Genomic DNA, 57,671 nt, shown 5'->3' on the forward strand with positions numbered 1-57,671 from the left:
CATTGCTGCTTGCCATGGGGATCGGACGTTTTGCCTATACGCCAATATTGCCTCTGATGCAGCAGGATCAGCTTATTTCCGATGCGGCCTCCGGTTATCTCGCTTCCAGCAACTATGCAGGATATTTGTTAGGCGCCTTGTTGGCCGGGTGGATCCCGTGGAAAACGCATAAAACAAGCTGCTACCGTGCCAGCCTGGCCGCAAGCGTATTGTCTACCGTGCTTATGGGCTTGACGGCTTCTTACGCCGCTTGGTTCGTTCTGCGCTTTGTTTCCGGCGCTGCCAGCGCTTTTGTATTTGTCCTTGCCTCCAGCATGGTTCTGGATGGATTGGCGGCCAAGGGCAAAACGGCATGGTCCGGTATTCTATACGGAGGCGTCGGACTCGGCATTCTGGCAAGCGGGCTGCTCGTTCCTCTGTTCGACGGGCTTTGGGGCTGGAGAGGGGCGTGGCTGGGGCTTGGAGCGTTCAGCGGGTTGATTGCGGTGTTTGCCTGGAGATGGGTTGATGAGGAAGCCCGAAGGGAGCCGGCCGCTGCAGCTTCTCCCGCAAGGCTCACCGCTCCGCCTGCCCGTTGGATTCCGTGGCTGATAGCCGCGTATGGCTTGGAAGGGCTCGGTTATATTGTTACAGGCACATTCATCGTTGCCATTGCCGACAAGCTTCCGGGGATGGCCGGGCACTCGGCTTGGGTATGGACACTGGTAGGATTGGCGGCAGCGCCTTCCTGTATCGTGTGGTCGTTTTTTGCAGCGAAAAATGGTTTTGTCCGTATTTTGGCCGCGGCCATGCTAGTCCAAGCTATTGGCATCGTGCTTCCTGCGATATGGCCCACCACGGCAGGCATATCGATCAGCGCCGTGCTGTTCGGGGCTACATTCATGGGGATTACTGCACTCGCGACGACACTGGCAAGGCAGATCAATCCGACCCAGAGCAGCCGTATTATCGGGATTTTGACGGCTGTTTACGGCGCAGGACAAATGCTAGGACCGAGCGGGGCCGGACTGCTGTTCCATATGACCCATCAATACAATAGTGCGTTGATCGGAGCCGGGGTCATCGTGCTGGCAGGCGCTTGCCTGTTAAGCACAGGATTTTCATACGACAAGAAAAGAGGGAACTACGATGCCGTACGTTAACATTAAAATTACGAAGGAAGATGTAACTCCCGAGAAAAAAGCCGAGCTGATCCGGGGAGTTACGCAGCTGCTGGTCGATGTAATGGGGAAAAATCCGAATACGACCGTCGTGGTCATCGATGAGGTCGACACGGACAACTGGGGTATCGGAGGAGAGACGGTTACGGTTCGCAGGCAAAAAGGGCAGTAACGAGAAAGGTGTACTTGACGAAAGAAGAATAGAACTGTATAGTTCTAATTATGAATATGAAAAGCAAAGGTTCCCAGCCCATAAACCGCAAACAGGTTATTGAAGTAGCGGCGCAGCTATTTTTGATCCGCGGCTACGCCTTTACGAGTATGGATGACGTGATGCGGGAAAGCCAAGTATCGAAATCGAACATTTATTATCATTTCAAAAGTAAGGAGGAGCTGCTGCTCGCAGCGGTCGAGTACTGGATTGAGCGGTATGAAGCGGTCTTCTTTGCTCTGCTGAGCCAGGCTGAGCGGTCCGTCGAGGAGCGGGTATACGCTTTTCTGCACGAATTGACCGCAGGAATCGAGGAAAGGGAGTGCCAGGGAGGCTGTCCCTTCATCTCATTCTATATTCAAGCTCCCGACCAGGCTGTACAGGTAAAACAAAAAATTACCGGCTTTTTCACGGAGCTGCAGCCGATGCTGGCCAAGCTGTTTCAGCAGGGGCTGAAACGAAACGAATTCCGCCGCGGAATCGGGGCGGAGCAGGCGGCCGCTTTGTTCATAGCGGCAATGGAAGGGGCGCTAATGCTCGCTGAGACGACGGGCCGGTCGGCGATTGTGGAAGAGACCGCGCAGCATTTTTTTAGCATGCTTCGATAAGAAGCATCTTTTTTTGAACATGATTAGTACTGTATAGTTCTAATTTATTCGATGGATGGGGGAAGCATATGAGCACCGTTTTGATAATCGGCGGAACCGGCTTTATCGGGAAAGAAATGGTGAAGCAGCTGGCCGGAGGGCAAGAAACACTGCTGCTGCTTGTCCGTTCTCAGGAAAAGGCCCGATCCGCGCTGCACGAGCTGCTGCCGGCTGAAGAAGCCGATCGCGTACGCCTGCTGAAGGGCGATCTTACTGAACCGGCGCTTGGCATGGAAGCCTCGGACTATGAGCAGGCACTGGCTTCCGACGTTATTGTCCATGCGGGAGGAACGATGAGCGTGACGATGGACAGGGAGACGGCCAAGCGAATGTTCGTAGACGGGGCGCGGCATGTCGGCGAGCTTGCAGAGCGCATTCACCGGGAGAAAGGACTTCGCCATCTGATTCATCTGGTGGGCTATATGAGTCCGTTTCACGACAACAACGTGGATATGGAAGCGGATGTGTATCGGATGGATGAATTTATGAAGCGGGAGCCCGAGTATGAGAGAATGAAATTTTTGGCCGATCTTTATGTACGGCAGCAGGCAGCGCTGTGCGGATATCCTTTAACGGTAGTGAATCCGAGCACGGTTATCGGCGCGAAGCCTGCGGGAGTGACGGAGCAGACCGGCGGGCTTGGCATTCTGGTGGATGCGGTACGGCGCGGATGGATGCCGGTCGTACCCGGAGGGGTGGATCATTGGATCCCGTTCGTAGCCAACGACGATATGGCCCGTGCCATCGTCTATTTGATTCGTCAGGCGAACCCTGATAGCGGTACGGTCAATATGCTGGAGGATAAGTCGGCGGGACCCGACATGAAGGAGCTGCTAACGGTAATTGCACAAGCGTTGAAGGTGAAGCCGCCGGCCGTGCCGATGCCCGTATCCTGGCTTCGTGCGCTGATGAAAGCAGGCGGCGGCAAGCTGACGGGCATTCCGCCCGAGTCGCTGTCGTTCATTACGGATCGCACGTTTCGGACGGATGAAACGAAGAGGCTTCTGAAGGAGATGGAGGCGCCGAGCCTCGGAATACGGGATGTATTGCCGATGGTGATCGCCGATCTGGATCATCGGCTGACCCATTCGGGCTGCCCGGAGCCGGCCGGCTTACGGCGGGAGCGCAAGGGTGATCTGGCCGCGCTCGTCCTCGAAGGCAGCGGCGCGCCGTGGATCCTCGTGCACGGGCTGCTCGCGAGCGCGGACGATTTCGCACCGCTGGCCGGGCTGCTGCACGAGCGGTCCGGCCGGCCGGTGTGGCTGCTCGACCTGCCCGGCTTCGGCAGGTCGCCGGCGCTTCCGCGGCACGGCACGCTCGACGGCTATGCCGCAGCCGTCGGGGCAGCGCTTGCCGCAGCGCCGCCGGGCGCCACGCTCGTTGGCCACTCGCTTGGGGCCAACGTCGCCGCTGTGGCGGCGCTGGCAATGCCACAGCACAGGCTGGAGCGGCTGATCCTGCTCCAGCCCGTGCTGCACCCGCCGCGCAGGCGCCGCTTGCTCCGCCTGCTCAGCGCGTCCCCGCTCGCAGCCAAGCGGCTGCTGCGCGGGCTAACGGCAGGGGCCCTGGAGCGGGCCCAGCTGCAGGACGGCGCGTTCGCCGACGCGGGAGAGCTGCCTTCAGGCTATGCGGAGCGTATCGTCCGCAGCCTGAAATCTCCCCGCATCGCGGCGGCTAACGCGGAGCTGCTCCACCTGCTGCATCACCGGCTGCCCGAGTGGACGCAGCAGGTGCCGCAGCCTGGAGATACCCCTGCATGTATCATTTGGGGAGGCAAGGACCAAGTCTACAGCATTCCGCAGAGGATTGCGGAAACGCACAACGTGCGGGTCGTTCCCTACGGGCATCAGTTTCCCGTATCCCATCCGGCGGCAACCGCAGAACTGCTGTCCGGCTTGAGTCAGAGGGACTCGCATCTGGAAGCGGCGAGCTCTTGACGTTTCTATACTGTGATCTTAGACGATCATGAACTGCCTTTGCCTATTAAAAAGGCGGGTGTTTGGCGAGGATTCCACTTGCTTTCGCCAACATCCGCCTGCCAGGTTATTTTACATATCTGAAAGAGAATTATCGATCCAGCTCACCTAGAAATTCCTTTACTGCCTTATAAAAACCATCCAAGTCTTCCGTATGGATGCCGTGACCGATCCCTTCAAAAACAACAAGCCTTGTATTGGGCCTTCGAGATACCATGAGCTCGGCTTGGCTCAAGGTCAGAGCGAAGCTTTTGGTGCCGTGAAGCAGCAGCACAGGGCAGGTTGATGACAGCCAATCGTCCCACCAGTCGCCGTTTATTTGCTGTTGGGATAGGCTCATCCCCTTGATGTCAAAGCGAAATCCCCACCCGTTCTCATCCTCAAAAGCACTTTCAGTAAAATAGTCGATCGCTCTAACTCCTGCGCGCTTCAGCGACTCCCTCAGCTCTTGCAGTGTAGAGGACCGGTCGGGGAGCTGCTCAATGAAAGACAGATCGCCGCCGAGTTTAACGCCGATATCTTCTACGATAACGGCATGGACCAGCTCGGGGTAGCGGGCGGCAAACTGATAGGCGTTGACCCCGCCCAAAGAATGACCCAATAGCGTGACAGGCTGTCCGCCCAGCTCTTCACGAATGAAAGCAGCGATATCCTGAAGGTAGGCTTCTCTTGAGTAATCCTTATCCGGAGGATGCTCGCTCCAGCCGTGCCCCCGTTGGTCCAGTCCGATCAATCGCCAACCCGTCATTTTGGCTGCAAACGGAGCAAAGGTTCCTGCATCCCCCATATGTCCATGAAGCATAAGGAGAATACGCGGGCTATTTCCGCCAAAGTCGAGGTAGGAGAGGGTAAGCTCGCCTGACTTGAAATATTTTCTTGCCGCTCCGAGAGGAGCTTGATCCTGAGAATGAAGCATGCCGTTTCCTCCTTTTGTTTCCGGTACTTTTTCAATAAGACTTCCTACGTCTACTATACCTGATAATAGTGACATAACCTGTCATAATTGAAAGAATCGTTATCGGAGAACAGCCTGCTGCAGAATTCACTCATTCGCACAGATGCAGCCGAATCGTCTGAACCTCTTCAGCCCATTGAAATAATCCGGCCGGATTCATAACCAGACATCCGACGCCCTCCAAATATACCAACAGTAAAGTAGTATGGGTCAGACTAAGCAAATGGTTCCTGATGAGCAAAGTGCTTCCCCTCCGTTCCCGTTTCGTTACTACCAACATATGCACGAAGGGAACTATCTGTCCGGGGTCTACGCTTGGACTAGAAGCTCATATGAACGGAGCCGTTTGGCGTAATCCTGAATTGCTGTAACTACGATAAACTCATCGATGCCATAGTTGTCCGCCATCTGCTTAAGCTGTGTACGGACGTTATGCGGAGCTCCTACGAGCCATTTGCTTTGCTGGGCTGCAGGAACGTCTCCCGAGCCTGCATTGGCATCTCCTGCTGTCCATGCAGGATGGGCTGCCGCAAGGCTGCGGGCTTCGTCATCGGTCTCAGCGCATACGACTCCGATGGCTGCAATGATGCGGGGAGCAGGGCATAGGGCGGATGGGGTGAAGGCATCTCGGTAAGCGGCTATAACCTCCCCGCCGTCCGCATCGCTCATGAATTGGCCAAATACATAGCCCGTCCCGTGCTCCGCCGCATAGGACGCGCTTTTGCGGTTCGTACCGAGCATCCACAGCTCCGGCGGCGCGGGAGGGACAGGGCGGGCGGTGACGGGCTGGCCGTCCAGCTCGTAGCTTCCCTGCAGCAGCTCGATTAATTCCCGCAGCGTCTCCGGCAGCTGCCGGACTTTCTCGAGGAAGTTGCCGCTCAGCGCCATCGTGACGTGTGCGGAGCCCCCTGGCGCCCGGCCGATGCCGAGGTCGACGCGGCCCGGATACAAGTTGGCAAGAAGGTGGAACGACTCGGCCACCTTGAGCGGACTGTAGTGCGGCAGCAGCAGCGCTCCGGAGCCGATGCGGATTCGCTCCGTTCTGGCTCCGATATGGGCGAGCAGCACCTCCGGAGAAGTGCAGGCGAGTCCGGGCATGTCATGGTGCTCGGCGACCCAGTAGCGGGTGTAGCCTAACGACTCGGCGGTTTGGGCGAGCCGAACCGCCTGCTCCAGAGCGAATGCCGCGTCATAACCGCCGATGACCGGAACCAGATCCAATACGCTTAGTTTCATGAAGCAGCCTCCTTTTCGGTCCAAATTCGGATTAGGTCCATGTTAACACAAACGGCTTAGGCGAAGCAGCCTTCTGCGCCAACATGCGCCCTGCGCTCAAAAAACCTCTATCAAGGCGTAAAAAAACCGGCATTCTCCACTCGGAGAGCCGGGGTTGTGCGCTTTTGCTATCGATTGCAGCTTTATTGCCGAGTTTAGAGAGACCTTACCACGATATGCCCGCCGGCATCCAAGCTTGATCTATGAGAGGCGGATATCCACTCCAGCCCTTGCTCCGCCGTGCGAATCAAATAGTCCGCAGCTGCAGGATCCGTTTCGTGCAGCGCTTTTAACGAAGCGGCCAGCCGGTCAATTCGCGTGCCGACGGCATCCTGAGGCTCATACTCCAGCTCCAAGCCGTTATCGCTTTCGATGGTGAAAAATTCGTTTTGCAGCTTATTGATGACTTCCAGCTGAATCGTCTGCGTCCTTCCGGACTCCAAATTCCGCAAATAATCGGGGGACACGCCAAGCTCCCTGGCGAATTCTGCGACGTCCGCTCCCCGCTGCTGACGAATGCTCCGTATATACAATCCGATCTCGCTCATCCAATCACCGCTCCCATTATGAGGTATATGTTCCAGTATGGACCGGTTTGCACGGTTGTAACCGCTTGGGGCGGATGGCTTTTTCAAAACGGTATTGACCTTCACGTTACGGTAACTTTTATGATGGTTTATGCAAGCTCTTAAGCAAGCTCATATACCAAAAAAGGAGATCATACCACATGCCAAATCATGATGACATTTACCAAAATGATGCAGAACGGTATCACAAGCTTATTTCCAAGCAGGAGGATCTGATTCGCCATATCGAGGGCATCCGCAGCCCGGACGGTTTGGATATCGTCGATCTTGGAGCGGGATCGGGACGTTTGACGACGATATTGGCCCCAAGGGCGAAGTCCATCGTAGCGGTCGACGCTTCGGACGCTATGCTTCGCATCAATGGAGAGCGCTTGAAGGCGGGGGGACACGATCGTTGGCGTACGGTTGTTGCGGATCACCGATCGCTTCCATTGGAGGACCGGAGTGCGGATCTGGTCGTAGCGGGATGGACGATCAGCTATTTGGGAAGCTCGAATGTGCCGAATTATCGGGACAATATAAAGCAAATCATCGGCGAAATCCGCCGGATCTTACGTCCCAACGGCACGGTCATCCTGTTCGAGACGATGGGGACAGGGGAAGAGACGCCGAATCCTCCCGATTTCCTGCGAAGCTATTACACGGCGCTGGAGGAGGAATATGGCTTCTCCCACCGATGGATCAGGACGGATTATGCGTTCGATTCGATCGAGCAGGCTGAGGAGCTGTGCCGGTTTTTCTTCGGCGATGAGATGGCGGAGCGCGTGGTCAGCAACCGTTGGCAGACAGTACCGGAGTGCGCGGGCATCTGGTGGCGCTGACCCGGGCTGTGTAATGAAGCGTTCTGCCGCGGCATCCATCGGCCTAGTTCCTATACATGGCGCCATGGAAAAAGCGTCTCTAATGCTGGACCGCATACTGCATGTTGTTTCTCCATAGACGGTAGCCATATTATTACGGGATAAGCCGAAATCCTTAAAGCCATTCCCAAGAAATGACTTCCCGTCAATCCGATGGATAGAAATTCCGACTAACCAGCAGCACGCCAGTCTAATTTGAAGCGAGCTGCAGTAAGTAACCGTAATCTGGCACAAGCACGCCCACGCAGATGCATTATCGAGACTCTATGCACAAATAATCCCCTATGGAATGAACTGCTATCATTCCATAGGGGATTTCGCTGTTTTGCGAGGACTCTACGGGCCTTTACTGCTGAATGTACCCTTTCTTGAAAATATCATACCACTGCTCCAATTGCTCCCCTTGCATTACGCCGAGACGCTCCAGGATATGGCGGGAGAACTCGACGGCTGCAGAGCCGTTGGCCGTAATGACATTGCCGTCGGATACGGATTGCGCGTGAACGTAGAGCCGGTCACCGCGGTAATTCGGCGCGCCTTCCTTCATCATTTCCAGCATATTTCCGGTATGCTTGTTATTTTCGAGAAAGCCGTGGTTGGCGAGAAACGTCGTCGCGTCGCAAATAGCTGCGATCGGCACATCGTGCTCTACGCATTGCGCGACGATCCGGCTGGCCTGCTGATTGTGCTCTTCCCTCCAGCCGGTACCGCCCGGGATGATGAGCATCGCTATTTCCGCCAGGGACGGGTGGTCCGCCAAATCGTAGTCGGGGAGGACACGCAGGCCTCCCATCGAAACCTTGGGCTGCTTATCTATGGCAATGGTTTTTACACGGTAGCCGGTTTCCGGACTATTTAATTCGGTTGTTACGTAGCTTGCTTCCCAATCTGCGAATCCATCGGTAATGAACACTAATACTTGCTTCTCCATACGATCCCTCCGGCGAGTGTTTTTGTGGTTGCTCTTGTCTTTCCTTATACATTCATATTACCTCATCTTCACTGACAATTTCGGTCAGTCAATTCTATACGGTCCCTATAAAAATATTGCAGGAGGCAGACGAGCGGCGTATTATAGTAACGATGATTTTACTATAAAAACAGAAATCCCGTACTGCAGCAGGGAGCGGAGCCATGTCCTCCGGAGAGCATAAGGAAGGGAAAAAGGATGAGCGGAGAAACCGAGACGAGAGAGAAGCATGCTGGCAATGAAAATGAGAGAGAGAATGAGAGAGAGAACCCGAACCCGTCATCAAAACGTGTAAGCGATGCGGTGTTGATTGACCCGAAAGACGGCAAGGCGATCCGGAGCATGATTTACCGGCTGGCCGGACCGTCGCTTGTAGAAATGCTGCTGATCAATTTTGCGCAAATGATGAACATGATCATGGTAGGCCGCATTGGTGCGGAAGCGGTGGCCACGGTAGGCTTGACCAGCCAGCCTTACCTGCTTCTGCTTGTATTGTTCGTGGCGCTCAATACGGGAACGACGGTAATCGTCGCCCGTGCGGTAGGCTCCGGCAATGTGGAGGAGGCGAACCAGGCGGCCGGGCAAGCTTTTTTGCTTAACATTTTGCTGTCCGTGGCCGTCGTTGCGTTAAGCGTCTTGAATGCCCGCTGGCTGTTGTCGGCCATGGGGGCGAATGAAGAGGTCATCGGCCATGGATTGACCTATGCCCGAATTACGTTTTTATCCATCGGCTTCACGACGATATCTTCCGTATTATCGGCGATCTTGAGAGGAGCCGGCGACACCAGAACGCCGATGAAGATCAATGTCGTATCCAATGCGGTTGCGGTGGCGCTCGGCTTGCCGCTTATTTACGGCTTTGCCGGATTCCTGGGAATGGGCGTCACGGGAGCCGCGGCGGCTTCCATCACCGCTCAGCTTATCGCTACGGCATGGCTGGTTTCCGTCATGGTCAGCGGCCATTATATGGTGCGGCTGCGCTGGAAGGACGTCACCCGATTCAACTCGGCTATCGTCATGCGCGTGCTGAAGATCGGGCTGCCGACCAGCGCCGAGCAGCTGATCATGCGGCTTGGCATCGCCACGTTCGTGAAAATATCCGCCGGACTGGGTACGGTCGCACTGGCGGCGAATCAGCTCGTAACGAGCGTCATCGGGCTGTCGTTTATGCCGGGAATGGCCTTCGCCGTGGCTGCCTCGACACTGGTGGGACAAGCGCTTGGTGCCCAGAAGCCGGAGCTGGCCGAAACGTACGTATGGCAGGTCCGCAAATTCGGGATGGTCGTAGCGGGAATCATGGGCCTAGTGTTCATGCTGTTCGCACCTTACATTCTGATGCTGTACACAGGTGACCGCCATATCATCGATGCGGGCACGCTGGCGCTGCGGATCGTCGGCTTCATCCAGGTGTCCCAGGCGTCGCAGTTTATTCTCGGCGGCGCGCTGCGGGGAGCCGGGGATACGCGGTATCCGCTCTATTCGACCCTCATCGGCGTCTGGGGTGTGCGTGTCGTGCTTAGCCTTCTGTTCGTCCAAGGCCTCGGATGGGGCATGGCCGGACTTTGGAGCGCTGTGGCGCTGGACCAATTCCTTCGCTCCAATCTCATTTATTGGAGATTCAAGCGGGGCAATTGGAAGCGAATCCGCATTTAACTCGAAGGGAGTCAACACGGACAACAAGATAATGATAACCAACGGAAAGCCCTGCTGCGTATGGACGCGGCGGGGCTTTTTGCCGTTATGCTATGCATATTTTAAGAGGATCTTAAGAAATTCTTTACTATTTTCGGACTGGTTTGCTTACCTTTTTCGGATAAGATAGTTGCATAAAGCGACACTAAAGGAGTTGAAGTGAAAAATGGCCTTTCCATCGTCTATTAAAACAACGATTTCCGATAAGCTGCTGTTTCTCCGCAAATTTATTCAAAACCCGGCGGATGTCGGCAGCGTTATACCGAGTTCAAGCTCTCTTACCTTAAAAATGATGGAGTCCGTTCCATGGAACCAAGTGAGGAATGTGGTGGAGCTCGGAGCGGGTACCGGCGTATTCACGCAGGCGATGTATGAGCTGGCGCGTCCGGATTGCCGCGTAGCCGTATTTGAGAAAGATGCGGAAATGCGCAGGCAGCTGATCAAACAATATTCCGACTTTCATATATTGGAAGATGCCATGGATTTGCGCCTTAGCTTGACCGGCATTGGCATGGAAAAGGCGGATTGCATCATTTCCGGCCTGCCGTTCGCCAACTTTTACCCGCTGGACCGCGAGCAAATCATCAGGCAAGTCAAAGAAAGCTTGTCTGACGACGGCATGTTCATTACGTTTCAATATTCATTGCAGATGAAGCGGATGCTTGAGCAGCATTTTCGCACGGTCCGTATCGCCTTTGTGCCATGGAATGTGCCGCCGGCTTTCGTATACATTTGTCAGTAGGGGGAATTGACAGCATGAATCTGGATACGATCCTTAATTCGATACAGCATTTCGGTTATCTGGCCTTGTTCTTCGCCTTGTGGCTAGGCATTGTAGGCATGCCGATTCCGGACGAAGTCATCGTAATGACCGGAGGTATGGTAGGGTCGCTCCATTTGCTGCAGACGGCTCCGGCCTTTGTAATGACTTATTTGGGCGTCGTGTCCGGGTTATCGATCGGCTATGTGTTAGGGCGGGTGATGGGGCCATTGGTTATAGACCGTCTGCGTAAAAAGAAAAATATCGACCGGTACATTCAAAAGTCCGACCGGCTGCTCGAGCGGTACGGCGCGTCCGCGCTGGTAATCAGTTATTTTTTACCGGTTGTACGGCACGTTCTCCCTTATTTGGTCGGCATCAACAAAATGACGTTTCCCCAATATGCCTTGATTTCATATTCGACAGGGCTGATCTGGACTTCGATTTATTTTGCCGTAGGCTATTATTTTGGAGACAACATCGAGCTGATCGGCACTCATGTTCATCAATACGGCTATTATGCTTTGGCCGTACTCATTGTAGTTTTGGGCGGCATGCTGGTCTGGAAAACCATCCGTAAAAAGAAGGTGATGTAATGAACAGTGACAACTCTGCTACGATTCTGATCATCGACGATGAACCGGAAATAAGGGAGATTGTGCACATTTTTCTGAAAAATGAAGGCTATCGTGTGTTGGAGGCGGAGGAAGGAGAGCGGGGGCTTGCGCTTTTGCAAACCGAAACAGTCGATCTGGTTATCCTGGACGTCATGATGCCGCGGCTCGGCGGCATACAGGCCTGCCTGAGGATTAGAGAGAACGGGAACCTCCCTATTATTATGCTTTCCGCCAAAAATGAAGATATGGACAAAATCCTTGGGCTGACGAGCGGCGCCGACGATTATGTAGCCAAACCGTTCAATCCTCTCGAGCTTGTTGCCAGAGTCAAGTCGCAGCTGCGCAGAATGAAAATGACCGAGGCGCAGCCCCCGCAGGAAAAGCCGCAGGACGAAATGGCGATAGGTGAGCTGACCATCAATATCCTTCGCCACCAGGTGATGCTTCAAGGAAAGGAAGTTGCGCTGACGCCTCTGGAATTCGACATTTTGGAGCTGCTCGCGACCCATAGAGGCCAAGTGTTCAGCGTGGATAAAATTTACGAGACGGTATGGAAGGACCCGGCCATGCAGTCCGATAAGACGGTAATGGTTCATATACGCAACCTGCGCGATAAGCTGAAGGACAACCCGCGCGAGCCCAAATATATTAAAACGGTATGGGGAGTAGGTTACAAAATTGATTAATCGCCCGAATTGGAGCGGCAGCCTCCGCCTAAAGCTGGTGTTGACCTTTGCCGCGACATTGCTGCTCTCTATAGCATCGAATTTAACCTTTGACTTTGTGACCCGGGAGTGGAGGAAGGAGTCTTTCACCGGCTATCAAACCAGCAAGCAAATCGTTAGCGAGAAGCTAAGCTTGCTGGAGCAGGAGCTGCCGCAGCTTCAGGATCCAAGTAAAGTGAATCCGCTGCTGACCCGGGAAAGCGAGTCGGGCCGGCTTCGCATTGTGCTGTCGGACCTGCAGGGGAATGCCGTCTACCGCTCGGACTCTGTTCAGGATACACGGATTGATTTATACGAGATTATTTACGAGCAAAAGGATGTCGTGAACAACCCGGCGCCGGGCAAAGAGTACACGGAAATGACACCCGTTCTGTATCGGGATCAGAAGCTGGTGCTCATGGTGTCCGGCAAGCTGGAGGCCGAGCAGGGTTATATTTACAAGAATCCCCCTCTGTACAGCGTACTTATTTTTTTCGTGTTCTTTCTGGTAGTGTTCTACTTACTGACTTACAGCAAAATGAGGGAAATCCAGGAGATGAGCAAGGGGGTCTCGTTGATTGCCCAAGGAAATCTATCGATACGTCTTCCGGTGCGGAGCAAGGATGAACTCGGCGTATTGACGAGCAGCATTAACGAAATGGCGGGCCAGCTGGAGGAGCAAATGGCCAAAGAACGCTTGGCCGAAAAAACGAAGAGCGAGCTGATCACCAATATTTCTCACGACCTGAGAACGCCGCTCACGAGCATTATCGGCTATTTGACCGTACTGATGGAGCATAAAGAAGCGAGCGGCGCTTTGAAGCCCTATATGCAAAGCGCGTTAAATAAATCGAATCAGCTTAAGAAATTGATTGACGATTTATTTGAATATACCCGACTTGCAAGCAATCAGGCCGCTATGGAAAAACAGGTGATCGATTTGGCCGGCATGCTGAATCAGATGATCATGGAGTTTATTCCTCTGGCTGAGCGCAGCGATATCGTGGTGCAGAGCACCGTGCCGGATCATAGGGTGGAAGCATCCATCGATGCGGGCAAAATCGCCCGGGCGGTCGACAACCTGCTCACGAACGCTCTGAAGTTCAGCGTGAAGCCGGGCATAATCGATATATCGCTGCATGCCGATCCGGAGTGGGCCACTCTGTCCGTTGCCAACACCGGATTGGATATTACGAAAGAGCAGGAGGAGCAGCTGTTCGACCGCTTTTATAAAGCCGAGGAGTCGAGACGCGACCATACCATGCCTCACGGTTCGGGGTTGGGACTGTCCATAGCCCGGAGCATCGTGCAGCTTCACGGGGGGGAGATATGGCTCGAGCGCAACGAACGGCATTACGAATTTAGGATTCGCCTGCCCCGGAAACCTGAAATGCCGTAATGACCGGCCTATGCCACGCGGCAGCGCATGCGTCAGAAATTCGGAAAATCGCCTCTCCTCCCACAAAGAAGAGCCTGTCTGCTATAATGGAATGCAGAGATAACGTTAAACCAGGATGGGGTGGGCTCAAGATGATCAAATTGGTGGCATTCGATGTCGACGGTACGCTGCGCGACAGGGACTATTTGCCGGAATCGACCCGCGCGTCGCTCCGTAAGCTTAAGGAGCAGGGCATTGCGCTCGCTTTGTGCACGGGACGCAGCGAGTACGAGATGGAATCGCTGCGCGAGGAGCTCGGCATCGACTGGGCGATTACCTGCAACGGCAGCCATATCGGCTATCGGGGGAAGACGGTATTCGGCAATGCGTTTCCGAAGGATACCGTGCGCCTGTGGCTTCAGGAAGCGGAGAAGCAGAAGCATACGTTTTTGCTGTACGGGTCGGAGAAGATGTTCATGACTCGGGCGGAGGATCCGCATTTCCGCCAAGGGCAGCAGGAAATCGGCTTTATGGAGCCGGTTGCTCTGCAATCTATCGACGAGGTGCCGGACATTTACCAGTGCATCGTTTTTTGCGAAGAGCACGAAGAAGGAATTTATACCGGCGAAGAGAAGGGCCGCTATTATATTCACCGCTGGCGTCCATGGGCGGTCGATATTAATCCGACCGGCATGAACAAAGCGGTAGGCTTGCGCAAGCTGATGGACCACCTCGGCATCCGTCCGGAGGAAGCCGCCGCATTCGGCGACGGTCATAACGATTTCGAAATGATCGAGCTGGTGGGCAGCGGGATCGCGATGGGCAACGCGGTGGACGATTTGAAGGCGAAGGCCCGCTATGTGACGCGCTCCTTGAAGGAGGACGGCATCGCGTACGCGGTAGACAAATGGATTATAACCAGCGCAAGCTGACTGTAATGGCAAAACTGGCGCTATAGTGGCAGGCTCTTTGATGGGCCTGTCTTTTTTTCAAAATTTCATGCGCATTCTGTAAATAAATGGCTTCCTATGAGAACGTATGTTTGTTATAATGGTTTTCGGAAACTTTCCCGACCAAAAGGACATGAGGCTTGTCCGTGGTTTCGAAGGAGGCTGTTCAATGATTGCGACGGTTAGCAAAGAAGCTGAAGAAAAGGAGTTGGATAAATATTCTGAGATAGACGAGGTCATTGCCTATATTTACAAGAATATTTATGAGCCGCTGCCACTTTCCAAGCTGGCCCGGTATGCCGCATATAGCCCGTACCATTTCTCCCGAGTGTTCAAGGAACGAATGGGGCTGCCCCCTCTATACTTTGTTTCCTCCCTCCGCCTGCAGAAAGCGAAGGAATTGCTCCTCAGCACCAATCTGAGCATCCGCGATATCGGACTCGAGATCGGGCAGCAAAGCTTGGGGACTTTTACAACAAGATTTACGGAGCGCGTAGGCGTAACTCCGGCGCATTTCCGCAATTCCATGCTCCAGGCAGAGCAATATTTGCAAATGCTGCATCAGCTAGACGATTGGGAAGAGCCTGCGTCGGCGCCGAATCATGGAGCGACAATCGAAGGGACGGTACGAACGGAAATCCCTTTTGACGGCGTCGTTCTCATCGGCCTGTTCGCCAAACCGATTCCCGAAGGGCTACCGCTGCACGGTACGTTGATCCCTTCATCCGGCAAGTTTTGTTTCACAGGCGTCCAGCCGGGTATTTATTATTTGATGGCGACATCCGTCCCTTGGGGGATGCAAGCCATAGACTTTCTGCTTCCTCAGACCACCACGCTGCGCACTCGCTCCAAGGAACCGATTGTCGTTACACCATTTACCCGCGTCCTTCATAGACAGGCTACACTTCATGTTCCGAGAACCGATGATCCTCCCATTCTAATATCCCTTCCCTTGCTTATGAACAATTTTCTTAACAGGGTTTGGCAACCTGAGATATAAAATCTGGGATCAAGGGGCTAGGGCTCCAATGCTTTCCTATGCCCCTTGATTGTATGCCGAGCCGATTAATGCTCCTGCAGGCTGCTCAGTTGCACGGTTTGCTCTTGCTCGGGCTGTCCTAGAGGATAAATGGTGGCCGTCTCGTTATGTTCATCCACATGCTGAATATAGATAGGAACACCGTCGCAGGTTACATTAACCATGACGGGCGAAGCCGCAATTTCTTGTGCTCTTAGCTTATTCATTGTCCTTACCTCCGCTGCTGTTATTGGCTGTACGGCTACTTATCCGCACAACGATTGCTATTATGCACAATCGCGGATTGGATTATTTAGGTGATGTACCTTGGAGCAGGAAAAAATAACAATAGCCATTTTCTCCCCTTTGATCAAGAAGTGGGTATGTTACAATAGTTGACGGCATTCGGAAAAAAGAGCCGGTGCCGCGCTTTCGCCAAGGAAAGGTCGTCTTGAAGTAGGGAGAATGGGAGATAATAGACGATAAAGGCAACCTTTTGATCGAACATAACGTTAATAACAACGTGCTGTTTTCAGATGAACTGTTTAGAGCGGCTGCAGCAGTGAAATGGCGAACAATGGATATACGAAAGGAATGATACAACAGATGTCAGCTTCACAAGGAATAGGATCGCTGCTGCGCAACCGGTTTGTGCAGGCGATATTGTTATCGGGTTTATTTCTGCAAATAGGAATTTGGGTGAGAAACTTCGCCGTCCTGCTGTTTGTTATGGATCAGACGAACGGGGATGCCAAGGCGGTATCGCTGATTTCGGTGGCGGAATTTGCGCCGATTTTTATCTTTTCATTCATCGGAGGGACGTTTGCGGACCGTTGGATGCCGAAGCGGACGATGATCTGGTGTGACGTGCTGAGCGCCGTCTCCGTATTCGCCGTCCTTCTTACGCTAGTGTACGGCTCTTGGAAGGCCGTGTTTTTTGCCACTCTCGTTTCCGCGATTTTATCGCAGTTTTCCCAGCCGTCCGGCATGCGTTTGTTTAAAATCCATGTCCCTGCCGAGCTGATCCAGATGGGCATGTCCATTTATCAGACGATGTTTGCACTGTTCATGGTATTGGGGCCGATTCTCGGTACCTTCGTATACCAGAACTACGGGATTCAGACGGCGATTTTCATTATGGGCATCGCATTCCTGCTGTCCGCCGCCGTTCTGCTGATGCTGCCTTCCGACAAGGCAGCGGCTGAAGAGGAGAAGGCGAAGACGAATTTGGGCGAGGAAATGGCCGCAGGCTTCCGTTACGTATTGTCCAAACAAACATTGACCACTTTGGGCGGCTGTTTCTTGAGCGCGGGACTGGCCATCGGTCTGATCCAGCCGCTTGGTATTTTTCTGGTGACAGAGCGGCTCGGTCTGCCGAAGGAGAACTTGCAATGGCTTATGACCGCCAACGGCGTTGCCATGATTATTGGCGGAGGCTTCGCGCTCGGGTTGTCCAAGAAGTATTCGCCGCAAACGATGCTAGGCATCGGGATGGTCGTCAGCGCGATCGGGATGATCGTCATCGGGTTCTCGACCTCTCTGTGGCTCACACTGGCGGCTCAATTCATTTCGGGGCTGGTGCTTCCGGCCATCCAGATCGGTATCAACACGATGATTTTGAGCAATACGGATGAAGCGTATGTAGGCCGGGTCAACGGTATCTTGAACCCTCTGTTTATGGGAGGGATGGTCGTCACGATGAGCTTGGCCGGTTGGCTGAAAAGCGTGTTCAACATTGTCATTATGTATGAGGCCGCAGCGATCTTGTTTATCATCGGCGTGCTGGTGATGATTCCATTGTATCGCAACCGGCAGAGCTCAGCCGGATCGGCGGAATCTCCCGGAGAAGCGTAATTCATTGAAAAGCTTTGCCCCAAAAGGACCTTCCGGGTACAAACCGGGTGGTCCTTTTGGCGCGCTCGGCTCACCATATTGGATGCTGCAATTCCGAGGTTGTCAGGGCGACGTCAATTATTGATTGTCTTTGCGGAAATAAGGTTGAGCGCTTCCTACCCATTCGTCTCTTTCGCTGCAAGTGACCGAATGCTGGTAGACAGGGTAACAATGGTGACGGTTGACGATTTCAATAGGGTGAATCACTTGCACAAGCTGCGGATGATAAAAGTTTCTAACAACCCTCCGCGGGTTAGTCATAATGGGGTCCGTTGGAGGACAACAATTGTGATTACGATATGCCATTTACCTATCAGCTCCTCTCACGATCTGAGATAGTATACGGTACTATTGCGGAAGTCGCTTGTGTTCCTGCCTAATTTATCCATAAAACAAAATCACTGCAGGTACAGGCACCTGCAGTGAAAGAAGTGACAACCGCTCGTTACACGAACGCGTTCTGATTCATTTTGCTTCGGGCGAGCTTCAAGTAGCCCTGCACATTGAGCAGCTCGCTGTCCTCCACGAACCGCAGCTTCATCGGGCCCGCGGCGTCGATAATGTAAGGACGTAGCGCGGCAGCTCCGCCGCCGACAACATAGAAGCATTGGATGTCGGGGTGCTTCTTCCAGCGCTTCTTGATCAGATCGACGATCTTGTGCGCCGCCCGGCTGAAGTACATATCGACTACCGGCTTCATGCTCGACTGGCCTTCACCGATACGGCGTATCGCGAAGTCGTTTCGCTTGATCCGCTGCACCAGCTTGGCGCGGCTAGGGAACCGGTAGCCGTACTGGTCCTCCACATCGCGGATAATGTTGTCCAGATACGTAGCCAGTCCGATCTGTTCTCCAGTGCTGAACTGATTATCGATGCTCATTTTGTTAATAACCGGAAAATCCGTCGTTAGCGCACCCATCTCACAAATTCCAATACAGCCGTGGTACAGCTCTTCGTCCTTCACCTGCAAATTGTCGTGCGTTGCCAGTTGAAACAATGCGGCCGCCCCTTCGATGGAGACGACGGCTTTACGGATCGATACTTTGATCTTGCGGTTTTTGAGGTGAGGCGTAGACAGAAACGTGACCTCATGCTCCCCGACCAGACGGTCCTCGAACTGTTTGTGATAATACGAATAAGTGCGTACCGGAAGCCCGGTCCCTATTACATACTCCACTTCCTCGGTATTGCCGAAGCCGGTGCTCGCTACCGATTGGCTTGCTATGCCTGCGTAAGCCAGTGCGGTGATTGCGACGATCAGCGACTGATCCGACACCGCTTTGTTATCCGTCTCCTCGAGCTCTACGCTATCCTCGTTCTCCATGGCTAGAAGGCCGACGAAGTACCTTTGATTGTTTCTTGACAAACGTGGGCTGTGCACTACGACATCAAGCGCCTTCAGAGGAGAATCCTCCTCCTGCAAAATATGTCTTTCATACCCGGGTGCAACAATGTTGGGGATCATTAACGGATCGCGAACCCCGTCCAGGACTACCTTGATGCTATCGTTGCCGATATCGATTCCGGCCAAGATCATGTATGAATTTCCCTCCAGTCAGCTCCAATAAATTACTTTGGTACTATGATTCGATTTAATTCAACAAAATCCCTTCGTACTTTAGAACTATTTTCCACTATTTATGAAAACATCGGCAGGTTTTTTCCCGGGATGCGACGAATAAGATCGTATTCTATCGAATAATGTTAATTTGTGCCAAGCTTAAAGGAGCTAACATGAAGGTCAAACGGATCAATAAACGGTTTACATTCGTCATTATTCCCGATGCCAACAGCGCGGTCCGGCGATTTGAAGTACCAAAGGCGCTCCTTTATTGTGCCGGAGCAGGACTAATTGCCTTGTTGTCGGTTACGCTGGTCCTGTATGTGAACCATGCGAGGACATCATGGGTCACGGCGGACTTGCAGAGCCGCATCGTCAGTCAAGAGGCTGTGTACAGCACCACGGTCCAGGAGAAGAACGATACGATCGAACAGCTGCAAAACGAGCTGATCCAATTATCCCAGCAAACGGTGGAGATGAAGGGGAGAATCGACGATATCCGCAAGCTGGAGGACGAAGTTCGTACGATCACGGGCGCGGCCAAATCAACCGCATCTGCCGCATCCTCCTCCGTAGATTCTAACGCGATGGGCGGCTCCAACCGTCCTGTCACCGACGAAGAGATCAAGACGCTGCTCGAGCAGACGAAACAGCACCTGAGCTCCATGAACCAAGAAGTGGCAGAGCTTCAAGGCAGCATTACCGATACGAAGGCAAAGGCCGTTCAGGCGCAGGAGCTGCTCCGTATTACGCCGAATATTTGGCCCGTGGACAGCAGGAATATTACATCCGGCTTCGGGATTCGCAAGGATCCGTTTACGTACAGACCAAGCTTCCATAGCGGTTATGACATTGCTGCACCGATGAATACTCCCGTACGGGTTACGGCAGACGGGATTGTCAGTTCTACAGGCAGCGATTCCTCGCATGGAAACAACATTGTGGTTACTCATTCAAAAGGACTGCAAACGTGGTACATGCATCTAAATAAAATCAACGTCAAGCAGGGCGAACGAGTGCAAAAAGGCGATGTGATCGGCCTGGTAGGATCAACCGGAAGAAGCACCGGGGCCCACCTGCATTATGAGGTGCTGAAGAACGGCCAGAGCACGGATCCTAAACCTTATTTGAACTAGAATGACCATACTAATTAGAAATGAGGCGAAATGATGTTTAAAAGCAAAAAAATCGGGCGGGATATTCAAGCGACCGATACTTTGATCGGAGAGGGTACCTTGTTTGAAGGACGCATCAAATCCGAAGCCAGTATCCGAATCGAAGGGCATATTACCGGAGACGTAGATTGCGCGGGAGATGTGACGATCGGCGAGCATGGCGTGGTCAAATCGAACGTTATCGCGAGAAACGTGATTTTGGCGGGAACCGTCAACGGAAATGTGCTGTGCAAGGGCAAGCTGACGATCCGGTCAACGGGCAAGCTGTATGGCAATACGACGGCGCAATCGCTTATCATCGACGAAGGCGGCGTATTCCAGGGCACGAGCAAAATGGACAACGGCGCAGGAGCGCCGCCGGAGAAGCAGGATAAGGAGCCGATGCCGTCGAACCCGTTCCAAACGAATTATGGCGGCGGCAATATGGCTACGATGTAGTTAGGGCTGAGCGGGAATTTTCTTGCGATAACCTTTTTGGGCAGGAAATCGATAATTGATAATAATTATCATTATTATTGGCAATACTGTTTAACGAGCAAAGAAAAAGACAACCTATGGATCGATAGGCTGTCTTCTGCGAGGGAAAAGAAAAATTTAAATTTTCGATTCGAACGTCTTGCAGTCCGTTTCTTCGGAATTGTTTGCTTTGTTGCCGCGTTGGCTGACAACATAAATCGAAGAAGCGTTGCATTGGTTTCCTGCAGCCCAGTACTTACAGGAGTTCACTTCACACAATACGTCTCTTGCCATAGGTCTCACCCCCCTCCTGTCTAGGATGGGCAAATCGCATAGCTTTTTATACCCGGGTCCGGCCATACAGGTCGGGCTTTTTTTGCATAGGAAAGTTTAGGCCCGGCAAAGCGTACAGGTTATTCTCGGGTGGTTTTCAAATGGACTGGAAACCCGAAGGTTGACAATGGAAGAATAAATCGTTATTGTTTAATTGTAATAATTACTATTAAAAGGAATGAAGTTGTACAAAAAATGAATAATCGTGTATGATCAGTGTTGTTTGATGACAACTAAATGATGGGAACAGGTGCTTCAGCTGTTAGCTGAAGCTTAATAGGGAAGTTCGGTGTAAAGCCGACGCGGTCCCGCCACTGTAACGGAGTAGTCACGGCACTCTATGCCACTGATCTTTGAACGGTTCAAAGATCGGGAAGGCCGCCAATGACGAAGATCCCGGAGCCAGGAGACCTGCCTGTTCTGACAGCACTGATTCGAACCTACGGAAGATAGGGAGGTGTTAAGGACGGCCATCGTCTATTTATTTTATGGATTATATGGGGCGCCTTTACCTTATTTTGTGCTGGGTAAAGACGCCTTTTTTGCGTTACATCCCGGCTGGAGCAAAGGCTTGAAGCCAAGAAGAAAGGGAGTGGCAAGATTGGCGACATGGGATTTATCGAAGACAAGCCATCATGTACTGATTTGTAACGGAGGCAGCTGTACCCGAAAGGAGGCCGATGAGGTGACTCTGGCCATTCGTAATGAAATTGCTGCCTGGGGAGCCGACGATTCGATTCATACTACACGAACCCGGTGCAATGGCCGATGCGAGGACGCTTGCGTCGTCACGGTGTATCCGCAAGGGGTCTGGTATAAATCGATAACTCCCGATTTGGGCAGACGAATAGTCCGTGAGCATTTGCTTCAAGGACATGTACTGGAGGAGCATCTGGTATATACGTACGATAAGGTCTTTGTTGCAACCGGTCTCGGTGCTGCTGGAACGACCCGGGAGGAAGCGGCCAGGAAGAAACAAGACAATGCAGTTTAACCGGTTCATTCATTTTTATTTATACATAGAGAGAAGGGTCATACATGAACATGAACAGAAGAATACACAAAATGCCTTATATGGCTGCCGCAATCATATTATGCTTTTTATTAGTTTTGATCGGATGCAGTACGGCGAATCCTGCTTCCAGGCCGGCGAATCAGACAGGCACGGCCATCGCCAATCCGGAGGAAGTCGTCCTTGCCGCTCCGCGGGATTTGGCGCCGGGACCTCAAGACGCTTATTACACAAGCACGATTCTATACGTATGGGAACCGCTGGTCACCTCGGCAGAAGACGGTCAGCCGGCTCCGAAGCTGGCCAAATCGTGGACGATGTCCCCGGACGGCAAGGAGTGGACGTTCAAGCTGCAGGATAACGTGAAATTCCATGACGGCCAGCCGTTGAACGCAGATGCCGTAATTGCTAATTTCAACCGGTACAAGCAGGTTAGCCCGAAAAGCTCCCCGTTCTATACGCTGGATATCAAAAGCGCTTATCCAGGGTTAAAGGAAGCGGCGAAGGTTGACGAGATGACCTTCAAGCTCGTCTTCGATAACCCGCAGCCTGCTTTGCTGTACTCGATGGTCAACTTCGCAAGCCCGATATACAGCCCGTTGAACTTCAATGAAAAAGGCGATTTCAACGGTCTGCCGCAAGGAACCGGACCGTTCAAGCTGATCGAGCATCAGAAGGATCAGTATGCGCTGCTGGAAGCTTTTGATGGCTACTATGGCGAGAAAGCCAAAACAAAAAAGATCCGCGTGCGCGTCATCCCCGATCCGGACACGAGACTGGCCGCTTTGAAGTCCGGCGAAATTATGGGCGTCATGGATTTGGGGGCGCTCCCTCCGGCATTGGCCAAGGAGCTGGTGAAGGATAACCGGTTTGAGGTGTCGGTGACCAAATCGACGATCTCCCATTACATTCACCCGAACGGCAAGCGTGCGCCGTTTGACAATCCTGCCATGCGTCAGGCGGTCAGCATGATTATCGATCGTCAGCAGCTGGTGAAGGAGCTTTATTTGGGCTACCCGACGGAAACGGTCAACATCTTGAACGCGACGTCTCCTTTTTATAAGGAGATCAAAACGGTCACGAATGCGACCGAGGCCAAACGGCTGGCGGCGGAAGCGACCGGAGGCAAGACGCAGAAGATCGATCTCATCGTGCCGACCTACGGGTTGGACCGGTACCCTTACAAAGCGCAGGCCGAGCTGCTGCAGTCGGTGCTCAAAGAGCTGAACCTGGATGTGCAAATCAAAATATTGGATGGCGCAGCATTCAAGGAGGCGCAGGCCAAAGGGGAGTATGATCTGGCGCTGGCAACGCAAGGGCTGCCGAACGCCGATCCGTTCACGCTGTTTACGAATTATTTGTCGAGCGGCGGTTCAAGCAATAAAAGCTACAGCCTCGGCTACAAAAGCGAGCGCATCGATCAGCTGCTGAATCAGGCGAAAACAACGCTAAGCATGGACGACCGGAAAGTGATCTATAACGAAATTCAGACGATTGCGGCTCAAGACCTGCCGACGATTCCTCTGTTCAATGATGCGAATCTGATTGCGTATAACAAGAAAATCAAGGGCTATCAAGCGACGATCTACGGAACGACGCTGTCTAAGCTGGAATGGACTGAGTAGCCATGAAATATCTCCTTCGCAGATGGGTGGCCGCCATTCCCGTTCTGATCGGCGTCTCGCTCATAGCGTTTGCTCTCAGCGTCTTGTCGCCCGGTGATCCGGCCGTCGAGGCGTTGAGCCAGAGCGGAGTCAGGGAGCCTACGGAGCAGGAAATTGCCTCTATGCGGGAGCAGCTGGGGCTGAACGCGCCGTACGCCGTTCAGTACGGACGATGGTTAGCGAATGCGGTTCAGGGCGATCTCGGCACCTCTTACATGACGAAGGAGCCGGTTAGCGCCGAGCTGCTCCGCCGGCTGCCTGTAACGCTGAGCGTATCCTTAATGGCGGTGCTGTTTGCGGCCGGGACCGGGATTCCGCTCGGCATCCTGATGGCGCTTCGCAAAAACAGCTTAATCGACCACGCAGGCCGGGCGATCGGCCTTCTGTTTCTGTCGATTCCCGGATTCTGGCTGGCGATTCTGCTGATTACGCTGCTCTCGGAGAAGCTGCAGCTGCTGCCGACCAGCGGTTACGGGACATGGAGGCATATCGTGATGCCGGCTATCGTGCTTGCCGCCGGGACCGGCGCCGTGCTGATGCGGCTTACCAGGGCGGCTCTGCTGGAAGTATGGGGGCAGCATTACATCGTGACGGCCAAAGCCAAAGGACTGCACGACGTGCGGATTATGCTTCGTCACGGGCTGCGCAATGCGCTGATTCCTATCGTGACGGTGCTAGGCACGTATTTCGGGGCTATCCTGGGCGGCTCCGTTATCGTGGAAGTTATCTTCGCGCTTCCGGGGATCGGAAGATTCGCGGTGGAAGGAATCTACCGCAGAGATTACCCCGTCATCCAAGGATATGTCGTGTTCACGGGGCTGGTCTACATATTGTTCAACCTGCTGGTGGACTTGTCCTATATCGTCATCCATCCGCAGATGAGATTGGGGGCGAGAATGCGATGAAACGAAACGAGCTTCCGCAGACAGGGGCGGAGACGGCGGCATCTTCCGGCATATCCGCTTCGGCTCTTCCAGCAGCGATTGGCCGTAAGGGTCAAGGAAAGCGGATGAAGCGGGCATTCTTCACCTATTCCAATACGATAGCGTTAACCGTATTGTCCTTGATCGTGCTTTGCAGCCTCGCTTCCCCGTGGCTATCTCCTTACGATCCGATTCATATCGAAATGTCGAATCGGCTGGCCCCCATCTCAAGCGAGCATTTGTTAGGGACGGATACGCTCGGGAGGGACGTATTCAGCCGCCTGCTGCACGGCGGGCGTATTACGATCGTGCTGGCACTCGCCGTAACGGCGGCCACGCTGCTGATAGGTCTTATCATCGGAACGATCTCCGGCTATTTCGGCGGCTGGGTGGATGATGCGATCCAAGGAATCATTCAAATCTTTCAAGGCTTGCCCGGACTCAGCCTGATGATTGCGATAGCGGGCACGCTGGGGCCAGGCGTGAAGAGCATTTTTATCGCGCTGGTGCTGACCTCGTGGGCCGATTTCTCCCGTGTCGTCCGCGGCGAAGCAATGAAGCTGAGGGAGGAAGCGTATATCGAAGGGATTCGCGTACTCGGGGCGGGACACGGTTATATCGTAGCGCGCCATATCGTCCCGAACATGCTCGGACCGCTCATCGTTCTGTTCACCGTCCGCGTAGGACGGGTAATGTTATCCGTTGCCTCGCTCAGCTTCCTCGGTCTTGGGCTGCAGCCCCCGGCCCCGGATTGGGGCGTAATGATCAACGATGCGAGGCCTTACTTCCGCAGCTATTTCCATCTTATCGCCGCTCCCGGCCTTTGTATTGCCGCCGTTTCGTTATGCGTCAATTGGCTGGGGGACGGTTTGAGGGATTGGCTCGATACGAAAGAGTCCAAACCGGAATCGCTGCTGAGGTTATAGAGAATAAGGAGGGATTGTTATCGAATCGGAAGTGCTGCTGGAGATGCGCGATGTCCGTGCAGGCTTCCCTGCTGCGGACGGGATCGCAGAAGCGGTCAAAGGAGTCACGATGCAGCTCCGGCGTGGCGAAATTCTGGGCCTGATCGGGGAGACGGGAAGCGGCAAATCCGTGCTCGGCCTGTCCATTCCCGGGCTGCTCCCGCCCGAAGCCGAGGTGAGCGGATCCATCCTGTACAAGGGCCAGGACTTGCTTCGCCTGAGCCCCCGACGGCTGCGGGCGATTCGCGGAAGGGACATTGCGCTCATTCCGCAAAACCCGGCCGCTTCGCTCAATCCGGTATTGACGGTCGGCTACCAGATCATGGAGTCGCTTCGTCTCCATCGCCGCCTGCGGCGCTCCGCTGCCAGAGAGCAGGCCGTCCGGCTGCTCCGGAAGCTGAACATGCCCGAGCCGGAACGGAAGCTGAAGCAGTATCCGTTCCAGCTGAGCGGGGGCATGAAGCAGCGGGTGCTTGCCGCCATCGGCGTTGCGGGCGCGCCAACGCTAATCATCGCGGACGAGCCGACGAAGGGGCTGGACGCCATGGTGCGCAAGCAGGTCGTTGACCTGCTTCGCACCGCAGCCCGCAGCTCCGGCGCGTCGATGCTGGTCATTACCCACGATTTGCACGTGGCCCAATCGTTATGCGACCGGATCGGCGTCATGTACGCCGGCCGCATCGTGGAGGAGGCGCCGGTCCGGGAGCTGTTCGCATCGCCCCGGCATCCGTACACGCGGGGGCTGCTCGCCTCCATCCCGGGCAAAGGGATGAAGCCAATCCCGGGCGCGAGTCCCGGACTCGCGGAAGCCGTGAGCGGCTGCGCCTTCCACCCGCGGTGCCAGGAGCGGCTTCCCGAGTGCAGCTCCGTGCTTCCCGGTATGACGGCGCTGGCGGAGGAGGCGGCCCGGCCCGGCCCGCATGGATCGGGCACCGCAGCGAACGGATGCCAAATCAAAGTGAGGTGCTTGCTGTATGATTCGAGTCGACCGGCTGTACAAGCGGTTTCGCAGCGGGAGATGGAGCCGGCGTACATCGGTCGCGGTCGATGACGTAACGCTTCACATCGCGAAGGGCGAGACGCTGGGACTCGTCGGAGAGAGCGGCTGCGGCAAGTCGACGCTGTCGCGGATGATCATGAAGCTGCTCCCGCCGGAGGGGGGCAGCATTTATTTCAACGGTGAAGACATCACCGGTTATGATATGAAGCAGATGCGTCCGCTGCGGCGGCAGATGCAGATGATCTTCCAGCACCCGGATTCCGCCTTGAATCCGAGGCGAACGATGCTCGACAGCCTGCTGGAGCCTATGGTGCTGCACCGTACTCACAGCAGGGAGGAGGGGGAGGCCAGGGTACTCGACCTGCTGGAGCTGGTAGGCTTGGGCAGCGACGTGCTGTACCGCTATCCCCACCAGCTTAGCGGCGGGCAAATCCAGAGAATCGTCATCGCGCGGGCGCTGACTCTCGATCCGAGCTTTCTGGTGCTGGACGAGCCGACTTCCATGCTCGATGTGTCCGTACAGGCGCAAGTCATTGAGCTCCTGCAGCATATCCAGCAGCAGAGGCAGATGACGTACTTATACATTTCCCACGATCTCGATCTGGTTCGATGCATCGGTCAGCGGATCGCTGTAATGCGGCACGGACGGATCGTCGAGTCGGGACATGTCGATCAGCTGATGGAGGAGCCGAAGCATCCTTATACGCAGCAGCTGATCGAGACGTTCAGAGCGTTTCAGCACTGACGACAGGTCTATCGAGCTATTAACGAAGACAGGGTCCTGGACTTATTTTCCAACTATAGTAATGAAGCTCCGGCACCCGTACTCGTTGTATCGGCCTTGGTCGAGAAAGCGGGGATGCCGGAGCTTTTTTTGCCCAAAGCAGCAAGCAGACCGTAAACGGGAACGGGAAATAAATAATAATGGTTCCATTGGTCATAATAGGAATATTATCAGACCGAGGTACTTGCTGATGGATACTCTACCGACCCAAACCACAACGACCGGAATCCATGCCGATTTGCTGACAAACAAGGCGGCTATTCGCGATACTTTGGGCAATAGTCAGGACCTTATCGTCAAAGACATGCACTGGGGCAGCGTCCGCGCCTCGCTGTTTTACATCGAAGGCTTGGCAGATAACGCGCTGCTCCACGATGCGGTTATCGCTCCTTTCATGAGGAGGAAGCCGAAGGACGGGGAAACGGACCGCATTGATTACGGCAAGGTTCTTCCCTATTTGCAAGAGGAAGTGCTGACGGCCGGACACACATCCGTCGTACAGGATATGAGCGAGCTTTATAACCATCTGCTGTCCGGCGACGCGATCCTGCTTCTGAACGGGTTGGACAAGGGGCTGCGCGTAGGAATTTACGGGCCGGAAGACCGAACCGTCACTGAACCGTCGCAGCAAACCGTCGTTCGCGGTCCTATGGAGGCTTTTACCGAAAATATCCGTACGAATACCGCGTTGATCCGCAGAAAGATCAAGGATCCCGGCTTATGGCTGGAGACGCGGCAAATCGGTCGCGTTACCAAGACAAGCGTCAGTATCATGTATGTGAATACGATTGCCAATCCTCGAATGGTGCAGGAGGTACGCAACCGGCTGGAATCCATCGATATCGACGGCATTCTGGAAAGCGGGTATATCGAAGAGCTCATTCAGGATAAGAAATATACTCCTTTTCCTACCCTGTATAATACCGAAAGGCCGGATGCGGTGGCTGCAGCCTTACTGGAGGGGAGAGCGGCCATCCTTGTCGACGGTACCCCTTTTGTCCTGCTGGTGCCCGCCCTGTTCGTCCATTTCTTCCAATCGGCCGAAGATTATTATCAAAGGGCCGATATCAGCAGCCTGCTGAGGGTTATCCGCTATTTGTCCTTCTTCATCGCGCTGCTGGCGCCGTCGTTTTATATCGCTATTACCACCTTCCATCAGGAGATGCTGCCGACCAATTTGCTCATCAATTTAGCCGCCCAGCGCGAGGGTGTTCCTTTTCCGGCCTTTATTGAGGCTCTGCTGATGGAAACGACATACGAAATATTGCGTGAAGCGGGAGTCCGGATGCCGAGGACGGTAGGGCAAGCCGTATCCATTGTCGGTACGCTGGTTATTGGGCAGGCGGCTGTGGAGGCGGGAGTCGTGTCGGCGGTTATGGTAATCCTCGTCTCGATTACGGCTATTTCGAGCTATGTGATCCCGGCCGTCAATATGTCGATTTCCGTACGCATGCTTCGGTTTTTCCTCATGGGCCTCGCCGCATCCTTCGGATTATACGGCATCTTGATCGGGATTCTTATAATGGTCGTCCATCTGTCGGCCATATCCTCATTCGGAGTCCCTTACATGAGCCCCTTCGGACCCTTTAACTTGCGGGATCAGAAGGATACGCTGTTCCGGCTTCCGTGGAGGCAGATGAAGAGACGTCCCCAGCTGTTAAGCCGTGACAACAGAACTCGCCAAAAGTAGTTCAAGAAGCAAGGAGGCTGCTCATGAAAAAGACTGGGCTGCTGCTGCTCCTGGGAGTGATGATATTGCTTCTGAGCGGCTGCTGGAACCGCCGTGAGCTTAATACGCTTGGAATTCAGCTGGGAACGGCTATCGATAAGAGAGGGAACGAATTCCAGGTTGCCGTGCAGGTTGTAGAGCCGTCTGCCGTCGCCGCCAAAAAAGAAAGCGGGACCTATGCCCCCGTTGTTATGTATAAGACAACCGCTCCGACGGTGTTTGAGGCCTTCCGCAAATTGACGGAAATCAGTCCCCGGAAAATATATGCTTCTCACATCAGAGTGCTCGTTCTGGGAGAATCGCTGGCCCGGGAGGGCATAGGCAAGGTGCTGGATTTGCTGTCGCGGGATTCCGAGCCGAGGACGGATTTCTATATTATGGTGGCAAGAGATACAGAGGCGGAGCAGATTCTGAAAATATTGACGCCCTTGGAGAAAATCCCGTCCAACAAATTGTATGCCTCATTGGAAGCCTCCTCCCGTGCATGGGCGCCGACGACCACCTTTACTCTCGATCAGCTGATCAATGAGCTTGTCGGGCCGGGGATCAATCCCGTTTTATCGGGAATTGAAGTGCTTGGCGACCCGCAGCAGGGAGAGAAGAAACAAAATGTGGAGCAAATTCTTCCTGCGGCTCGATTGCGGTTCTCCAACCTGGCTGTGTTCAAAAGGGACAAGCTGGTCGGCTGGCTGAGCGAAGACGAGAGCAAGGGGTACAATTACATAATGGATAATGTGAAAAGCACAGTAGGGCATGTCAAATGTCCGGACGGCGGCAATGTCGTAATAGAGACACTCCGGACCAACAGCAAAATCAAAGTAGTGATGGAAGAGGGGCAACCGGTTATTGAAATCGTGATGAAAAATCAGTCCAGCGTCGGGGAGGTGGAATGCAAGATCAATCTGGAAGATCCGGAAACGATTCGTATGCTGGAAACCAAGACGGAGGACATCATTACTGAACGGATGAAGAAGGCGGTATCCGTCACGCAAACAAAATTCAAATCGGATATTTTCGGCTTTGGACAGGCGATTTACCGCTCAGAGCCCAAGACGTGGAAACGGCTGCAGGCCGACTGGTCTGAACACTTTACTCATTTGAAGGTCCGGTACAAGGTGGATGTCATTATCCGCAAGCTCGGTACGGTAGGAAATTCGTTCCTAAACGATATAAAGGAGTAGTCCGGCATGATATTAACTCTAGTCGTTATTGGTGTGGCGGTGGTGATTGCCGTCATGGAGCTTCCGGGGTTAATCCGGAAACGGATGCTGAAGGAAACCATTGTATTTACGTCGATGCTGGCGGCAGGTACCGTGCTCAGCGTAGCTGCCGTTCGGATAGCTAATCTCCCGAGCCCGTTGAATATTTTGAAGATCATCTACGGACCGCTAAGCAACCTGGTTTTTCATTAAACTTAGAATAAGGTGAGCGCCCATGCTAGAGAACGGAAAAATCAGCATCCAGCAGATGGCTGTGCTTGTCATATTCGTAACGATCGGCGATACGATCCTGATCCTTCCTTCCATAACGGCATCGGCTGCCAAGCAGGACGCATGGCTTTCAGGAGTTGTTGGCTTGCTCGGGGGAGCTTTTGTCGTGTGGCTTTTTTTAAGATTGATCGGACTCAAGCCGAACGAGACGATCATTCAACTGAACCGTTCCCTGCTTGGGACCTGGCTTGGCGGTACCATGTCGGTGCTGTTCCTGTTGTATTATTTGTTTAACCTGTCTGCTATGACGAGAGAAATCAGCGATTTCGTCACGTCGCAGATGATGACGGAAACTCCTATCAGGGCAATTCATGTCATGATTATTTTTGTGCTGTTCTTCAGCTTGAGAAGCGGTCTGGAGTCTATTGGCAGGGCCGGGGAATTATTGATTCCCTGGTTTTCGTTCTTTTTTATTGCCCTGTTCGTGCTGCTGCTTCCGCAAATCGAGACGGACAAGCTTTTGCCTATAATGGGGGATGGAGTAAGGCCGGTTCTGACCGGCTCGATTTACGCCGTTGTCTATCCTTTTACGGAGACGGTGATTGTGTTTATGATGCTTATGCCGTATGTCAAGCAAGGGAGTCACATGCGAAAGGATTTTATGGTAGCATCCATGATCGGCGCCGTCTGTATCCTTGCAGTAGTCTTGATCAGCATTCTGATTCTCGGCGCGTATATTACCTCTCATCAAATATATCCGGCTTATGGGCTGGCCAAGAAGATCAGTATCGGCAACTTTCTGGAAAGATTGGAGGCTCTCCTAGCCATTGTTTGGATTATGTCCACCTATTTCAAATGCACCTTGTATTTATATGCACTTGTCATGGGCTCGGCCCAATTGCTAGGTTTGAAGGAGAGACGCTTTCTCGACCTTCCTTACGCCTTGATTCTATTTGGACTGGCCTCGCTTATCTCCCCGAACATCTCCTTCTACACCGACCTGCTTCAGCATTATTGGCCTTTTTGGGATTTGACCTATGCGGTGGCGGTACCGCTGCTGCTGCTCGCGGTTTTCTATATGAGAGGCATGCGGAAGCCGAGCTGAGGGCTATGTATAGATGGTTGAATAGCTGCCGTCCAAGTAAAACAAAACATCCCGATTTCGCTCTTAGACGATGTTCGGGATGTTCGTGCGGCGCGGTGAATCAGCCTTGAACGGCTTCATTCAGCTGCTTCTTGTATACCCATTTGGACAAGGTAATGCTGAACTCGTACAGGATCAGCAGCGGCACAATGACCAAAATGTCTGAAATAAAATCGGGCGGCGTGATCGTAATCGAGATTACGACGAGAATGAAGTAGGAAATTTTGCGCATTTTGGACAAGCGCAGCGGGTTCAGGATGCCGAGCTTGGTCAGGAACATGACGACGACCGGCATTTCGAACAGCAGTCCGAACGGCAGCGTCAGGTTCAGCATGAAGCGGAAATATTTGTCCGCCGTATACAGCGTCTGCACCTGTCCATGGGCCATTTCCTTCAGGAAGGACAATACCATGGGGAAGAGCACGAAGTAGCCGAAGCAGATACCGACTGCGAACAGGACAGCCAAAGCGGGAATGTAAGCGAGCGTGGCCCGCTGTTCCTCCGGCGTCAGCGCCGGCTTCACGAAGCCCCATATTTGTCCCCCTGCAACCGGGATCGTAACGGCAATGGCAACCACGCCCGAGATCATCAGGTATACCCACAAAATGTCGGTCGGTCCGAGTACGGTGAGCATACCGTCCATATCGCGGACGAGCCACGCGTAAATCGGCTTCGCATACAGGAAAGCGGCGATCAGGGCGACCAGGAAAGCGCCGAACGTAAGGATAAGCCGTCTGCGCATTTCCTCCAGATGCCCCGTAAGCTTCATATCTTTGTCATCCATCATTTTAAGTCTCCCGTGTAAAAGAAATAGCTCCCGGAGGAAACGGCTTAGTATACAGTCCGTCCGGCCGGGAGCCTTGCAAATCTACTGGGTCAGCGGCTTAATGAGCCGTTTTGTCAGCTGTAACCATCGGCTGCTTGTTGTCCGCCGCTGCGGCCGTTTGCGTTTGCGCTTGAGCAGCGTCCGTCTGGCGTTGAGCGGCTGCTGTCTGCTCCGGCGCCTTGTCAGCCTTGTCCTCTTCTCCGTTGATCAGACCGCGGGTCGCGCTCTTGAATTCGCTGAGTGTGCGGCCGAAGGCGCGTCCAAGCTCAGGGAGCTTGGAAGGCCCGAAGATGATAAGGGCAATAATAAGAATCAGGATGAGACCGGGAATTCCTATATTTCCGAAAGGCATAGCTGTCAACTCCTAATTAGAATTGAAATCCGGTAATGGCTACTACGGCAGGACGAGGCATAGTGTCGCCTGGACGGTGCGGCCACATGCTGGTAGGCTTGGCGGCGTCCGTCGTATTTTCGCCCGGGTGCTGTACGGCAAGGAAGAGTGTGCTTTCGTCCGGTGTAAACCAAGGACCTGTCATTTCCGCATCCAATGGAGCGGAAGCGAACTGCATCGCTACGCCCATGTTAGGGCCTGTAGTCGGAATGACGTACATTCCGTTGTTGCCGAATGCAGTGAACAAGCCTTTGTTCATGCTGCTGCTTGAAATGTCCGTTACAGTCCATAGGTTGCCGTTGCTGTCGAAGGTCAAGTTGTCCGGAGCGCTGAAGCCGCTTTGACGTCCGCCTGCAGCGAAAATTTCAAAGTCGAAATCAAGGGCGCCCAAATCTCCGTCTTTCTCGAAGAAGCGGGTAATGTGCCCGTGGATGTTGCCGTGATTGTCGTTGTTCGTATGAGCTACGAAGAACGTGTTGTCGAAAGGACAAATTTCGATGTCCTCAGGACGGTCCGTAGGCGTTGCGCCCAGCAGCATCGCCGCTTCATGAGTATTGACGAGCACGTCGGCCTGGGATTGATACTTGGCGGCCAGCTCTTCTTTTTTGCCTTTTACGGTCGAAGGTACTTTGAATTTCTCGTCGTTCAGCAGCTTTTGAACGGCTTCGATCGTCAAAGCGATCCATTTGCCTTTTTTCATATCGGCAGCATACAGCGTGCCGTCTTCCAGCAAGGCGGAGTTAGCGCGTCCGAGCGAAGCGTTGTACATTTCCTTGGACACGAACTTATAAATACAGGCGTCCTTCTTGTCGTCGCCCATGTAAACTACGATGCGCCCGTCTTTGGCAAGACCCATAGCTGTATTTTCATGGTTGAAGCGGCCCAAGTAGGTATGCTTGCGGATTTCGAATGCGGAATCGAAAGGATCGACTTCGACTACCCAGCCGTAGTGCGTAGCGTCAAGGCCGGCTTGTGCGCTTTGCTCCTCGAAGTTCTCTTCACAGGTAAGCACCGTGTTCCACAGCGTCATACCGCCGGAGCAGTTAGCGAACGTTCCTTGCACGTTAGCGGCACCGTTGACCGCGTTCGAGCCTGCTGCCGGTCCTACAAGCTTGATCGGCGTCAAGCCGGTGATGCGGCGAGCGTATTTGGACGTCGGATCCATGTTCCATACTCCGTTGGCGTCGCGATACACTTCAATAATGGAGCCGCCTTGATTGTACAGTGCTTTTTGGATTTGCTCCGTCGAATATTTGCCGTTGGCGTCAGGTGCGCCGTGAACGAATACGTCGCTGGAATATTCATGGTTAACCCAGAGCAAGCCTTTTGTATTGGAGCCTTCCATCGGGAAATACAGCGTGAAGTCGTTGTTGAAGCCGAAGGTGTCGCCAGCTTCATTGATTTTGTCGCCAAAAGCGGCTACAACATCATATCGGAAGCCTTCCGGTAAGAGCAGCTGGTCTTCTTTGGAGTGCTCAATCGGCTTGAAAAACCCGGACACTTTATTCGATTGGTAACCGAACAAGTGATTGGCCGCAGCGGCGCTTGCTTTATTGTCCGTCAAAGAGCCGAGTCCTGCAGAAGCGGCTGCCAACGCGGCAGTACCTGTTCCAAGATAAGATAGAAACTTTCTTCTGTTCATCGTTTCCATTATGAGCTCGTCCACCTTTTTCATAGATTGATTGTAGCCTTGAGCCCAGTGTATAGCTGAAATGTAAGGGATATATTAAGGTCAGATGGAGATTTTGTAAATTCATGGCTGTTTCATGAGGAGAATGGAGAAGTTCAAATTAAAAACAACAAAAGATATAAAAAAACAATTTCTTTACATGTATTTTATAGTTAGTTTACAAATCGTTATTATAGTTAAGCTATCAACGATTTGAAGGAGAGGAAATTTAGAATGAAAAGGCCTTTAGCAATGATCGCAGCACTTGTAATGTCCGTATCGCTCGCAGCATGCGGAAGCGCACCGAACGCAGCAAAAACCGGAGAAGCCGGAGCGGCAAGCAATACGAATCCAACCTCGGCGGAGTCTGCCGTTGATACCAAAAGCAAGGATCTGACCGTGTATACCGCGCTGGAGGACGATCAAATCAAATCGTACCTTCAAACGTACAAGCAAAAGTACCCGGACATTAAACTTAATATCGTCCGCGATTCCACTGGCGTTATTACCGCCAAGCTGTTGGCCGAGAAGGACAACCCGCAAGCGGACGTCGTTTGGGGACTGGCTGCGACAAGCCTGCTCGTACTCGATCAGAACAGCATGCTGGAAGGCTACTCTCCTAAAGGGGTAGAGAAGATTCAAGCGGATTTCAAGGATAAAAACAGCCCGACGCGCTGGGTAGGCATCGATGCCTGGGAAACGGCGTTTGTCGTAAATAAGAAGGAAATGGAAAAAAGAAACCTGCCGATCCCGCAATCCTATGAGGACCTGATCAAGCCTGAATATAAAGGAATGATCACCATGCCTAATCCGGCTTCCTCGGGTACCGGCTTCCTGACTGTATCCGGTCTCGTTTCCTTGATGGGTAAAGACAAGGCGTGGGACTACATGAACAAGCTTCACGAGAACGTTGCTATGTATGTTCATTCGGGCTCCAAGCCGGCCAAAATGGCAGGCACCGGCGAATACCCTATCGGTATCGCCTTCGGCTACCGCGGCATTCAGGAGAAAAAAGGCGGCGCACCGGTTGAAGTCGTGTTCCCGAAAGAGGGCTCCGGTTGGGATTTGGAAGCGAACGCTCTAATGAAGAAGAAGACGATCAAGCAATCCGCTAAAGACTTCCTGGATTGGGCGATTACCGACGATGCCATGAAGGAATACAGCAAAAACTATGCGATTCTCGCTGTGAAGAGCGACACGAACACTATACCGGAAGGCTACGACAAGGATCCGTTGAAGCAATTGATCAAGCTGGATTTGAACGAATCCGCGAAAAATCGTGATTCGGTATTGGCTGAATGGAATAAGCGCTACGATTCGAAGAGCGAAGCCAAAAAGTAATAGGGATGGCGGCATGCGCGGGACTAATGGTTCCGTGCATGTTTTGTATTTGGGCGATTTTTTGCCAAGGCAAGGGAACGCATCATTTCTCGGGATTGTTAACAAGCTCAATATTTCATTTAGAAGAAAGAGAAACAATTAAAACCAAGTAAAAGCAATTAATAACATAAAATTAACCTTCATTTAACAGTCGGATAACAAAAGTACTTTATACTGAACCTTATAAGTACAAACGAAACACAGATTCCAACGAAATCAACAAGCCGGTAAGGAGGCTCTTATGTCACAGCCATATTTGTCCGTCAGGGGCATTCATAAAACGTTCGGATCTTTTACAGCACTGAATAACATCCATATCGATATTCTGAAAAATGAGTTTATTTGTCTTCTCGGTCCCAGCGGGTGCGGCAAGACGACGCTATTGCGCATTGTCGCCGGTCTGGAAACTCCAACGGAAGGAAGCATTACGGTAGGAGGCAAGGATATTACTCAGCTGCCGCCCTCGAAGCGCAATTTCGGCATGGTGTTCCAATCGTATGCGCTGTTTCCCAATTTGACCGCTTATCAAAATGTAGCTTACGGCCTGCAGGGGAAAAAGCTGTCGAAGCGCGAGATCGACGAGAAAGTGCGCGAGGCTCTGGCGCTGGTCGATCTGGAGCACGCACGCAACCAGTATCCGGCACAGCTGTCCGGAGGGCAGCAGCAAAGAATTGCGCTAGCCCGCGCGATCGTTCTGTCTCCCGACTTCCTACTTCTGGACGAGCCGCTGTCAGCGCTCGACGCCAAGGTCCGCGAGAAGCTTCGTACCGAGATCCGGGAGCTGCAGGAGAAGCTCGGCATTACAACCATCATGGTCACGCATGATCAGGAGGAAGCATTGACGATGGCCGACCGGATCGTTGTCATGAAAAATGCCGAGGTGATGCAAATCGGTTCTCCGCAGGAAGTATACGAGCAGCCGAGCTCCCCGTTCGTCGCCGATTTCATCGGTGCGATTAATTTCTTCAACAACAACAACGGCGCAGGGGTGCGCGTGGACGGTGGGCAGCCGTTGGCGGTTCGTCCCGAGCATATCCGCTTGGCTTCCCAAGGGTCCATTAACGGAATTCCGGCGATTGTAAAGCATATCGAATTCCGCGGCCCGTTTTACCGCGTCACACTGCAGATGGTTCCTTGGGAATCGCAGCTTGTTACGGTTGACGTATCGGCCCATGTAACGCATCAATTGAAGCTTGCCAAAAATACTGCGGTGACGCTGGAACTGCCGGAAGAAAAGTTCATCTCGTTTCCAAACGAAGCGCTGGTGAGCGTATAAAGGAGCACTTGCTATGACAGCAGCTATTCGAGCTATAAGACAAAAATGGAATTCCGGGCAGTCGGTACAAAGCCTGCTCATCGCGTTACTTGTGTTCTCGCTGTTGATCGGCATCCTGGTCCCGCTGTGCACCCTGTTCGCCAAAGCGTTCGTGGACCGCAGTGACGCCTTTGTCGGCATAGCCAATTTCATGAACTACTTTTCTACGCCGTCCCTTTCCAGGTCGCTCGGCAACACGGTGTTTATCTCCGTCATCTCGACCGCCATTGCAGCGACTCTCGCCTTTTTGTATGCGTACGGGATTACCAGAACGGGGATCCGCGGCAAAAGCTTTTTCAAATACGCGGCGATGCTGCCGCTGTTCGCTCCGACCATGATGCACGGGATTGCGCTGACGTATTTGTTCGGCAATCAGGGTCTTGTTACAACCGGATTTTTCGGTACCCTGCCGGGTATCAAAATTCCTTTGTACGGGCCGGTCGGCATCATCATTTCCGAGGTTATCTATTTGTTCCCGCAGGCGTTCATGATCTTCGCCGCCGCCTTAGCCATGACCGATTACCGGTTGTACGAAGCGGCCGAGACGCTCGGGGCGGGCAAGGCTCGGAAGTTCATGACGGTCACGCTGCCGTCGGTGAAATACGGCTTGATCAGCGCCATCTTCGTCTGCTTCACGGCGAGCTTCACCGATTTCGGAGCGCCGCAAGCCGTCGGAGGCCAGTTCAACGTACTGGCGACGGATATTTACAAGCAAGTCATCGGGCAGCAAAACTTCTCGATGGGAGCGACCGTAGGGATTTTGCTCACCATCCCGGCGTTCATTGCCTTCGCCGTCGACCGGTTCGTCGACCGGAAGCAAAAGATGATGCTGTCCGCCAAATCGACGCCTTACCGTATCGGGCAAGGGCGCATGCGGGACATCGTGTACACGGTCATCTGCTGGCTGTGCGCGATTGCCATATTCATTCCGCTACTCACGACGGTATTCGCATCTTTGGTGAAAGTTTGGCCTTACGAGATTAGTCTGTCTCTGAAGCATTACGATTTTTCCAGAGTGGCCGCATCCGGTCTGGAGCCGTTTTACAACAGCTTGAAAGTAGCTTTTCTTACAGCCATTATCGGAACGGTCATCACGTTCGCCTTTGCTTACCTGATTGAGAAAACGAGACAGTTGAACGGCTTGCGCCAAGTCGGCTACTTCCTTTCCATCCTGCCGCTTGCGCTGCCTGGCATGGTCATCGGTCTCGCCTATATATTCTTCTTCAACGACCCGGACAATCCGCTGAATGTCATGTACGGCACGATGGCGATCATTGTTTTGGCCAATGTGGTTCACTTCTACTCGGTTCCTTTTATTTCGGCCACAACTTCGCTCAAGAAGCTGGACAAAGAATTCGAGCTCGTCTCGGAATCGATGAGAGTACCGTTTTACAAGACGTTTTTCCGGGTAACGGTTCCGATGTCGCTGCCGGTCATTTTGGAGATTGCGATGTACTTCTTCGTCAACTCCATGGTTACCGTATCGGCTGTCGTGTTTCTTCGGTCGGCGGATTTTAACCTGGCCGCCGTATCCATTGTGAATATGGACGACGCGGGGGATGTGGCTGCCGCTGCCGCGATGTCGAGCCTGATTGTGCTGACGAACATTATCATCCGGGCTATCTATGAACTGGTAGTACACAAGGTCAGAAAAAAAACCGATGCTTGGCAAACCCAAAAATAAGGAGATCATGAACATGAAAATTCAAGGCGTTATTTTGGACTGGGCAGGAACGACAATCGATTACGGATGCTTTGCGCCGCTTGCGGCATTTATCAAAGCCTATGAAAATAAAGGCATTGCAGTTACGGCGGAAGAAGCAAGAAAGCCGATGGGAATGCTCAAACGAGATCATATGCAAGCTATCGGCGAAATGGATAACGTTGCGCGCCAATGGCAGGAGAAGTACGGGCGTCCGATCAACGATGCGGATCTGGACGAGATGTATGCGGATTTCGAGCAGCTGCTGTTCTCCGTACTGAGAGATTACGCCAAGCCGATTCCCGGGGCGGTCGAGCTCGTAAGCAGACTTCGTCAGCAAGGGATCAAGGTCGGCTCCACGACGGGCTATACGATGGAAATGATGATGATCGTGGCCGAGGAAGCGAAGAAGAACGGCTATTCGCCGGATTGCCTCGTCACTCCGGATGAAGTGCCGGCAGGCCGCCCGTATCCTTGGATGTGCTACGAAAATGCCATTCGTCTCGACCTGTACCCGATGAAGCACGTGGTGAAGGCGGGAGACACGATCAGCGACGTTCGCGAAGGCATCAATGCCGGAGCCTGGAGCGTCGGTATTTTGAAGGGAAGCAACGAGCTCGGCATGACCGAAGCGGAAGTGCAGGCCGGGGACAGCGCCGAATTGGCGGCGAAGCTGGAAGAGATCAAGCAGCGTTATCTGGATGCAGGCGCGCATTATGTCATTGAAACGATCGGCGACCTGGATCAAGTAATCGAGCAAATCAACGACCGACTGGCTAAAGGAGATCGACCATAATGACTACGATGACCAAACAAAACCACTACTTGCTGCTCACTCCGGGACCGCTCACCACGACGTCGACCGTCAAAGAAGCGATGCTGACGGACTGGTGCACCTGGGACCAGGAATATAACGGCCTGGTCCAGCAAATCCGCTCGGAGCTCGTAGCTCTGGCGACGGCACAAGCAGGCGATTACACCAGCGTGCTGATGCAAGGAAGCGGCAGCTTCTGTGTCGAATCGGTTATCGGCTCGGTCATCCCGGCGGACGGCAAGCTGGCCGTTCTCGTCAATGGAGCCTATGGAGCACGGATCGCTCAAATGGCGGGGGTGCTCAATGTCGCCCTGACCGTGCTTGATTTCGGCGAAACGACGCAAGCGGACGCCGCTCAGCTTGAGGCGCTGCTGAAGCAGGACGAGGCGATTACCCACGTTGCGGTGGTGCACGGGGAGACAACAACCGGCATGCTGAATCCGATCCGCGAGATCGGCGAGGTAGCCAAGCGGTATGGCAAGACGTACATCGTCGATGCCATGAGTACTTTTGGAGGGATCGAGATGGATGTGGCGGAGCTGCAAATCGATTTCCTGATCAGCAGCAGCAACAAGTGCATCCAGGGTGTGCCGGGCTTCGGCTTTATTATCGCCAAGCGTGAGGAGCTTGAGAAGTGCAATGGACGCGCCCGTTCGTTATCCCTCGACTTGTTCGACCAATGGGATACGATGGAGCGGCAAAACGGGAAATGGCGCTTTACTTCGCCGACTCATGTCGTTCACGCGTTTTATCAGGCGATGCAGGAGCTTGCGGCCGAGGGCGGCATCGTAAAGCGTCAGCAGCGTTACGAGAACAATCATCGGCTGCTTGTGGAAGGAATGGAGCGGCTCGGCTTCCGCACCCTGCTTCCGTCGGAGCTTCAATCGCCGATTATCACCTCGTTTTACTATCCGGACAGCCCGGCATTTTCGTTCGACACGTTCTATCAACGGATCAAGCAGGAAGGCTTCGTCCTGTATCCAGGCAAAATTACATCGGCCATGACGTTTAGAATCGGCAACATCGGCGACGTTCATGCAAGCGATATGGAGCGGCTGCTGAATGCAATCGAAAGAAACCGCTTCTGGAGCTAGACGCGATTTGCTTGTCGACATCTATCAATTTTTGCGGCGAATGGTATAATTGCACTAAGTTGATCTTATTTCTACGGAGGCATGATTCCAGTGTCATTAGTCGGAGAGGAACGGAAAGATTATATTCTTAATTTGCTCAATCTTGAAGGCAAGGTGAAAACCGGAGATTTGGTCGAGCGTCTGAAGGTTTCCTCGGAAACGATTCGCAGGTATCTGGAGGAGCTTGAGGAAGAGAACAAGCTGAAGCGTGTGTACGGCGGCGCGATCAAGTACAATCTCGACCGCGAGGAAGCATCGCATTTCAAACGCGAGGTGACGCGCGCCGAAGAGAAGCGCCGCATCGGACGGGCTGCCGCAACGCTTGTCGAGGATAATGACGTCGTCTTCATCGACGATGGAACGACAACGCTGCAGATGATCCCTTATTTGCAAAATAAGAAAAATTTGACCGTCATGACGATATCCATCGCTGCCCTGTCTGCGCTGATCGAATACAAGAACAAGGAACTGTTCTCGGGCGAAATTTATTTTATCGGCGGCAAAGTCGATACGGTACATTTCCGGACGACCGGATCGATAGCGGAGAAAATGGCTGCATCGTTCTATGCGGACAAAACCTTTATTACAATTGACGGCATTATGATGGGCAAAGGAATTACCGGCTTCGACGCGGAGCGGGGACAGCTGGCCCAGAAGCTGATGGAGCAGTCCAAGCAAACCATTGTGCTGACAGACCATTCCAAATTCGGCAACGTGCAATTTTATAAATTGGCGGATTTGAGGGAGATCGACATCATCATTAGCGATGTGAAGGCTCCTAAGGAATGGGAGTCGTATTTGGCGGATAAGGACGTTGTCTGGATTCACGCGGAATAAGCCTTAAGCGGCAGCGATACCTGCTGCCTGCAAGGAGCAAACTCACGGATAAAGGAATTCCCGGCCGTAACGGCTGCGGAATTCCTTTGTTTTTATTGGAGCGGATTCCTCAAGTATGATAAGCTGATATCACATAGATAGAAATTAGAGGTGAAGGCAGAGCATGTCGGAACGGAATTCCGTAGAAGGAAAGGCAAGCCGCAAGACATTTCGAATCAGGCTGGACGAAATGGCCAATATACTGCGGGAGGAAATCTTATCGGGCAAAAGAGCGGTCGGAGAATTTCTGCCTTCGGAGCTCGATTTAACGAAGCAGTTTCATCTTAGCAACAAATCGGTGCGCAAAGCATTGGACATTCTTGTCGAGGAAGGGCTGATCGAGAAAATCCCCAAAGTAGGCAACCGGGTTGCCTCCAGCACGCAGGACAAGAAGACGGTAGTCCGCTTCGGCTATCATCCGAGCACCAATGAGGAAACGGGCTTAGCCGCAATGATATCCGAATTTCACGAGAAATATCCGCATATACGGGTCCAGCCTGTTGAAATTCCGGCGACAAATTTCCGCAACTCGGTAAAGGAGTATGTGGATGCCGATTTGCTCGATGTATTTACGATCAATCAAGGGAGCTTCCGGGAGTTTATCGAGAACAGCAACGTCAATTTGCTGGAGCCTTGCCAACCGAATCCCGGCGTGTATCCGTTTCTCTCGCAAGCGTTCACCCATGAAGGGGAGCTTCTCGTTCAGCCGTTCTCGTTTTCGCCGGTTATTCTGTGTTATAACAAGGAGCACTTCGAGGATCGGGGGCTGTCGGAGCCTTACAGCGGGTGGACGTGGGACGATCTGCTGGAGCATGCCGGGAAGCTGGCGGTAGAGAACGAACGGTTCGGATTTTACTTTCATCTGCTCTCGAACAACCGCTGGCCCCTGTTTCCGCTTCAGAGCGGAATGTCCTTTGAGCGCAACGGGCAAGGAAACTACGAGGTGTACGGCAGCAGGCTGGCGGACAGTCTGGAAATGTGCCGCAAAATCATTTATATGCCGGACGTATTCCCCACCATGCTGTCGGCCAGCAATGCGGATGCGGAGGAGCTGTTCCTGAACGGCAAAGTCTCCATGATCATGACGACGTATTTCGGGCTTAATGAGCTCAAGGGAGCAACGTTCGATTACGACATAGCACCGCTGCCCTACCTGTATGAAGCCAGGACTCTGCTCGTGGTGATCGGACTGGCAGTCAGCCGGAAATCCAAGGTCAAGGAAGCGGCGCGGCAGCTGGTCAACTTTTTGCAGTCTCATTCCTCCCAGAGCATGATGAGGCAAAATACGCTAAGCATTCCGGCGGACAAAAACGCGGTGGAATGGAGAGGGGAAGAGAGCTTGTACAGACCTTCCCGGTACAATATGTTCCGGGAAATCGTTCCGACCTACAGACTGCTTAACGATCTAAGTCTGGATTCGAAGCAGCTCGGCATCGTCTTGCGCGAAGCGAAGCTGTACTGGTCCAAGCTGCAGAACATTCAGGCGACCTGCCGGAATATTGAAGAAGCGTTGAATGAAGAACAGGCCTGACCATTTGCTCCAATGGAGTATCGGACGGTGCAGGGTTAACAGGATGCATACTGGAATCACGGCTCTCCGTCCACGGCGGATTCGGATGGTTTCCGGTTGCATCCTTTTTATATTGTAGAAATAAATTAGAATTTGAGTTAATTATCGTTGACAGGGTTTAAAATGACGATTTATAATCTAGATATAAATTACAAATAAGTCATCGTAGTGAAATCTCTACCCTAATTCTACAGGCGAGGAGTTATGGATCCTTATGAAGGCAATCGTCAATCATAGAGGGAATGTGAAGGTGGCGGATGAGCCTTTACCGGTGCTGCAGAGCAGATTCGTGCTCGTGAAATCCGTCTATTCCGCCATTAGTCCGGGAACGGAGCTGACCGCGATTCGACGTATGCCAGAGCAGCAGGCTTCGCTCGGCTACAGCGCAGCGGGAATCGCAGTGAAGGTCGGAGCGGAGGTGGAGGGCATCCGGGAGGGCCAGCAGGTGGCCTGCTACGGAGGGCCTTACGTGAAGCATGCGGAGTATTTACTGGTACCGAAGCATCTGGTCGTACCCGTTCCGGATACGGTATCTTTACTGGATGCGTCAACGGCCGGGTTGGGAGCTATCGCCATCCATGCGCTAAGGCAGGCGGATTTGAGGTTCGGCGAGTCCGTTGTCATTATCGGACTGGGGATCTTGGGCCAGATCATTGCCAGAATCGCCCACGCCGCTTGTCTGAAGGTGATTGCCTGCGATTTGCTGCCGGAGCGGAGGGAGGCGCTGGCGGGAATAGAAGGGATTCGGGTTTGCAGCAGCGTGGACGATATTGCGAAGGAAGCTGCCGCGGCCACATCGGGTCTAGGCGCGGATTGCGTCATTCATTGCGCTGCCGGACGTCAGATGCAGCTAATGGATGAAAGCTTCGGCTGGATTCGCGACCGCGGCAAAATCCTCATCGTCGGCGATATGCATATGGAGTTCACTCGCAGCAAGATGTTCCATAAGGAAGCGCAAGTGCTGATTTCCCGGGCCGGAGGACCCGGCAGGTACGATCCGTTGTACGAAAGAGACGGATACGATTATCCGCCGGGGTATGTACGATGGACGGAGGAACGAAATTTGGCGGAGTATATTCGTTTGCTTACCGAACGGCGAATCGACGTCAGCCGGCTGATTACGGATCAGGTAGCGATTGGAGATGCCTGGAAAGTATATGAGAAGTACAAGAACAATCCGGCGGATGTGCTGGGAGCCGTAATCTCTTATTCGAGCGGTTCGTAAGGAAGGCAGCGCGGATGAAGCAAAGTTTATCGTTTGTATCATTTGTGAAAGCGATTACAATTTGACGTTGTCTATCATGCAAGCTCGAAAGGACGGTGAAGCCGACGATATGAACGGTTCGAACGACAGGGAAGCTCTTCCGGAAGCCGTTCCGGAAACGTTAGCCGCAAGTGAGGAAAGCGTCGAGTATGAGCTGACGAACTTGGGGCCGCAGGTGCATACCGTCAACACGCACCGGTGCGTATTCGGCCATGACGCCTCAGGCCGGCTGTTCGCGTACTCCGCCATGGTCGGGATACCGGCAATCCTGCTCGTCATTGACGTTGCCGAAGAGAAGCTGGTTGCCCGGATCCCGATTGAAGCGGACATGGGCGGCACGGTGCGCGAATGCACTATTGTCCGCGGCCTAGCGGCGCAGCCGGACGGAACGGTGTACATAGCGGGAACGCCAAGCCATCTATTCAAATACGTGCCCGGAAACCGGCATGTGGACTATGTCGGCAAGGTGCCGGGCCAGCAGGTGTTTGACATGAAGAGCGGTCCGCAAGGAGTTCTCATCGGCGGAACCTACAGCAAGAGCGAAGCCTTCGAATTCTATACGGCAACCGGGGATACGGTATGTCTGGGATCCGTTTTACCGGGTGAGTCTTACGCATACTCCGTCGCATACGACCGTGACCGCAATGACGCTTATTTCGGCATAGGCGCACATGCTCATCTCGTGAAATACGACCGCGATACGAAGCGGATGACGGAAATTGCTTTGCCGGAGCGGTTTCAAGGGAATCCTTTTGTATTTGACCTGACCGCTGCGGGCGGCAAGCTGTTTATCCGGTTGTCATCCGGTACGACGATTGCGATGGACCTCAACACGCAATTATTCGATGAGACGGAGGGATCGGTTACCTCGCGGTTCATGTCGCCGGAATCTCCTTCCGGGGAACGGATTTACTATACCTGCGATTCCCGATTAGGGTATTACGATATGAATTCCAGAGAGTATGTTGTATTGGATGTGCAGACCGGAGGGAATGCGAATGGGTTTACATTCTTCCGGCTGACGGATCCCGCCTACCCGGGCGACACGTTAATCGGGGTGACTCGGGAGGGGAGGCTGTTTAAGTATAACCCGTCAACGGGACATTCGAAGGTTGTCAACCTTGAGGTTGCCGGCGTTCCTACGGAGCTGCAGACCGTGAAGGCGACAAGCGGCGGTTACGTGTATACAAGCGGCTACTTGTCCGGCGGAATCGCGCTGCATGACCCGGAAGCCGGAATGACGAAGGAATTCACCAACGAAACGATGGGAGACGGGCAGCAGCTGCCGGGATCGCAAACCGACCGGATCTACGAATTCAACAAGAAGCTGTATTTCGTCAACTACACGGGAATGAACGTATACGAATACGATCCGAGCATTCCTTGGGACCGGCTGGACTCTGCCTCTCCCAACCCGAGGCTGCTTTTCACCGCATCGGATATCGGCTATCAGGACCGGGGGCTCGCGGGGATGATGTTACAGGACGGCAGACTCGTTATCGGCACCGTTCCGAAATACGGGCATTTGGGCGGCGCACTGGTCATATACGATCTGACATCCGACCGGCGGGAGGTTTACTGGAACATAGTGGAGCAGCAGAGCGTAACCGCTGTGGCGTACAAGAACGGGCTCATCTACGGAGGCTCTTGCGTTTGGGGAGGACTTGGCGTTCATCCCTCTGCCGAGGAAGCGAAGCTATTCATATGGGATGCGGCCGCGAAGCAAAAAATATTCGAAATCACCCCGGTCCCGGGTACCCGGGCTATTACGGAGCTGATTGAGGGGCCGGACGGAAATCTGTGGGGCTCGGCCGAAGGCTGTTTGTTCATCTTCGATCCTGCGGCTCGTCAGGTAGTGTATACGAAGCAGCTTATGCCGCGCCGCTATTCCAGCACGGTATGGCGCGATACCCAGTTCGCAGTCGGCACGGACGGCAATGTGTATGGCGTTCAAGCGAACTTGTTTTTCGTTATTGATGCCAAGACCAAGGAGATGAAGGTCATCCGGAGCGGAGGCAAGCGGAACTGGTTGTCCCTGGACCGCTTCGGACACTTCTATTTAACCGAGGGGGCCGATTTGCTGAGGATTTCCATTCCAGGGCTTGTTCGAAAGCCAGGGGATTGAAAGTGCTCGTAAGTTGCCGGAATATGGTGCTGTGCTGTTACACTTTGCCGTTGCGATTATCAGGCAGCAGCCCGCATTCGCAGCGCAAGCAAAATCATGGAGAGGTGGAGTTTCTATGAGTACGAAAGTGATCAACGTCGGGATTATCGGGCAAGGGAGAAGCGGCCGCAATATTCACGGCAACCTGCTTGCCAAAATACCCGGTTATTACCGGATTGCGGCGGTGGCGGATTCGCTGCCGGAGCGGCAGGAGCTGGCCAAGGCGGAATACGGCTGCAGTGCCTACCCTTCCTGGGAGGAAATGGCAAGGAATGAGGAGCTGGATTTGGTCGTTAATGCATCGCCCAGTCATCAGCATTTTCCGATCACTTTGGAGCTGCTGGAACAAGGCTTGAATGTGCTATGCGAGAAGCCGCTAGCCAAAACCGAGGCGGAGGTCGACCGGCTAATCGAAGCTTCGGAGCGCCGAGGCGCTTTGCTGGCTGTCTTTCAGCAATCCCGCTATATGCCGGCATTTGTGCAGATCCGCAAGGTGATCGAGTCCGGCGTGCTGGGACGGATCGTGCAGGTTGACTTCACCAACAACGGCTTCGCGCGCCGATGGGATTGGCAGACGCTGCAAAGCAATAATGGGGGCAATTTGATGAATACGGGCCCGCACCCGGTCGATCAGGCGCTGCAGCTGTTCGGCACCGATATCATGCCGCAAATTACGTGCATTATGGACCGGGCAAATACGTTCGGCGATGCGGAGGATTACGTCAAGTTGATCCTGAGGGGACAAGGTAGACCGACTATCGATCTCGAAATTTCCTCCTGCAGCGCGTTTCCCCGCGATACGTTCATTGTTCAAGGCACGAACGGAGGGCTTCGCGGCAGCGGCAGCAAGCTGGAGTGGAAATATTTCAAGCCGGAGGAGGCGCCGGAGCAGAAGCTGCAGCACGAGCCGTTGTTTGATGCGAAAGGGCTGCCCGCCTACTGCAAAGAGGAGCTTACCTGGCACACGGACCGTTGGGAGCTGGCGCTGCCGGAAGGCACAACCTTGTTCGAGCATATGACGGAGCAGCTGTACATGATGCTGTACCGAACGATCGTTGACGGCGCTCCGCTTGAGATTACGCCTCAGCAGGTGCGTCAGCAAATGGCCGTCATGGAGGAGTGCCGTCGTCAAAATCCGCATGTATACGGCAAGTAACGATGGAATGACATGAGGATACTTCGGGAGGTGGAACGCATGATTTGGGACCGGTTAGGCGTAATAACGGATGAAGTGTCTCAGCATTTGGGCGAAGCGCTGGACTGGGCCGCCGCCAACGGCTTGAAGCATGTCGAGATCCGCATGATCGGCGGCCGGAATGTGATGGAGCTTAGCGACGAAGAGGCAGACGGGGTGAGGCGCGAGACGGAGGCACGCGGGCTGTTCGTGTCGTGCCTGGCTTCGCCGGTGTTCAAGTGCAGCCTTGATCCGACAAGACCGGCAGCTGCCGGCGATACGTTCGGACAAGAGGAGCAGAGCGTCCAAGCGCACTTCGCGAAGCTGGAGCGGGCCATCGGGATCGCCAAGCGGCTCGGCACGCACCGAATCCGCATTTTCTCCTTCTGGCGGGAGGCGAAGCCATCCTTGCACCGGGCGGAGATTGTGAGCAAGCTTAAGGCGGCGGCCGAGGCTGCGGAGCGGGAGCAAATCGTGCTGCTGCTGGAAAATGAGCCTGCTTGCAACGGTGGCTATGCCGATGAGGTGGCCGGACTTGTCCGCGCTGTGGACAGCGTTTATATGAAGGTGCTGTGGGATCCGGGCAACGAAGTCTACGGAGGGCGTTTCGCCTACCCGGACGGCTATCGTGAGGTGAAGGATGTGCTTGACCACGTCCACTTAAAGGATGCCGTAATCCGCGAAGGCGGTGCGCCGGGCTGTGTGCCGATCGGCAGGGGAAACGTGCCTATTAGCGAGCAGATCCGTGCTCTGGAAGCCGACGGCTACCAAGGGCTGTATACGCTGGAGACGCACTATATCCCCGAAGGGGGAACCGCCAAGGATGGCACGGCCATGACGCTGGAAGGCTTGAGAGCCGTGCTGAAATAAAGATGCTAAGGATGAATTATAAGGAGTGATATTCATTGAAATCTTCGTCATCCCGGCCAATATCAATTGGTCTGATAGGTCTGGATACATCGCATGTCGTTCATTTCGCCAAGCTGCTTAACGATCCCGGTCAGCCGTTCCATGTTCCGGGAGGAGCGGTTACGGCCGCATTTCCGGGAGGGTCGCCGGATTTTGAGCTGAGCCATACCAGGGTGGACGGCTATACCGCCCAATTGCGCGACGAGTTCGGCGTGCAAATTCTCGATTCGCCCGAGGCTGTGGCGGAAGCATGCGACGCCATTATGCTGGAGTCGGTGGACGGCCGCGTCCATCTGCAGCAGTTCCGTGCGGTCGCACCGTTCCGCAAGCCGGTCTTTATCGATAAGCCGTTGACCGTCCGTGCGGACGAGGCGCAGGAAATCGCCGCCATTGCGGAGGCGAACGGCATAACGGTAATGAGCAGCTCCGCATTGCGCTATGCGGAAGGGCTGCAGGCTGCTCTGGCCCATCAAGAGCAGGGCGAGATCATAGGTGCCGATACTTACGGCCCGATGGCTCTGCAGGAGACACAGCCCGGTTATTTCTGGTACGGCATCCATTCGATCGAAATGCTGTATGCGCTTCTCGGTCCGGGCTGTGCCGAGGTTACGGTCAAGTCCAACGAGGACCACGATATCATTACCGCGCTGTGGAAGGACGGCAGGCTCGGCACGGTGCGCGGCAACCGCAAGGGCAACAACAAGTTCGGAGCGGTCCTTCATCGCAGCAAAGGCTCGGAATTCATCGACGTTTACGCGAATCCGAAGCCGTATTACGCGAGTTTGCTGGAGCGGATCATCGGCATGTTTCAGACCGGCATTCCCGACGTCTCCATGGCGGAAACCGTGGAAATCATCCGGTTTATCGAAGCGGCTAACGCAAGCCGGGCCAACGGCGCAGCCGTTCGGGTGTAGGGTAACCGAACACGTACCCGTACCTCCTGAACCCGTCTGACAAATCGCATAGAGTCGGCGTACACTGACCCGGTGACTCCAAGCTGTTACAAGAATGCGTATTGAAACGCAATGCCTTTCACCCTGCTTGCTATGGCATTTGTTCCTGTTATGGAATTTATCTTTAAGGAGGGTTTTGAATGAAAAAGCAATGGCTTGCACTGGTCTCGACGGCAGCGCTGATGCTTACTGCCGCATGTAACGGCGGCGTAGGAGGAGGGGCAAAGGAGGGGACCGGCACTTCACCCGAGGAAGCCAAGACCAAGGTGGAGGACCGCAAGGCGGAAATTACGTTTTATCTAACATCCAACAACATTACGGAAGATACGTTCAATCAAAGATACGGCAACAAGATCCGGGAGAGGTTCCCGAATTATACGATCAAGTACATTATGCAAACGAACAGCCAGACGCTTCCCGGACTGATCACGGCAGGAAGCGTGGTCGACATCATTATTACCTCGGACGCTTTCACTCCTATCTTCATTACACCCTATAATCTTCAATACGATCTTACCGACCTGATTAAGCAGAACAAAACGGATTTAACGCAATTCGAGCCATCAACCATCGAGCTGCAGCGCGCAATAGCGAACGGAGGCATCTGGGGGCTTCCGTTCGGCATCAATTCCGCGAGCTTGATGTATAATCGCGATATTTTCGATAAATTCGGGGTTCCCTACCCAAAAGCCGGCATGACCTGGGACCAGGTCTATGAGCTGGCCCGGACAATGACGCGCAGCGAAGGCGGGGTGCAATACAAAGGCCTCGTTATGTCCTTTCAGCATCTCTTGTATATGAACCAGCATTCCGCCGCCAATGTGGACGCCAAGACGAATAAAGTTGTCATGACAGACGAAAATTTCAGGAAAGCGTTCTTGAATTTGGCCCGTTTTTACCAGATTCCCGGCAATGAGCTTCCGGACAACAAGTACGCTCTCGCTTCACAAACGGATGCTTGGGGCAAGACGAAAACGGCGGCGATGTATGCTTCTTTGAGCGGCGCCCCGGCCGAGGACTCCGGGCTGAACTGGGACGTCGTGCCTCTCCCGTATTTAACCGAAAAGCCGGGGGTAGGTCCTCAGGCCACTACGCAATACGCTTATTTGACCAGCTTGAGCAAGGATAAGGAAGCGGCGTTTAAGGTCATTGAATATTTGGCGGCGCCCGAATATCAGAAGTGGAAGCTGGAGAACGGCATGGGCTTCTCCGCATTGAAGGATCCGTCGCTGAACGGCAGCTACGGCAAAGGCAACCCGTTCCTGGAAAGCCGGAATACGAAAGCGTTCCTCCCGGAGAAGTATGCACCGGCGACGATAAAGTCCAAGCAGCAAAGTGCAGCGGATAAAGAAAATTATGCGGCGCTCGAGGCTTATCTGACCGGGACTGATGTCAATACGGCTCTGCGCGAGGCGGCGGAGCGGCTGCAAAAGATCATTGACACCGATTCAAAGTAACCAGCTGAGCATCTATCTGGCCGGAAGGCCACCTGACAGGGAGGTTACCTTATGAAAATCTATGTAAGCGTAGATATGGAAGGGATCGCCGGGATTGCGCTGCCTGAGCAGCTGAAGCGGGGGGACTACTTTTATCAGGAGAGCCGTCAGCTGCTGACCCGGGAAACGAACTCGGTCGTCGAAGCGCTGCTCGAAGCCGGCGCGACGGAGATAATCGTGAAGGACGCGCACGCATCCGGCTTCAACTTCGTACCGGATCTGCTCCACCCGGGAGCAACCTATTGTATAGGGGCCACAAGGCTGCCCGAACGGTTCCCGGGTCTGGACTTCACGTTCGACGGAGCCTTCCTGATCGGCTACCACGGTATGGCCGGGACGGAGAGAGCGGTCCGCGACCATACTTTTTCATCCGCGTCGTATCAGTACTTGAAGCTGAACGGCAAGCTTGTCGGCGAAATCGCGATTGATGCGCACTTGTTCGGGCGTCACGGAGTCCCTGTCCTTCTCGTTACAGGCGATGACGCGACATGCCGTGAGGCGGAGGCGACGCTCGATGGCGTGGCCGTATATGAAACGAAGCGCGCGGTCGGCCGGCACGCTGCCTTGATGAAAGCGCCGCAGCAGGTTCGGCAGGAGCTGCGAGAAGCCGTTCAAAAGGCCATTTTGCAGCGGGACCGCTGCAAGCCTTATGTTATTGAAGGGCCGTACGAGCTCGTTGTGCGGTATGCCAGCACGGATATTGCCGAGCGCAAAGGCGGCGACGGGGACCGTTCGGTGAAGCTGAACGGATACGAGGTGCTGTTTCAAGACGACGATTTGATCCGCGTTCTCGGCCGGGGCATGTAAGGTCAAGGAGAGGACGGAAATTCATTATTGTGCAGTGATCCTATAAGAGATGAGGGAATACTCGCATGAGTGTACGACAGTGGAAGGTTTGGATACGTTTAATGTTGTTTTCGGTTCTTCTCTCAGCGGTCGTATGGCCAGGTACCATGACGGCAAGCACTCTGAATCAGAGTGCGACGGGGAATCTTTTGATCAATCCGGGTTTTGAAGCGCCTGGCGACGAGAGCGAGCCTATCCCCGGCTGGAAGCTATACCGGAGCAATCCGGGGATCCGAGCGGAGGTGACCGGCACTCTGAGCGCGGAGGGAGCGAACAGCCTCATCGTGACGGACGATTCGACTCAAAGCGCCGCAGTTACCTATAGCGATCCGATCGATGTAGCCCCCGGCAATATCTTGAAATTGCGGTTCAAGGCGACGAATACGACGGGAACCGTGTATGTGGGCATCCGCACGTACAAAAATGCGGGAGACGATGTTGTCAGCGGCTCACTCAGCAACAAATATGTGACCTTAACGCCATCGGCTGCATGGAGCGAGTTTACCGTCGAAGCCAATGCGCCTGCAGGGGCGGCTTACGCCAAAGTGCTCATTTACACCCAAAATGCAGCGAAAGGATCGACGGTCGTGGACGATCTGAACTTCAGTATCGAGCAGGTAGTGACCATTCCTTACGAGCTGACCAATCTGGGGCCGTTCGTACATAATATCAACATTTCCCGAGCGATCTTCCATACGGAACCGTCGGGCAGAACAATAGCTTACGCCACGCTGTCAGGCATCCCGGCCAAGCTGCTGGTCATTGATGTCGATTCGGGATCCGTGCTGAAGCAAATCGCCGTGGAGGACAAAATCGGGAGCACAACCTATACGGGCGAGCATCTGAGAGGACTTGCCGTTCAACCTGACGGTACCGTTTACATGGCAGGTACGCCGACGAATTTGTTTAAATACATACCGGGTGAAGACGAAGTGCATTTTGTGAAAAAATTGCCCGGCTCCTCCGTGTTCGATTTGAAAAACGGCCCGGAAGGGGTGCTTATAGGCGGCTCCTATAACAAAAACGAGTTTTTCGAGTTTCATATCCCGACAGGCGTAGTGACCAACCTGGGCGGGGCGACGCCCGAGGAATTTTACGCTTATTCCGTAGCTTACGACGGTCTGAGGAACGATACATATATCGGGATCGGCTCTCATGCCCATTTGATCCGGTACGACAGGGATACCGGCCAGAAAACGGAAATTCAGCTTCCCGCCAAATATGCTTCAGCCCAGTTTGTTTGGGATATGAGCGTCGTTGAGGATAAGCTGTTCATGAGGCTGTCTCCGGGAGCGACGGTCGCCATGGATTTGCAGACCGGCCAATTCGATGAGAGCGATGCCGCGATCACCTCACGATTGATTTCGCCGAAGTCTCCCGACGAGAACAAGGTTTATTTTACCGCCTCCTCCGATCTCGGCTATTACGATTTCGGGACGAAACAGTATACGCTGCTTCCTGTCGATACGCTGATCGACGCCAACGGCCTTGCGTTCGCCCGGCTGAGCGATCCGCAGTTTCCCGGCAATTCGCTCGTCGGCATCATGGAAGGCAGACTGTTCAAGTACAATCCGCAGACGGGGAAAATCAAAAACGAGCTGCTTCCTATCGACGGAGAACCGAGCGGACTTCATACTGCAGCCAAAGCGAACGATGGCGTTATCCATACGAGCGCTTTTTTATCGGGCGGCAACGCCATGTATGATCCTGTGACCGGAAACCGGCAAGAGTACTCCAGGCAGACGGTAGGAGTCGAGCAGACGGTACCCGGCACGCAAACCGACCGGATCTACAGCTATAAGGACAAAATTTATTACGTCGCCTATACCGGCATGAGGGTGTACGAGTACGATCAGTCGCTGCTTTGGAACCGTCAGGATCCGAATCATCCGAATCCGAAATATATATTCACCGCCTCGGATGTCGGGAATCAGGACCGCGGATTGGCAGGCGTCGTTATGCCGGAGGAAGGAAAGCTCGTTATCGGCACGATCCCGAAATACGGCTTCCTTGGCGGGGCGCTTGTCATCTACGATCTCGAGACGCGGGAGCGGGAAGTGTACTGGAATGTGATCAACCAGCAGAGCGTCACGGCTGTAACCTATAAGGACGGTTTGATTTACGGCGGCTCGAACGTATGGGGAGGTCTCGGAATCAACCCTACGGAGACGGAAGCCAAGCTGTTTATTTGGGATATCGAGAAGAAGGAAAAGGTGTTCGAAACGGTACCGGTGCCGGGCAAAAAAGGGATTACCGAGCTGATTGTCGGACCGGACGGCATGATTTGGGGATCGGCGGAAGGCGACTTGTTCATCTTCGATCCGGTAACGAGACAGGTCGTTCACAGGCAAAATTTGGTCTCGCGCTCGTACAGCAGCGCTGCGGTTTGGCGCGATGCCCAATTTGAAATCGGCACCGACGGCAATGTGTACGGCGTGCAGGCCAGCCAGTTTTTCGTTATCGATGGAGTAACGAAGCAGAAGCAGGTCATCCGCAATGCCGGCAAAAACAACCGGCTGGCTCAGGACGACTTCGGTCATTTTTACTTGACCGAGGATGCGGATTTGCTCAAGGTTACCATCCCGGGATTGATCGCCCGGCCGATCGGGGCTCAGCTGGACGTCTCGGCAGCCAGCCTGACGCGCAATCAAACGGCGGATGCGGCTATAACCGGGCTGCTGGATAAAGGGCGCACGATTCCGAAGCTCGAACGCAGAGATCCCCAATATTTCAGCGATAACCCTGATGTAGTGAGCTTCGAGAACGGGAAGCTGACCGCGAAAAATCCCGGTACGGCACAAGTATGGTCGAAGGTAGTGATGGATGGAATTTCCGTCGAAACAAACCGGGTCACGATGAGTGTAACGTCCAGCGTGTACACGCTGGAGAATGAGTTGACTGCATTCGTTCAGGCAGGAGAGCTTCAGCAGCCTCTGGCCAGCCAGCTTACGAATTCGTTGAAGCAATCGAAGCATTTTCTGGATAAAGCCGAGCAGGATAAAGCCGCCAAGCATTTGGAGGATTTCCTGAAGCATATGGAAAAACCGGCCATGGCAGATCAGGCTGCTCCCTCGTCGCGGGAAATTCTTGCAGCCGATGCCCGGTGGCTCATCGCGGCATGGCGAATGAAGTGACGAATGGGGAAAATGAAATATGCTCTTAAGATGGAGCTGACTCCTTGAAATATAGGGTCAGCTTTCTCTTTTTTGGCAAAACGACCGTGAAAACTTGATTCATTCCAGCCTTTTCCTTATGATAAAGTGACGAATGATTTATAGATAAATATCCTTCACCGGATGATCCAAACAGGAGACAACATGCTGCAAAAGAAGATCAAACAACCGTCGGCGGTACAAACCATCGTTATCGCTTATTTCATTATTATTTTCGTCGTTACCGTATTGCTGCTATTGCCCATCAGTCTCGAGAAAGGGGTGAAGCTGTCTTTTACCGACGCATTGTTCATTTCCGCAAGTGCCGTGAGCGTGACCGGTCTTACAACTATCAGTACCGCAGAGACGTTCAGCGGTTTCGGCACCGTCGTGCTCATGATCGCCTTCCAGCTGGGCGGCATAGGGGTAATGACCATGGGCAGCTTCTACTGGATTTTGTTCGGCAAACCGATCGGACTGTCCCAGCGGAAAATGATGATGATCGATCAGAACCGGTATCAATTGTCGGGAATGGTCCAGCTGATGAAGCTGATCATCGGGATGACGCTGCTGTTCGAGGGAGTCGGCGCCCTGCTGTTCGGGCTCTATTTTTACTTTACCGGCTACTTTGACTCGCTGTATACCGCTATGTATCACGGATTGTTTCATTCCGTCTCTTCCTATACGAATGCAGGCTTCGACCTGTTCGGCAACTCGCTTATCGATTTCTCCGGCGATGTGTTCGTGCAGGGCTTGACCATGATCCTCATCGTGCTCGGAGCGATCGGTTTTCCGGTCATTGCGGAAATTCGCGAATATCTTTTCGGCGGCCATAAGCGGTTTCGGTTCACGCTGTATACCAAGATCACGACAACCACGTTTGCGATTCTGCTTTTTGCCGGTGCGGCGGGCATATGGATTACGGAGGGCTCGCATTATTTTGCCGGCATGCCATGGTACGAGCAAGGCATGAATTCACTGTTCATGTCGGTGACATCGCGAAGCGCAGGGCTGTCGACATTGAATCCTGCGGATATGACGGATGCCAGCCAGCTGCTAATCTCGCTGCTCATGTTTATCGGGGCCAGTCCTTCCAGCATGGGCGGAGGGGTGCGGACGACCACGGTAGCGATTATCGTGCTGATGATCATTACCTTTATGCGCGGCAGAATGGAGATCCAGGCGTTCGGGCGCTCGGTGCGCAATGAGGATATGATGAAAAGCTTTATATTCTTCATTACCGGCCTAATTCTCGTCACAGGCGGAATCTTCGTCGTTCTGTTGGCGGAATCCCACCGGTTCAGCCTGACGGCTGTTATATTCGAAATTTGCTCGGCGTTCGGCACGTGCGGCTTATCTACAGGCATCACGGCAGACTTATCGATAGTGAGCAAAATCACGCTAATTGTTCTCATGTATATAGGAAGGATCGGGATGACACTGTTCTTAACGGCGTTTTCTTCGGGGAAAGCGAAGGCGGATCTGCATTATCCGGAGGAGAAGCTGATTATCGGGTAAACGGGGGGATGCAAGGCATCGGGGATGTGGAGACGACGTCGATCTTTACACCTCCTGCCTCGCATCTTTTTCTTGTTGTTTGGATTTGAACTGCAGCAGGAGAAGAAGCACGTCCAGTTCCTGACTAAGGGCAATCACTTCTTGATCGCAAAAATTTTGTTTCATGTTCACGAGCTCAACGAGTCTCGCCCTAAGCACTTCCACTTGTTCTGCCAAGTCCATGATCAATAAATCCCCTAACCTTCAAAAATCTTACATCTATTCTAACATGCTTTTGAGCCTTTTGGGAAATTCCTCACCTATTTATAGAAAAATTATAGCTGTTTGGGAATGATTCGTTGCAAAGTATACCTGTTTCTATGGTGTTGTACAAGAGGGAGGCAGCCAATGAGAAACGAAATCAACGATTATCTTCGTGCTTATGAGCAAATGAATGCTTTCAGCGGTACGGTTCTGGTAGCCCGTGATGGCAATATCGTCTTACATGAAGGGTATGGTATGGCCAATCACGAGCATGAGGTGGAGAACGACGTGAACACCGTATTCCGCATAGCCTCGATCAGCAAAATGATTACGGCGGCAGCGATTCTGCTGCTCCACGAGCGCGGTGCACTGGATATAGATAAGCCTGTCGGATCTTATTTGCCTGAATTCCCTGTTGACGGCAGGATGACCATACATCATTTGTTA

General features: G+C 53.5%; 54 protein-coding genes and 1 riboswitch (2 of these 55 running past the window's edge). Of the genes, 42 read left to right on the plus strand and 12 right to left on the minus strand.

What is annotated here, in order from left to right; genetic code table 11:
• The 4 genes from ACFQ88_RS21755 to ACFQ88_RS21770 all read left to right on the plus strand — a co-directional run.
• On the plus strand, positions 1-1,142 hold the 3' portion of the coding sequence (locus ACFQ88_RS21755; protein WP_379456638.1) for a YbfB/YjiJ family MFS transporter. 43 nt of this gene lie to the left of the window's left edge; the window shows 1,142 of its 1,185 coding nt (coding positions 44-1,185); the start codon falls outside the window, past its left edge; its stop codon occupies positions 1,140-1,142.
• On the plus strand, positions 1,129-1,332 hold the full coding sequence (locus ACFQ88_RS21760) for a 2-hydroxymuconate tautomerase family protein (RefSeq protein WP_239632168.1): 204 nt from the start codon (positions 1,129-1,131) through the stop codon (positions 1,330-1,332). The genes ACFQ88_RS21755 and ACFQ88_RS21760 overlap by 14 nt, the downstream gene beginning before the upstream one ends.
• Before the next feature lie 80 nt (positions 1,333-1,412).
• Positions 1,413-1,979, plus strand: coding sequence for a TetR/AcrR family transcriptional regulator (locus ACFQ88_RS21765; protein WP_379456846.1), 567 nt, complete (start codon positions 1,413-1,415; stop codon positions 1,977-1,979).
• Between the two features lie 68 nt (positions 1,980-2,047).
• Positions 2,048-3,955 (plus strand): alpha/beta fold hydrolase, encoded by a 1,908-nt coding sequence (locus tag ACFQ88_RS21770; protein ID WP_379456640.1) that lies wholly within the window; start codon positions 2,048-2,050, stop codon positions 3,953-3,955.
• 130 nt (positions 3,956-4,085) lie between these two features.
• Here the strand turns inward: ACFQ88_RS21770 and ACFQ88_RS21775 are convergent, their stop codons facing one another.
• The 4 genes from ACFQ88_RS21775 to ACFQ88_RS21790 all read right to left on the minus strand — a co-directional run bounded on the left by ACFQ88_RS21775 (position 4,086) and on the right by ACFQ88_RS21790 (position 6,772).
• Complete coding sequence (locus tag ACFQ88_RS21775; protein WP_379456642.1) at positions 4,086-4,910, minus strand: alpha/beta fold hydrolase; 825 nt, start codon at positions 4,908-4,910, stop codon at positions 4,086-4,088.
• 130 nt (positions 4,911-5,040) lie between these two features.
• On the minus strand, positions 5,041-5,190 hold the full coding sequence (locus ACFQ88_RS21780) for a hypothetical protein (protein ID WP_239632174.1): 150 nt from the start codon (positions 5,188-5,190) through the stop codon (positions 5,041-5,043).
• A gap of 68 nt (positions 5,191-5,258) precedes the next feature.
• On the minus strand, positions 5,259-6,185 hold the full coding sequence (locus tag ACFQ88_RS21785; RefSeq protein WP_379456645.1) for an LLM class flavin-dependent oxidoreductase: 927 nt from the start codon (positions 6,183-6,185) through the stop codon (positions 5,259-5,261).
• Positions 6,186-6,379: 194 nt separating this feature from the next.
• Entirely contained in the window at positions 6,380-6,772 is a 393-nt protein-coding gene (locus ACFQ88_RS21790) for a helix-turn-helix domain-containing protein (RefSeq protein ID WP_379456647.1), read from the minus strand.
• A gap of 179 nt (positions 6,773-6,951) precedes the next feature.
• Here ACFQ88_RS21790 and ACFQ88_RS21795 point away from each other — a divergent pair, with 179 nt between their 5' ends.
• On the plus strand, positions 6,952-7,632 hold the full coding sequence (locus ACFQ88_RS21795) for a class I SAM-dependent methyltransferase (protein ID WP_379456649.1): 681 nt from the start codon (positions 6,952-6,954) through the stop codon (positions 7,630-7,632).
• Between the two features lie 385 nt (positions 7,633-8,017).
• Here the strand turns inward: ACFQ88_RS21795 and ACFQ88_RS21800 are convergent, their stop codons facing one another.
• Positions 8,018-8,602, minus strand: a complete 585-nt coding sequence (locus tag ACFQ88_RS21800; protein ID WP_379456651.1) for a type 1 glutamine amidotransferase family protein — start codon at positions 8,600-8,602, stop codon at positions 8,018-8,020.
• Positions 8,603-8,839: 237 nt separating this feature from the next.
• Here ACFQ88_RS21800 and ACFQ88_RS21805 point away from each other — a divergent pair, with 237 nt between their 5' ends.
• The 7 genes from ACFQ88_RS21805 to ACFQ88_RS21835 all read left to right on the plus strand — a co-directional run bounded on the left by ACFQ88_RS21805 (position 8,840) and on the right by ACFQ88_RS21835 (position 15,742).
• Positions 8,840-10,294 (plus strand): MATE family efflux transporter, encoded by a 1,455-nt coding sequence (locus tag ACFQ88_RS21805; protein ID WP_379456654.1) that lies wholly within the window; start codon positions 8,840-8,842, stop codon positions 10,292-10,294.
• Between the two features lie 205 nt (positions 10,295-10,499).
• Complete coding sequence (locus tag ACFQ88_RS21810; RefSeq protein ID WP_379456656.1) at positions 10,500-11,075, plus strand: class I SAM-dependent methyltransferase; 576 nt, start codon at positions 10,500-10,502, stop codon at positions 11,073-11,075.
• Between the two features lie 14 nt (positions 11,076-11,089).
• Positions 11,090-11,689: a DedA family protein gene (locus tag ACFQ88_RS21815; RefSeq protein WP_379456658.1), complete on the plus strand. Its 600-nt coding sequence runs from the start codon at positions 11,090-11,092 to the stop codon at positions 11,687-11,689.
• Positions 11,689-12,396 (plus strand): response regulator transcription factor, encoded by a 708-nt coding sequence (locus ACFQ88_RS21820; protein WP_379456660.1) that lies wholly within the window; start codon positions 11,689-11,691, stop codon positions 12,394-12,396. The genes ACFQ88_RS21815 and ACFQ88_RS21820 overlap by 1 nt, the downstream gene beginning before the upstream one ends.
• Positions 12,389-13,813, plus strand: coding sequence for a HAMP domain-containing sensor histidine kinase (locus ACFQ88_RS21825; protein ID WP_379456662.1), 1,425 nt, complete (start codon positions 12,389-12,391; stop codon positions 13,811-13,813). Before ACFQ88_RS21820 ends, ACFQ88_RS21825 begins: the two co-directional genes overlap by 8 nt.
• Before the next feature lie 131 nt (positions 13,814-13,944).
• Positions 13,945-14,724: a Cof-type HAD-IIB family hydrolase gene (locus tag ACFQ88_RS21830; RefSeq protein WP_379456664.1), complete on the plus strand. Its 780-nt coding sequence runs from the start codon at positions 13,945-13,947 to the stop codon at positions 14,722-14,724.
• 187 nt (positions 14,725-14,911) lie between these two features.
• Entirely contained in the window at positions 14,912-15,742 is an 831-nt protein-coding gene (locus ACFQ88_RS21835; protein ID WP_239632197.1) for a helix-turn-helix transcriptional regulator, read from the plus strand.
• A gap of 65 nt (positions 15,743-15,807) precedes the next feature.
• Here the strand turns inward: ACFQ88_RS21835 and ACFQ88_RS21840 are convergent, their stop codons facing one another.
• On the minus strand, positions 15,808-15,987 hold the full coding sequence (locus ACFQ88_RS21840; RefSeq protein ID WP_379456666.1) for a small acid-soluble spore protein H: 180 nt from the start codon (positions 15,985-15,987) through the stop codon (positions 15,808-15,810).
• A gap of 367 nt (positions 15,988-16,354) precedes the next feature.
• On the opposite strand from ACFQ88_RS21840, the gene ACFQ88_RS21845 reads away from it, so the two are divergent.
• Positions 16,355-17,614, plus strand: a complete 1,260-nt coding sequence (locus ACFQ88_RS21845; RefSeq protein WP_239632201.1) for an MFS transporter — start codon at positions 16,355-16,357, stop codon at positions 17,612-17,614.
• A gap of 484 nt (positions 17,615-18,098) precedes the next feature.
• Here the strand turns inward: ACFQ88_RS21845 and ACFQ88_RS21850 are convergent, their stop codons facing one another.
• Positions 18,099-19,190 carry a ParM/StbA family protein gene (locus ACFQ88_RS21850; RefSeq protein ID WP_239632204.1) on the minus strand — a complete coding sequence of 364 codons (1,092 nt, stop codon included), beginning with the start codon at positions 19,188-19,190 and terminating at the stop codon, positions 18,099-18,101.
• A gap of 197 nt (positions 19,191-19,387) precedes the next feature.
• Between ACFQ88_RS21850 and ACFQ88_RS21855 the strand changes: the two genes are divergently transcribed.
• Both ACFQ88_RS21855 and ACFQ88_RS21860 read left to right on the plus strand, forming a co-directional pair.
• Positions 19,388-20,350, plus strand: a complete 963-nt coding sequence (locus ACFQ88_RS21855) for a M23 family metallopeptidase (protein WP_239632207.1) — start codon at positions 19,388-19,390, stop codon at positions 20,348-20,350.
• A gap of 33 nt (positions 20,351-20,383) precedes the next feature.
• A complete protein-coding gene (locus ACFQ88_RS21860; RefSeq protein WP_379456670.1) occupies positions 20,384-20,827 on the plus strand; it encodes a bactofilin family protein in 444 nt (147 codons plus the stop codon).
• Between the two features lie 156 nt (positions 20,828-20,983).
• Here the strand turns inward: ACFQ88_RS21860 and ACFQ88_RS21865 are convergent, their stop codons facing one another.
• The gene (locus ACFQ88_RS21865) at positions 20,984-21,139 is read right to left on the minus strand and encodes a DUF1540 domain-containing protein (protein WP_239632211.1); all 156 of its coding nucleotides are present in this window, start codon (positions 21,137-21,139) and stop codon (positions 20,984-20,986) included.
• Positions 21,140-21,409: 270 nt separating this feature from the next.
• Positions 21,410-21,611: riboswitch (cobalamin riboswitch) on the plus strand.
• Between the two features lie 168 nt (positions 21,612-21,779).
• Here ACFQ88_RS21865 and ACFQ88_RS21870 point away from each other — a divergent pair.
• The 10 genes from ACFQ88_RS21870 (at position 21,780) to ACFQ88_RS21915 (ending at position 31,790) form a co-directional block, all read left to right on the plus strand.
• Positions 21,780-22,172, plus strand: a complete 393-nt coding sequence (locus tag ACFQ88_RS21870; RefSeq protein WP_379456848.1) for a (2Fe-2S) ferredoxin domain-containing protein — start codon at positions 21,780-21,782, stop codon at positions 22,170-22,172.
• A 44-nt stretch (positions 22,173-22,216) separates the two neighbouring features.
• Positions 22,217-23,815, plus strand: a complete 1,599-nt coding sequence (locus ACFQ88_RS21875; protein WP_379456672.1) for an ABC transporter substrate-binding protein — start codon at positions 22,217-22,219, stop codon at positions 23,813-23,815.
• Between the two features lie 2 nt (positions 23,816-23,817).
• Positions 23,818-24,759 carry a nickel ABC transporter permease gene (gene nikB / locus ACFQ88_RS21880; RefSeq protein WP_379456675.1) on the plus strand — a complete coding sequence of 314 codons (942 nt, stop codon included), beginning with the start codon at positions 23,818-23,820 and terminating at the stop codon, positions 24,757-24,759.
• Entirely contained in the window at positions 24,756-25,703 is a 948-nt protein-coding gene (locus ACFQ88_RS21885) for an ABC transporter permease (RefSeq protein ID WP_379456677.1), read from the plus strand. Before nikB ends, ACFQ88_RS21885 begins: the two co-directional genes overlap by 4 nt.
• Before the next feature lie 43 nt (positions 25,704-25,746).
• Complete coding sequence (locus ACFQ88_RS21890) at positions 25,747-26,793, plus strand: ABC transporter ATP-binding protein (RefSeq protein WP_379456680.1); 1,047 nt, start codon at positions 25,747-25,749, stop codon at positions 26,791-26,793.
• Entirely contained in the window at positions 26,717-27,487 is a 771-nt protein-coding gene (locus tag ACFQ88_RS21895; RefSeq protein ID WP_239632221.1) for an ATP-binding cassette domain-containing protein, read from the plus strand. The genes ACFQ88_RS21890 and ACFQ88_RS21895 overlap by 77 nt, the downstream gene beginning before the upstream one ends.
• A 229-nt stretch (positions 27,488-27,716) precedes the next feature.
• Positions 27,717-29,216: a spore germination protein gene (locus ACFQ88_RS21900; protein ID WP_379456683.1), complete on the plus strand. Its 1,500-nt coding sequence runs from the start codon at positions 27,717-27,719 to the stop codon at positions 29,214-29,216.
• A 23-nt stretch (positions 29,217-29,239) separates the two neighbouring features.
• A complete protein-coding gene (locus ACFQ88_RS21905) occupies positions 29,240-30,436 on the plus strand; it encodes a Ger(x)C family spore germination protein (protein ID WP_239632225.1) in 1,197 nt (398 codons plus the stop codon).
• 6 nt (positions 30,437-30,442) lie between these two features.
• On the plus strand, positions 30,443-30,667 hold the full coding sequence (locus ACFQ88_RS21910) for a hypothetical protein (protein WP_379456686.1): 225 nt from the start codon (positions 30,443-30,445) through the stop codon (positions 30,665-30,667).
• A 22-nt stretch (positions 30,668-30,689) separates the two neighbouring features.
• Positions 30,690-31,790, plus strand: a complete 1,101-nt coding sequence (locus tag ACFQ88_RS21915) for a GerAB/ArcD/ProY family transporter (RefSeq protein WP_239632230.1) — start codon at positions 30,690-30,692, stop codon at positions 31,788-31,790.
• Positions 31,791-31,890: 100 nt separating this feature from the next.
• Here ACFQ88_RS21915 and tatC read toward each other — a convergent pair whose 3' ends face one another.
• The 3 genes from tatC to ACFQ88_RS21930 form a co-directional block, all read right to left on the minus strand.
• Positions 31,891-32,613, minus strand: coding sequence for a twin-arginine translocase subunit TatC (gene tatC / locus ACFQ88_RS21920; protein WP_239635291.1), 723 nt, complete (start codon positions 32,611-32,613; stop codon positions 31,891-31,893).
• Between the two features lie 100 nt (positions 32,614-32,713).
• Positions 32,714-33,007 (minus strand): twin-arginine translocase TatA/TatE family subunit, encoded by a 294-nt coding sequence (gene tatA / locus ACFQ88_RS21925; RefSeq protein WP_239632232.1) that lies wholly within the window; start codon positions 33,005-33,007, stop codon positions 32,714-32,716.
• A gap of 16 nt (positions 33,008-33,023) precedes the next feature.
• Complete coding sequence (locus ACFQ88_RS21930) at positions 33,024-34,697, minus strand: PhoX family protein (RefSeq protein WP_239632235.1); 1,674 nt, start codon at positions 34,695-34,697, stop codon at positions 33,024-33,026.
• A gap of 252 nt (positions 34,698-34,949) precedes the next feature.
• On the opposite strand from ACFQ88_RS21930, the gene ACFQ88_RS21935 reads away from it, so the two are divergent.
• The 16 genes from ACFQ88_RS21935 (at position 34,950) to ACFQ88_RS22010 (ending at position 56,981) form a co-directional block, all read left to right on the plus strand.
• Positions 34,950-36,056 (plus strand): putative 2-aminoethylphosphonate ABC transporter substrate-binding protein, encoded by a 1,107-nt coding sequence (locus ACFQ88_RS21935; RefSeq protein ID WP_239632237.1) that lies wholly within the window; start codon positions 34,950-34,952, stop codon positions 36,054-36,056.
• 280 nt (positions 36,057-36,336) lie between these two features.
• The gene (locus ACFQ88_RS21940; protein WP_239632240.1) at positions 36,337-37,371 is read left to right on the plus strand and encodes a putative 2-aminoethylphosphonate ABC transporter ATP-binding protein; all 1,035 of its coding nucleotides are present in this window, start codon (positions 36,337-36,339) and stop codon (positions 37,369-37,371) included.
• Positions 37,372-37,384: 13 nt separating this feature from the next.
• Positions 37,385-39,094, plus strand: coding sequence for a putative 2-aminoethylphosphonate ABC transporter permease subunit (locus tag ACFQ88_RS21945; protein ID WP_379456690.1), 1,710 nt, complete (start codon positions 37,385-37,387; stop codon positions 39,092-39,094).
• Positions 39,095-39,107: 13 nt separating this feature from the next.
• Positions 39,108-39,908: a phosphonoacetaldehyde hydrolase gene (gene phnX, locus ACFQ88_RS21950; RefSeq protein ID WP_239632245.1), complete on the plus strand. Its 801-nt coding sequence runs from the start codon at positions 39,108-39,110 to the stop codon at positions 39,906-39,908.
• Positions 39,908-41,020, plus strand: coding sequence for a 2-aminoethylphosphonate--pyruvate transaminase (phnW, locus tag ACFQ88_RS21955; protein WP_379456692.1), 1,113 nt, complete (start codon positions 39,908-39,910; stop codon positions 41,018-41,020). The genes phnX and phnW overlap by 1 nt, the downstream gene beginning before the upstream one ends.
• A 90-nt stretch (positions 41,021-41,110) precedes the next feature.
• Complete coding sequence (locus ACFQ88_RS21960; protein WP_239632247.1) at positions 41,111-41,896, plus strand: DeoR/GlpR family DNA-binding transcription regulator; 786 nt, start codon at positions 41,111-41,113, stop codon at positions 41,894-41,896.
• Positions 41,897-42,059: 163 nt separating this feature from the next.
• A complete protein-coding gene (locus ACFQ88_RS21965) occupies positions 42,060-43,466 on the plus strand; it encodes an extracellular solute-binding protein (protein ID WP_379456694.1) in 1,407 nt (468 codons plus the stop codon).
• A gap of 253 nt (positions 43,467-43,719) precedes the next feature.
• A complete protein-coding gene (locus tag ACFQ88_RS21970) occupies positions 43,720-44,730 on the plus strand; it encodes a zinc-dependent alcohol dehydrogenase (protein ID WP_239632260.1) in 1,011 nt (336 codons plus the stop codon).
• Positions 44,731-44,806: 76 nt separating this feature from the next.
• Complete coding sequence (locus tag ACFQ88_RS21975) at positions 44,807-46,894, plus strand: NHL repeat-containing protein (protein ID WP_379456701.1); 2,088 nt, start codon at positions 44,807-44,809, stop codon at positions 46,892-46,894.
• A gap of 115 nt (positions 46,895-47,009) precedes the next feature.
• Positions 47,010-48,089: a Gfo/Idh/MocA family protein gene (locus ACFQ88_RS21980; RefSeq protein WP_379456703.1), complete on the plus strand. Its 1,080-nt coding sequence runs from the start codon at positions 47,010-47,012 to the stop codon at positions 48,087-48,089.
• 39 nt (positions 48,090-48,128) lie between these two features.
• Positions 48,129-48,977, plus strand: a complete 849-nt coding sequence (locus tag ACFQ88_RS21985) for a sugar phosphate isomerase/epimerase family protein (RefSeq protein WP_379456705.1) — start codon at positions 48,129-48,131, stop codon at positions 48,975-48,977.
• Between the two features lie 35 nt (positions 48,978-49,012).
• Positions 49,013-49,930, plus strand: a complete 918-nt coding sequence (locus ACFQ88_RS21990; RefSeq protein WP_379456707.1) for a Gfo/Idh/MocA family oxidoreductase — start codon at positions 49,013-49,015, stop codon at positions 49,928-49,930.
• Between the two features lie 179 nt (positions 49,931-50,109).
• Positions 50,110-51,426, plus strand: coding sequence for an ABC transporter substrate-binding protein (locus ACFQ88_RS21995; protein ID WP_379456709.1), 1,317 nt, complete (start codon positions 50,110-50,112; stop codon positions 51,424-51,426).
• A gap of 51 nt (positions 51,427-51,477) precedes the next feature.
• Positions 51,478-52,272 carry a M55 family metallopeptidase gene (locus tag ACFQ88_RS22000; RefSeq protein ID WP_379456711.1) on the plus strand — a complete coding sequence of 265 codons (795 nt, stop codon included), beginning with the start codon at positions 51,478-51,480 and terminating at the stop codon, positions 52,270-52,272.
• A 65-nt stretch (positions 52,273-52,337) separates the two neighbouring features.
• The gene (locus tag ACFQ88_RS22005; RefSeq protein ID WP_379456713.1) at positions 52,338-55,445 is read left to right on the plus strand and encodes an FIMAH domain-containing protein; all 3,108 of its coding nucleotides are present in this window, start codon (positions 52,338-52,340) and stop codon (positions 55,443-55,445) included.
• 183 nt (positions 55,446-55,628) lie between these two features.
• On the plus strand, positions 55,629-56,981 hold the full coding sequence (locus tag ACFQ88_RS22010; RefSeq protein WP_239632284.1) for a TrkH family potassium uptake protein: 1,353 nt from the start codon (positions 55,629-55,631) through the stop codon (positions 56,979-56,981).
• 45 nt (positions 56,982-57,026) lie between these two features.
• On the opposite strand, the gene ACFQ88_RS22015 is transcribed toward ACFQ88_RS22010, so the two are convergent.
• Positions 57,027-57,203 carry an aspartyl-phosphate phosphatase Spo0E family protein gene (locus ACFQ88_RS22015; RefSeq protein WP_239632287.1) on the minus strand — a complete coding sequence of 59 codons (177 nt, stop codon included), beginning with the start codon at positions 57,201-57,203 and terminating at the stop codon, positions 57,027-57,029.
• A 165-nt stretch (positions 57,204-57,368) separates the two neighbouring features.
• Between ACFQ88_RS22015 and ACFQ88_RS22020 the strand changes: the two genes are divergently transcribed.
• A protein-coding gene (locus ACFQ88_RS22020) for a serine hydrolase domain-containing protein (RefSeq protein WP_379456716.1) crosses the window boundary here: on the plus strand, positions 57,369-57,671 show its 5' end (the start). It continues 975 nt past the right edge of the window; only the first 303 of its 1,278 coding nucleotides appear in the window; the start codon lies at positions 57,369-57,371; its stop codon lies beyond the right edge, outside the window.

Origin of the sequence: Paenibacillus sp. NPDC056579 (assembly GCF_042793215.1) — a bacterium.
Taxonomy (GTDB): domain Bacteria; phylum Bacillota; class Bacilli; order Paenibacillales; family NBRC-103111; genus Paenibacillus_S.

Bases quoted from the DNA above. Each gene is read 5' to 3' on its own strand.
- ACFQ88_RS21980 (WP_379456703.1), top strand. From the start codon at position 47,010: ATGAGTACGAAAGTGATCAACGTCGGGATTATCGGGCAAGGGAGAAGC.
- ACFQ88_RS21855 (WP_239632207.1), top strand. From the start codon at position 19,388: ATGAAGGTCAAACGGATCAATAAACGGTTTACATTCGTCATTATTCCC.
- ACFQ88_RS21995 (WP_379456709.1), top strand. From the start codon at position 50,110: ATGAAAAAGCAATGGCTTGCACTGGTCTCGACGGCAGCGCTGATGCTT.
- ACFQ88_RS21775 (WP_379456642.1), bottom strand. From the start codon at position 4,910: ATGCTTCATTCTCAGGATCAAGCTCCTCTCGGAGCGGCAAGAAAATAT.
- ACFQ88_RS21840 (WP_379456666.1), bottom strand. From the start codon at position 15,987: ATGAATAAGCTAAGAGCACAAGAAATTGCGGCTTCGCCCGTCATGGTT.
- ACFQ88_RS21910 (WP_379456686.1), top strand. From the start codon at position 30,443: ATGATATTAACTCTAGTCGTTATTGGTGTGGCGGTGGTGATTGCCGTC.
- ACFQ88_RS21810 (WP_379456656.1), top strand. From the start codon at position 10,500: ATGGCCTTTCCATCGTCTATTAAAACAACGATTTCCGATAAGCTGCTG.
- ACFQ88_RS22010 (WP_239632284.1), top strand. From the start codon at position 55,629: ATGCTGCAAAAGAAGATCAAACAACCGTCGGCGGTACAAACCATCGTT.
- ACFQ88_RS21770 (WP_379456640.1), top strand. From the start codon at position 2,048: ATGAGCACCGTTTTGATAATCGGCGGAACCGGCTTTATCGGGAAAGAA.
- nikB (WP_379456675.1), top strand. From the start codon at position 23,818: ATGAAATATCTCCTTCGCAGATGGGTGGCCGCCATTCCCGTTCTGATC.
- ACFQ88_RS21865 (WP_239632211.1), bottom strand. From the start codon at position 21,139: ATGGCAAGAGACGTATTGTGTGAAGTGAACTCCTGTAAGTACTGGGCT.
- ACFQ88_RS21970 (WP_239632260.1), top strand. From the start codon at position 43,720: ATGAAGGCAATCGTCAATCATAGAGGGAATGTGAAGGTGGCGGATGAG.
- ACFQ88_RS21905 (WP_239632225.1), top strand. From the start codon at position 29,240: ATGAAAAAGACTGGGCTGCTGCTGCTCCTGGGAGTGATGATATTGCTT.
- ACFQ88_RS21900 (WP_379456683.1), top strand. From the start codon at position 27,717: ATGGATACTCTACCGACCCAAACCACAACGACCGGAATCCATGCCGAT.
- ACFQ88_RS21915 (WP_239632230.1), top strand. From the start codon at position 30,690: ATGCTAGAGAACGGAAAAATCAGCATCCAGCAGATGGCTGTGCTTGTC.
- ACFQ88_RS21975 (WP_379456701.1), top strand. From the start codon at position 44,807: ATGCAAGCTCGAAAGGACGGTGAAGCCGACGATATGAACGGTTCGAAC.
- ACFQ88_RS21885 (WP_379456677.1), top strand. From the start codon at position 24,756: ATGAAACGAAACGAGCTTCCGCAGACAGGGGCGGAGACGGCGGCATCT.
- ACFQ88_RS21945 (WP_379456690.1), top strand. From the start codon at position 37,385: ATGACAGCAGCTATTCGAGCTATAAGACAAAAATGGAATTCCGGGCAG.
- ACFQ88_RS21790 (WP_379456647.1), bottom strand. From the start codon at position 6,772: ATGAGCGAGATCGGATTGTATATACGGAGCATTCGTCAGCAGCGGGGA.
- ACFQ88_RS21875 (WP_379456672.1), top strand. From the start codon at position 22,217: ATGAACATGAACAGAAGAATACACAAAATGCCTTATATGGCTGCCGCA.
- ACFQ88_RS21895 (WP_239632221.1), top strand. From the start codon at position 26,717: ATGATTCGAGTCGACCGGCTGTACAAGCGGTTTCGCAGCGGGAGATGG.
- tatA (WP_239632232.1), bottom strand. From the start codon at position 33,007: ATGCCTTTCGGAAATATAGGAATTCCCGGTCTCATCCTGATTCTTATT.
- ACFQ88_RS21850 (WP_239632204.1), bottom strand. From the start codon at position 19,190: ATGATCTTGGCCGGAATCGATATCGGCAACGATAGCATCAAGGTAGTC.
- ACFQ88_RS22005 (WP_379456713.1), top strand. From the start codon at position 52,338: ATGAGTGTACGACAGTGGAAGGTTTGGATACGTTTAATGTTGTTTTCG.
- ACFQ88_RS21930 (WP_239632235.1), bottom strand. From the start codon at position 34,697: ATGGAAACGATGAACAGAAGAAAGTTTCTATCTTATCTTGGAACAGGT.
- ACFQ88_RS21830 (WP_379456664.1), top strand. From the start codon at position 13,945: ATGATCAAATTGGTGGCATTCGATGTCGACGGTACGCTGCGCGACAGG.
- ACFQ88_RS21785 (WP_379456645.1), bottom strand. From the start codon at position 6,185: ATGAAACTAAGCGTATTGGATCTGGTTCCGGTCATCGGCGGTTATGAC.
- ACFQ88_RS21935 (WP_239632237.1), top strand. From the start codon at position 34,950: ATGAAAAGGCCTTTAGCAATGATCGCAGCACTTGTAATGTCCGTATCG.
- ACFQ88_RS21940 (WP_239632240.1), top strand. From the start codon at position 36,337: ATGTCACAGCCATATTTGTCCGTCAGGGGCATTCATAAAACGTTCGGA.
- phnX (WP_239632245.1), top strand. From the start codon at position 39,108: ATGAAAATTCAAGGCGTTATTTTGGACTGGGCAGGAACGACAATCGAT.
- ACFQ88_RS21805 (WP_379456654.1), top strand. From the start codon at position 8,840: ATGAGCGGAGAAACCGAGACGAGAGAGAAGCATGCTGGCAATGAAAAT.
- ACFQ88_RS21835 (WP_239632197.1), top strand. From the start codon at position 14,912: ATGATTGCGACGGTTAGCAAAGAAGCTGAAGAAAAGGAGTTGGATAAA.
- ACFQ88_RS21760 (WP_239632168.1), top strand. From the start codon at position 1,129: ATGCCGTACGTTAACATTAAAATTACGAAGGAAGATGTAACTCCCGAG.
- ACFQ88_RS21795 (WP_379456649.1), top strand. From the start codon at position 6,952: ATGCCAAATCATGATGACATTTACCAAAATGATGCAGAACGGTATCAC.
- ACFQ88_RS21845 (WP_239632201.1), top strand. From the start codon at position 16,355: ATGATACAACAGATGTCAGCTTCACAAGGAATAGGATCGCTGCTGCGC.
- ACFQ88_RS21820 (WP_379456660.1), top strand. From the start codon at position 11,689: ATGAACAGTGACAACTCTGCTACGATTCTGATCATCGACGATGAACCG.
- ACFQ88_RS21890 (WP_379456680.1), top strand. From the start codon at position 25,747: ATGCGCGATGTCCGTGCAGGCTTCCCTGCTGCGGACGGGATCGCAGAA.
- ACFQ88_RS21860 (WP_379456670.1), top strand. From the start codon at position 20,384: ATGTTTAAAAGCAAAAAAATCGGGCGGGATATTCAAGCGACCGATACT.
- ACFQ88_RS21965 (WP_379456694.1), top strand. From the start codon at position 42,060: ATGTCGGAACGGAATTCCGTAGAAGGAAAGGCAAGCCGCAAGACATTT.
- ACFQ88_RS21815 (WP_379456658.1), top strand. From the start codon at position 11,090: ATGAATCTGGATACGATCCTTAATTCGATACAGCATTTCGGTTATCTG.
- ACFQ88_RS21800 (WP_379456651.1), bottom strand. From the start codon at position 8,602: ATGGAGAAGCAAGTATTAGTGTTCATTACCGATGGATTCGCAGATTGG.
- tatC (WP_239635291.1), bottom strand. From the start codon at position 32,613: ATGGATGACAAAGATATGAAGCTTACGGGGCATCTGGAGGAAATGCGC.
- ACFQ88_RS22000 (WP_379456711.1), top strand. From the start codon at position 51,478: ATGAAAATCTATGTAAGCGTAGATATGGAAGGGATCGCCGGGATTGCG.
- phnW (WP_379456692.1), top strand. From the start codon at position 39,908: ATGACTACGATGACCAAACAAAACCACTACTTGCTGCTCACTCCGGGA.
- ACFQ88_RS21985 (WP_379456705.1), top strand. From the start codon at position 48,129: ATGATTTGGGACCGGTTAGGCGTAATAACGGATGAAGTGTCTCAGCAT.
- ACFQ88_RS22015 (WP_239632287.1), bottom strand. From the start codon at position 57,203: ATGGACTTGGCAGAACAAGTGGAAGTGCTTAGGGCGAGACTCGTTGAG.